The sequence below is a fragment of the Bradyrhizobium sp. Leo114 genome, from assembly GCF_055229415.2.
This window is the reverse complement of the sequence record NZ_JBUYEN020000032.1, coordinates 57049-108315: the sequence shown is the minus strand read 5'-3', so window position 1 is coordinate 108315 and position 51267 is coordinate 57049. Positions and strand designations below refer to the sequence as shown.

Genomic DNA, 51267 nt, shown 5'->3' with positions numbered 1-51267 from the left:
AGCTCATCCACGGTTGTGGCCGGAGGGGTAACGGGCGACTTCGCCACGCGCCTTGGCCGGTGGCCACCGGCCAAGGCGCTAGGTCGCTTCCATCGCACAGATCATGGCCGTGCAGATACAAGGGGTTCTCTCCACGGACTCCTGTGCTCGTGGAGAGAACCCCTCACCCTAGTGAGTTCGCTGCTGGCGACTGAGCAGCCCTCTCCCACAAGGGGCGAGGGCACATCAACTGGCACCGCCAAGCGTGATGCTATTTGGCTACGGCGGTCAGCGCTTGCGCGTAAATCGCGCCACCAGCTCGACGTGCGGTGTGTGGCGGAACTGGTCGACAGGTGTGACGCCTTCGATCCTGTAGCCACCGTCGATCAGGATCTTGGCATCGCGGGCGAAGGTCGCTGCGTTGCAGGACACGGCCACGACGGTGGGCACCTTGCTTGCGGCAAGCTGGGTTGCCTGCGCCTGCGCGCCCTGACGTGGCGGATCGAACACGACTGCGTCGTAGTCGCGCAATTCCTGCGGCACCAGCGGGCGGCGGAACAGGTCGCGTGGCTCGGCTTTGACCGGCTTCAAGCCCGCCGTCGAGGTCGCGGCCTTCTGCAGGCTCGTGACAGCGCCGGCGTCGCTATCGAAGGCGGCGACCCGCGATTTCGTCGCGAGGCGCAGGGCGAACGGGCCGACGCCGCAGAAGAGATCGGCGACGTGCTTGGCGCGCTGGCAGTGATCGCTGACGAGCCGCGCCAGCGTCTCTTCGCCGGCGATGGTCGCTTGCAGGAACGAGCCCGGCGGCAGAATCACCGGGGCCGTTCCGATCATCACCGCGGGAGGCGCGCGCATCAGCACCAACTCGCCATGCCGCGTCAGCCGCGCCAGGCGATGCTGTTCGGCGATGCGCGACAGGGCGGCGATCATGGTCGAGGGCAGGGCGCCGGAGCCGCGGACGTCGACGTCGAGGCCATTGAGGGTTGCAGTCACCTGGATGTCGAGCGGCTTGCCCATCGCTATCAACGGCTCGGCGATCGCCCAGGCGGCGTCGAGCGCGCCGCTGAGACCCGGATCGAGGATCGGACAACGATCGACGGGGATGATGTCGTGGGAACTTGCTGCGGCGAAGCCGACCTTGAGCACCTCATGCGTGCCCATCCGCGCGTGAAGCGTGATGCGGCGGCGCCCGAGGCCGTGGGCGTCGATCAGCGGGGCGACCTCGGCCGCAACCTTGGCCTGCGCCAGCGCCTCGACGACGAGCTCGCGCTTCCAGGCCTGGTAGCTTTCATGATCCCAATGCTGGATCGCGCAGCCGCCGCAGACGCCGAAATGCGGGCAGAACGGCGCGATGCGTTCGGGACTGGCACGCTCGACCTGGAGCAATCGACGCCGGTCGGGATGGCCGGGAACGCTAGCCGCCTCGATCGTCTCGCCGGCGAGCGCATAAGGCACATAGATCGCCTGGCCGTTCTCCATCGCGACGCCGTCGCCGCGATGGCCGACATGGTCGATCATCAGCCGTTCAGCCACGGCGCGCGCCGAGGAAGAATTCGATGTTGCCGTCGCCGCCGGTGATCGGGGACGGAAAGACCTGGATATCGGTGCAGCCCTGGGCAGCGGCAAAGGCCGCGATGTCGTCGCAGATTTCCTGATGCACCATCGCGTTGCGGATGATGCCATGCTTCAAATGCTTTCGCTGCGCCTCGAATTGCGGCTTGATCAGCGCGAGCAGGTGCATCGGCGCTGCCGCGAGCGACAACGCGACCGGCAACACCAACTTCAGCGAGATGAAGCTGACGTCGATGACGACGACGTCCGGCCGCGCCGGCAGGCGCTTGCCCTCGAACGAGCGGATATCGGTCTCTTCCATCGACACGACCCTGGGATGGCCCTGCAGCGAAGGATGCAATTGGCCGTGCCCGACGTCGATGGCAAACACCAGGCTGGCGCCATTGGCGAGCAGCACCTCGGTGAAGCCGCCGGTCGAGGCGCCGACGTCGAGGCAGACGTGACCTTCGATGTCTACAGGATATTGTTCCAGCGCCCCGGCCAGCTTCACGCCGCCGCGCGAAACATAGGGGTGCGCGGGCTCCGCCGATAGCGTCGCATCAGGCGCAAGCATATCGGAGGGTTTACCGACCTGTTTGCCATCGGCGATCACGAGCCCGGCTTCGATCGCGGCGCGCGCCCGCGCCCGGCTCTCGAACAGGCCGCGCTCAACCAGCAGCACATCCGCGCGCTTGCGCGGGGCATGCTCGCTTTCGCTTTTCTTCATCGGCTTCGACCCGTCTTTCGCCCGTGGTCTGCGGCAAGGCGGACGCAGGCCTCGAAGCAGGTGAGGTCGTGCCAGATATCCGCAGGTGCAGCCTTCGGCGTCACGAGCGGGCAGCCGTGCAGGTCGAGGGCGTGCATCATCATCAGATTGTCGGGCAAGCCAAACTCTTCCACAGTGAGGCCGTGTCCATCGGCAAGCCGGCCGTCGGGCAACGTCGTCACTTCATATAGGCGCGCCACGCGAGTTGCATATGACGCGGGGTCGTTGGAATAGCCGAAGCACAATTTGCCGCGCCCCGCCATGTAGCCGAGCTCATAGACGGTGCCTGCGTCGGCACTGGGGCCACGAAACGGCGTCAAATTGGCGATGACGACATCGGCTGCCTCCATCATCGCCTCGTTGCCCTTGAAGATGATGAGGGAAGCGTCTAGCGCCGACAGATCGACCGCGTTGTCGAGCGGATAGAGGCCACTTAAGCCGTGACGCGCGCAAAGCTCGGCCTTGCGCCGTCCGATCTCGATTGCATCCGGCAGGAACACGTCGGGACCTGCCAGATAGATCTTCATCGCGGAATCCGCAGGCAAGCCTGAGGTCAGGCGAGCTTGACGGTCTCGGTCTTGAAATCCTTGCCGAGGGTCTCGAACACCTTGGCGACGATGCTCTTGGCGTCGAGGCCTGCCTGCGCATACATCGCCGCCGGCGTGTCGTGATCGAGGAACACGTCGGGCAGCACCATCGAACGCATGCGCAGACCGCCGTCGAGCATGCCGTGCTCGGCGAGGAGCTGCATCACATGCGAGCCGAAACCGCCGATCGAGCCTTCCTCGATGGCGATCAGGATTTCGTGGTCGCGCGCGAGCTTCAGGATCATCTCTTCGTCGAGCGGCTTCATGAAGCGCGCATCTGCGATCGTGGCGGAGAGGCCATGCGCCGCCAGCTCGTCGGCGGCCTTCTCGCATTCGGCGAGGCGGGTGCCGAAGGAGAGCAGGGCGACCTTCTTGCCTTGGCGGATGATGCGGCCCTTGCCGATCTCAAGGGGGATGCCGACTTCGGGCATTTCGACGCCGCGGCCTTCGCCGCGCGGATAGCGCACCGCGCTCGGGCGGTCGTTGATCGCCACCTGCGTTGCGACCATGTGCACGAGCTCCGCTTCGTCAGAGGCCGCCATGATGACGAAGTTCGGCAGGCAGCCGAGATAGGCGTTGTCGAACGAGCCGGCATGGGTGGCGCCGTCGGCGCCGACCAGGCCGGCGCGGTCGATCGCGAAGCGGACCGGCAGGCTCTGGATCGCGACGTCATGGACCACCTGGTCATAGCCGCGCTGCAGGAAGGTCGAGTAGATCGCGCAGAACGGCTTGTAGCCCTCGGCGGCAAGGCCGGCCGCGAAGGTCACGGCATGCTGCTCGGCGATGCCGACGTCAAACGTGCGGTTCGGGAACGCCTTGTTGAAGATGTCGATGCCGGTGCCGGACGGCATCGCGGCGGTGATGCCAACGATCTTGTCGTCCTTCTGGGCTTCCTTGACGAGGCTCTGACCGAACACGTTCTGGTAGGCCGGCGCATTCGGCTTGGCCTTGGTCTGGGTGCCGGTGGCGACGTCGAACTTGACCACGGCGTGATACTTGTCGGCGGAGGCTTCTGCCGGGCCGTAGCCCTTACCCTTCTGCGTCACGACGTGGACCAGGATCGGGCCGGTATCCATGTCGCGGACGTTCTTCAGGACCGGCAGCAGGTGGTCGAGGTTATGGCCGTCGATCGGACCGACATAATAGAAGCCGAGTTCCTCGAACAGCGTGCCACCGTCCATCATGAAGCCGCGGGAATATTCTTCGACGCGGTTGGCGCGGTTGGCCAGCACCTTCGGCAGATGCTTGTTGATCTGCTTTGCCGCCTCGCGCAGCGAGCGGTAGGTCTTGCCCGAATAGAGCCGCGACAGATAGGCGCTCATCGCACCGACCGGCGGGGCGATCGACATGTCGTTGTCATTCAGGATCACGATCAGGCGCGAATTCATGGCGCCGGCATTGTTCATCGCCTCATAGGCCATGCCTGCCGACATCGCGCCGTCGCCGATCACGGCGATCACGTTGTTGGTGCGGCCGGAGAGATCGCGCGCCACCGCCATGCCGAGCCCGGCGGAGATCGAGGTCGAGGAATGGGCGGCGCCGAACGGATCGTAGTCGCTCTCGCTGCGCTTGGTGAATCCGGACAGACCGCCGCCGGTGCGGAGCGTGCGGATGCGGTCGCGCCGGCCGGTCAGGATCTTGTGCGGATAGGCTTGGTGGCCCACGTCCCAGATCAGCCGGTCGCGCGGGGTGTCGAAGACATAGTGGATCGCGGTGGTCAGCTCGACCACGCCGAGCCCTGCGCCGAAGTGGCCGCCCGTCACGGAAACCGCGTCGATGGTTTCCTGCCGAAGCTCATCGGCGACCTGCCGTACCTGCTCCACCTTGAGCCGGCGCAGGTCGTCGGGCGTGCGGATTGTGTCGAGAAGCGGCGTCTTACTGTATGTGGTCACAGCGATATTCCAGTTCTTGAGGTCAGGGCCAGCGGCCCGACCGGAGATGGGGGCGCATCGATTGCGCCGTGAGAGTCCAGACGCCAGTTGCCGCCTTGGCAGGCCGGCGCCTGATTTGAAAGCCTAGATGCACTCCGGATCGAACCACGTGATATGCATCACGCTGGTAACTGCACCCGTCCCGGTCATTTTTTTCAGCCCTTTAAGAGGTATCCGCTGCCGCCAAATCTGCGGCAAGCTGCCCCCAAACAGCCATAGAACGGCAAGCTTTACACCAAAGCCGACGGCAAAGCCAAGCGGCCCAGCGGCTGGGTTCCCGGGGGAGCCCAAGCGGGGGAATTGAAAAGTCTAGGGTTTTTAACCGTGCCGGCGGGCGGAAGGTTCCAGCGCAAGCAAATTCCCGCCAGGCGTTGCCTCCGCGCCGCACATCTCGATCTGGCGCCAGGCCTGCTCGCGGGCAGCCGGATTGCCGGTCGCAACCTCCAGGGCAGCCTCCGGAAACGCCATCCGCTCCTTCAGCGGCACCGGACCGCACACGATCATGAAAAAATCGTAAGGATGCGGGCGTTGATTGGCCATCACGAACTGAAAATGCACCCGGAAGAACTGCCAGCGGAAGGTATTATAGTGCTCCGGCTTCACGATGTCGCGGAAGCGGACCGGCACAATAGTCGGATTGCGCCTGGTCTCGCCGAGTTCGATGCCGTGGCTCGAGATCGGATCGAACTGGTAGAAGTTCATTACGTCCTTGCGGGCCTGGCAGTCGATCCATTCAATCGAGGGTTCCAGGGCCAATTGCCGCAAATGGTCGCGAAAATCCTGCGATACCTTGTGAAAGCCGACAATCGGAAGATTGCCGCCAATGGTGAACAGCACCACGCGAGGGCCGTGGCGGCCCAATGACGGGTCGAGCCTCAGCGCCCGCGCCAGTATCTCGGTCCCTAAGAACGATCCCGAGCTGTGGCCGACCAGCACGATCTCGTCGGCATCGCTGCTGCGCGCGATGTTGACGAGGTGCCGTGCAAAACGGTCGATGCGCTCGTCCCACTCCGGACGCCGTCGATGCGAGAACTCCCAGGTCCAGATCGTGTCCGACAGGAGATAGAGCACGTAAGTGTTGTTCTCGGTGTATTTCAGCATGGTGCCGAGCACGGCCACGAAGATCGCGGTTGCCGCGGCAACACTGAAGAGATCGGGGACGCCGATCGCACTAAGGCCCTTTTCGAACACGAACGCGACTGCCGCAGCGCACAACGCTTCCAGCAGCAGCACGACGTGCGGATAGGTGATGAACGCCGTGAAACGCCAGTTCGCCCGCGTGAACCGGGCGATCGTGCCGGTGAAGACCAGCCCCCAATAGATCCAGAGGGCATGAAACACGGTACGCCAGATCGGCGCGGCGAGGTCGCGCTGGATGAAATCCTCGAACCGCAGGAAATCGTAGGACGTGCGGGTCTGCCAGTCGGCCGCCTTGGTCTCGATGGTCCAGGACGCGATCTCGTCGTCGTCGGCAACCTTCGGCCGGCTCATGGTGGCCGATAACTGGTAGAGACGGCTGAATTTCCGCAGTTCGGTCCTGAACATGCGGTAGTATTGCGCAAGGCCGCGCGGATCGTATCCCTGGATATAAATGATATGGCGGTGCCGAACGCGCACTTACTGTCCCCAGATGAGATCGGGACTATAGCAGCCAGCGCGATGCGCCAAGAGCTATTTCGGCCGACTCTGGGGAAGACCGGCAGATTCGCCTGAACCTGCTGCACGATTGCGACGCCACGTCGCGGTTAGATCATGATCCGATCAGACGGCATCGATCCATTTCTCGGATCATGCTCTATTGCACGTCGAGCGGCTCGGTTCCCGTGGCTTGGCCGCTGGCGTCGGTCGTGATCTTGTCGACGCGCGCTTCGGCCTGCCGCAGCAGTTCCTCGCAGCGGCGCTTCAGCGCCTCGCCGCGTTCATAAATCGCGACCGATTCCTCAAGTGGCACCTTGCCGTCCTCAAGCCGTTTGACGATCGATTCAAGTTCCTCCATCGCACGTTCGAAGGAGAGCTTCTTGACGTCGACCTTGTTGTTTTCGACTTGAGTGGTGTTTTCTGCCATTTACTCGCGTTCCCATTCGCGTTTTTCGGCTGCGCCGTTCCCAGTGCAGAATCAAAGCAATTCTCTGCGGAAGTAATGTGGCGCCGATTTACGCGCCCATCAATGCGGTGACATGCGCGGCCACCGACTCTTTCAATCCCTGCAGATCATAGCCGCCTTCGAGCACGGAAACCACCCGTCCGCCGGCGTGCCGATCGGCGAGATCCAGAAGCTTGTGCGTCACCCAGCCGAAGTCGTCGGCCCTCAGGTTGAGCGAGGCGAGCGGATCGCGGTAATGCGCATCGAAGCCGGCGGAGATGATGACGAGCTCGGGGCCGAATTTTTCCAATTGCGGCAGGATCAAATTGTCGAACGCCGAGCGGAATTGCGCACCGCCATCTTCGGGCGCGAGCGGTGCGTTGACGATGGTGTCGTGCTCGCCCCGCTCGCCGCGACCGCCGGTGCCCGGAAACAACGGCATCTGGTGCGTCGAGCAATACATCACGGTCGGATCGGCCCAGAAGATATCCTGGGTGCCGTTGCCATGATGAACATCGAAATCAACCACGGCGACGCGGCCGATGCCGAACTTGCGCTGGGCGTGGCGCGCGGCAATCGCGGCATTGTCGAAGAAGCAGAAGCCCATGGGACGGCTGGCTTCGGCATGGTGGCCGGGCGGCCGAACCGCGACGAAAGCATTCGGATGCTCGCCCGACATCACCGCATCGGTAGCCGCAACGGCGCCGCCGACGCCGCGCATCACCGCTTCCCAGGTGCCCGGCGACATCGAGGTGTCGCCATCGATGTAAACCAGGCCGGAGGTCGGAGCGATGTGGCGGAGCTCGCCGACATAAAGCTCGCCATGGCAGAGCATGACGGAATCGAGGCCGCCTTCCGGCGCTTCACCGCGTGCGAGCGGTGCGAACCGCTCTTCACCGAGCACCTCGGCGACCGCACGCAACCGGTCGGGGCGTTCGGGGTGGCCTGATGGTGTCAGGTGGTCGAGGCAGGCGGAATGCGTCAGAAGAAGGGTCATGCAGGCTTCCAGCGCATTCGCTGCGCGTTCTTGCGAGTAAGCCTCTATTTAGGCGCTTGGCGCCCACCGCGAAAGCCCTCTGTGGCTTTCGTAGCCCGGGTGGAGCGCAGCGCAACCCGGGACCCGTGCGATTTGCCGTGTGCTGATCGAAGATCCCGGGTTGCGCTTCGCTCCACCCGGGCTACGGGCCTGTTGGTCAGTTGATCCGCTGGATCCGGTTGCCGGGCGCGGGCCCAACCGGGCTGTTCGCCTGGAAATAGGCCTGGAGCGCATCGACATCATAGGGGCCGGTCAGCGGCGCCTGACCTTCTTTCAGGACCGTGAAGCCATCGCCGCCGAGCGACAGGAAATTGTTGACCGTCACCCGATAGGTCGCGGCGGGGTCGATAGGGGCACCGTTCAGCGTCATCTTCTCGGCGATGATGCGCTCGCCGTCACTCTTGTTCGCATCCCAGGCGTAAGCGAATCCCTTCGACACCTGCAGGATCCGCGGACGCTTCGGGTCAAGCCATTGTTGCTCGAGCGTGTCCTTGATCTGCTTGCCGGTGAGCGTCAGCGTGATGAGCTGGTTGCGGAACGGCTGGCTCGAGAACAGGTCGGCATAGGTGACGGCGCCGTCCTCTCTCCGCGCAATATCGGTGCGGACGCCGCCCGGATTGGTGAAGGCGATTACCGCGCCGCCTTTTTCCGGCGCCGTCGTCGCGGCGAGCTGGGCGTCAGCAATGATGTCACCGAGCGCGCTTTCGCCTGCCTGGTTCGGCACGCGCGACAGCGTTTCCGTCACCGAACCTGCCGGACGGTTGGCGATCGGTGCGGCCAGCCGGTCATAGGCCTCGATCAGCGCGGTCTGGCTCGCGTCCTTGGCCAGCGTCTGGCTGCGGACGATGGTGTTCTCGGCCTTGGCGCTGATCACGTCGCGGGTCTTGGGATCGAGTTTGAGATCGATCGCGGTGACGAGCGTGCCGTATTTGTCGCCGGAAGTGACGAGCCGGCCGTCGATGTCGCAGACATAGGCCTGGTGGGTGTGGCCGGAGATCACGACGTCGACCGCGCGATCAAACCTTTTCACGATGTCGACGATCGGGCCGGAGATGGAGGGGCATTCGTTGTAGTCGCCGGTCGGCAGGCCGCCTTCATGGATCAGGACCACGATCGCCTCGACGCCGCGCGCCTTCAGTTCCGGAACGAGCGCATTCACCGTCTCGGCCTCATCGCGGAATTCGAGGCCGGCGGCGCTCGCCGGCGAGATGATGTTCGGCGTGCCCCTCAGCGTCAGCCCGATGAACGCGACCGGGATGCCCTCGAATTGCCTGATCTCGTAGGGCGGAAACACGGTCTTGCCGGAGGCCTTCTCGAAGGTGCTCGCGGCGAGATAGTGGAATTTGGCGCCGGGGAAGGGATGAGGACCGCGGCACTTCTCGGTCGGATGGCAGCCGCCGTTCTGCATCCGCCGCAGTTCGTCCATGCCCTCGTCGAATTCGTGGTTGCCGACGGAGGCGACCTCGAGCCCCATCATCGACAGCGACTCGATGGTCGGCTCGTCATGGAACATCGCCGACAAAAACGGGCTCGCGCCGATCAGGTCGCCGGCGGCGACGAAGATCGTGTTCTTGTGTCCCTCGCGGAGCTGCCGCACCAACGTCGCCATGTGCTCGGCGCCGCCGGCGGGCACGACGATCTTCTTCACTTTGTCGTCGGGATCGCTGATCCGGATGCCGCCCGGCGGCGGCCGCAAATAGCCGTGGAAATCGTTGATCGCGAGGATGCGCAGATCGACGGGCGAGGCGGTTTGGGCCTGGCAAGGGGCGAGGGCAAATCCAGCCATCAGCGCCAGCGCTGCAAGGATGTGATGGGTTCTCATGGGGTGAATATGGAGAGGCGCGGCAACGATTTTGCGACGTTCCGGTTCAATTTTGCTTGCGCGCAAAGAATGCCTTGAAGGCAGAGACTGCTTCCTTGGAGCGCATCCGCTCGCTGAACAGATGAGCCTCCTGGTCGATGCGGCGGGTCATATCTTCCGGCGGGAGTTTGATCAGCTTGCGGGCGATTGCGACCGCGTCGGCCGGCAGCGCGCAGATCTCGCGCGCCACTTTCCGCGCTTCCGTTTCGGTATGGCCCGGAGCCACCACCGCGTTGACGAAGCCGGCGATTCGGGCGTCGTGGGCGTCCATGGTGCGGCCCATCACCAGCATCTCGAAGGCGCGCTGGTGCCCCATCGTGCGCGGCATCAACAGGCTCGAGGCGCCCTCGGGCACCAGCCCCAGATGGATGAACGGCGTTGAGAAGGTCGCCGTGCTGCTGGCGAGCACGTAGTCGCAGTGGAACAGCATGGTGGTGCCGATGCCGATCGCGACTCCGTCGACGGCGGCGATGACCGGCTTCACGTTGTGCGCCAGCGAGTAGAGGAACTTGACCGCGGCGGCGGTGCGCACCGCGTCGGGATTGGCAGTGGCCTGCTTCAGGAAATCCTCGACATCATGGCCCCCGGTGAACACGCCGGAGCCGCCGGTGATGATGAGGCAACGGATATTCGGATTGTTCTGCGCGGTGTCGATCGCATCGCTCATCGCGCGATACATCTCCTCGGTGATCGCGTTCTTCTTCTCGGGCCGACGCATCGTGATCACGCGCGTTGCGGCTTCGTCTGATACGATGAGGTGCCCGGTCATCAAGCGGTCCCTTGCGGAGGCGGCGCCATTGCCGCCGGCGAACACCTCGCTATCCTACATGATCTCCGCCCGGCTCCCAATGTCCCTCACAGCTTTCCCACGCCCTTGTCATTCCGGGGTGCGTCACGATCACGCAGGCGCGGAATGTATCGGGCGGCCGGAGCCGACGATCACGATCGCCACACGGTATCCTCGGTCCAACCAAGGCTCGCAAACTCGGCGGCCCTGAGGGGGGCTTCTCCGGCTGAAAAGAACTCGTCGAGCTGAGGTGGCTTGATCGCCGTTCCAGACAGCATCGCGTGCGCCTGGCCGCGATGGTGGATCTGGTGCTGGAAGAGATGCATGAGGAGGCGGTCACAGCGTTCGGTCTGTACGGACGTGTCGCGATTGACCCGCACGATCTCGTTGAGCAGCTCGGGCGTCAGGCCGTCACAGATCGCAATCAACCGCTTGTCGACGATCGCTTGAGCGCGCTTCAGCTCCGCAACGGTTCGACATGGCACTTCGTTTTCCCAGGCCCGCGGTCCGAGCCATCCGCCTTCGAGCGCGTCAACGTAGAACAGATCGATGACGTAGACGTGGTTCAAGGTCCGCTGCAGGCTGGGAAAGAAACCCGTCCGCTCGGCCGCAAAATCCTCCTGGCTGAGATTTTTGCAGGCCGTGAGCAGCCGATAATTGGCCCACGCGTTGTTGTAGGCGAAAGCGCGATAGGTCTGAACAAATCCGGTGGGCACGTTTGTTCCCTCACTTGAGGCATCGCTTGGAAGGACTCGTATGCGAGCGCGATTATACTGCGTTCTGCGTCCGCCCCACAGCAGGTCAATTGGAAGCGACATGTGCTCACGCCCGTCATTCCGGGATGGGTGCGCAGCACCCAGGCCCGGAATCCATCGGGCCACAGGCACAGGCGGAGAAATGGATTCCGGGTTCACGCTTCGCGCGCCCCGGAATGACAGAAAAAATGCGGATGCGCCGCTTACCCCAGCAACACCGCGTCTGCGCCGTTGATGGCATCGGCGCTGTCGGTCACCGTCTTCTCGAGCGATGGTGCCTGGACGGTGACGTTCTCGGCGAAGAAGCGGGCCAGCGCGATATAGCGCTGCGGATCGCCGGCCTCGTCGCCGCTTTTCACGGCGAGTGCTTCGCCGGCCAGCATGCAGCCGCCGAGCGTCGCGCCGAACAGGCGCAGGTAAGGCGTGGCGCCGGCAAGCGCATCGTTTGGCGCCGAGGCGAGGCGCTCGAGCAACCAGCGGCTGCTGCGTTCGAGGGCGCCGAGCGCATCGCGCAATTTGGCGCCGGTGGTGCCGAACGCGGGATCGTTGGAAGCTTCCACCTGCTTGACGATCGCGGAGAGCTCTTCGAGCAGCGCCCAAACCGAGGCGCCGCCATTGGCCGCGAGCTTGCGGGTGACGAGGTCGATCGACTGGATGCCGTTGGTGCCCTCATAGATCGCGGTGATGCGCGCGTCGCGATAATGCTGGGCCGCACCGGTCTCCTCGATGAAGCCCATGCCGCCATGCACCTGCACGCCGAGATAGGCGACCTCGTTGCCGACGTCGGTGGAGAAGGCTTTCGCGATCGGCGTCAGCAGCGCGCCGCGCGCGGCCGCATCGCTGCGCACCTTCGGATCCTTCGCGCGCGTGGAAATGTCGAGTGCGACCGCAGTCGCATAGCAGATCGCGCGGGCGGCTGCCGTCATGGCGCGCATCTGCATCAGCATGCGCTTGACATCGGGATGCGCGATGATCGGATCCGAGCTCTCGCTCTTGCTGCCGACGGCGCGGCCCTGGCGGCGTTCCTGGGCATAGGCGAGCGCCTGCTGGTAGGCGCGGTCGGCAAGGCCGACGCCTTCGAGGCCGACCGCGAGCCGGGCCTGATTCATCATCGTGAACATGCATCGCATGCCCTGGTTCTCTTCGCCGACCAGATAGCCGATGGCGCCGCCATGGTCGCCCATGGTCATGGTGCAGGTCGGGGAGGCGTGCATGCCGAGCTTGTGCTCGACGCCGGAGGGATAGATGTCGTTGCGTGCGCCGAGCGAGCCGTCGGGATTGACCAGGAATTTCGGGATCAGGAACAGCGAGATGCCCTTGGTGCCCGCGGGCGCATCGGGCAGGCGGGCGAGCACGAAATGAACGATATTGTCGGTCATGTCGTGATCGCCATAGGTGATGAAGATCTTGGTGCCCTTGATGCGGTAGGTGCCGTCACCGGCGCGCTCGGCGCGGGTGCGCAGTGCGCCGACGTCGGAGCCCGCCTGCGGCTCGGTGAGTTGCATCGTGCCGGTCCACTCGCCGGAGACGAGCTTGGCAAGGTATATAGCCTTCAACTCTTCGCTGCCATGGGCGTCCAGCGCCTCGATCGCGGAGAGCGTGAGCAGCGGGCAAAGGCCGAACGCCGAATTCGACGCGCTCCAGATCTCGGTGCAGGCGGCATTGATCACGAGCGGCAAGCCTTGGCCGCCGAAGGCTTCCGGGCCCGACACCGCGTTCCAGCCCGCGGCCGCCCAGCGCTGATAGGCGTCGGGCCAGCCCGGCGCGGTCGTCACCTTGCCGTCCGCGAGCTTGACGCCGTTCTGGTCGCCAATGCGGTTGAGCGGCGCCAGCACGTCGCTTGCGAACTTGCCGGCTTCCTCCAGCACCGGCTGGGCGATGTCGCCGTCGAAATCGCCGTAATGGCCGGCGGCGAGGGCGGCCTTCAGTCCAGCACCATGGTTAAGGGCGAGCAGGATGTCGTCGATCGGCGCGCGGTAGGTCATGGCGTTACTCCCCGAGGGAACATTGGCGTCGTCTTCCCACGAAACCATGCTTCCCTCAACCGTCCGGATAACCGAATTGAGGGGGAGAAACAGTTGAAATGGTCCGACTCCCTCTGTAGACCGGCGTTGCCAGACCGAGAGGGCTGCGGCTATGTTCCGCGCCTTCCGGACCTGACATTGGGGCGTAGCCAAGCGGTAAGGCAGCGGATTTTGATTCCGCCATTCGGAGGTTCGATCCCTCCCGCCCCAGCCAATGCCAACGCGCTGATTTTGTTATGAAAACGGCCTCGCTCAAGACAGAATTTCCAGCGCATTTGGAAATTCCGTTTCCCTCGCATTTGGAAATTCTGTGCTGGCTTCGTTTTTGTGTCGAAGGCTGATGAAAGTCGTCGCGCGTTGAACGTCGCTAGACTTATCGAAATGCGAATTGAGCGGATGATGCTGTCTGCGCGTTGCAAGCTTCCGACCCCTGCCGTCGCGTGCGGGATCGACAGTTGCAGAACCCCGCAGCCTATTGCAGCGTTCAACGAAACGCGAAGTCTATCTTTGAGATCGGACGCTAGTCTTCGAAATTGGGGAGGTCTGCATTTCGTCTCGAGGTGATGCTGCTCCATCAGCGTTCTGCTGATCCAACTCCTTCTGCGCCAAGAGATGTGCATGCCGCTTACGGGTCGCAGCCAACGCTCGCATCATCGTTTCCTTGGCATAGCCGCGATAGGCCTGTGCGGTCTTGTGGCCCGAGAGCGCACGACCCTGGCCGTCCGTCAGCTCCGCTTCCTCGAGTTCGGTCATGCCGCCGTGTCGACAGGCATCAAGCGTGAACAGCTTTGATACGCCGTCGATCTTCTTGCGCATCTGCTGCACCACTTTTTCCATGCCGGGGTAGGACCACACTTTGGCATCGCCCTTGCGTTCACCCTTTTGGATCCGACGCATGATCATCGGGACGCCGAGCTTGGGCAGATGGCTCAAAACGTCTTCCGCTTCGGCGTAAAACTTGACGGTGTCTCCGTCGAGAGTCTCTTCGAGCGGATGCCAGACCAACGCCTTGTTCTTGTGGTGCTCAATGCGCACAGCGTGTGGCCAGTTTTTGCTGCGATAGTCGGGCCAAGTCAAAAACCCGGCCACCACGTTCTCCGGCCGTTGCAGCCATTCAAAACAGATCACCGCGACCGCCGCGGGTTCAGGCCGCCCTTCTTTGATGCAGCCCCATGCAAATTTATAGACCTCTTCTCGAGTGACCGCGTGCTTCTTGGTCTTGGTGCGGCTCTTGAGGGTGAAATCGTCCCAGGGGTTCGGGTGCTTCTTATCGAACAGCTCCGGGTGCAGCCGACGCATGATCCGCCATACTTTTCGGCAGAGCCCGACCACCTTTTCTCCCTGCCGCAGTCTGATGCCGTTCGGGCCGTTGATGATTTTGTCGTAGATCTTATCGGCGGCTCGTGGCGTAACTTCCATGATCTGCCGCTCGCCGATCCGCCGTCCGCTCTTACCGACGGTGTCGCAGATCATTTGCATGACCCGTTCGTAGTCGGGGCGCGACCGAGCTGAGACCTTCTCAGTATACGCCTTCTCCGTCTTGTATTGTCGGAACAGCCAATCGATCGTGCCATAGCGCGCGATCTTTCCCTGCTCGCCCGGCTGCCCTCTGCGCTGGTTGTTCCATTCATCGAACAAAGCATTGAGTGTGGCGGCGCGTCCGCCTTTTCCGTCGTCGCCGCATGCAGTTGCGTAGCTCGTCCCAAGTGGCTCATTCGCCATTTCGCAGCCGAGTTTCCTGTAATGTGTGGGGATGCGGAAGTAGAATGCGGTCGACCCGCGGGTAAGCCGCCGTACCTCCACGAAGCGTGGAAGTGGGCGCTCCAACGTCACAAATCCTCGGCGAGGTCGCCCGGCACGATGTCCGGCGCAATAGCTCGGTCCAAATCGTCTCTCAACCACAGCTGACGCCTCCCTTCTTTCACACGTGGTCGAGGATACTCCTTACCGACTCGTTTGAGAAAGGCTTCTACAGTTGTTTCGCCGCAATACCCGGCTGCGATTGCGGCTGGCATACGACGAGGCCAAGAGCCTGCAGGAATAATGGCAGAACGTGGCATTGCGATCGGTCTAAGCGCGAGCTGGTGGAGGCGGCTTCAGCCGTGTGGTGTGCCGGGGCATCATGCAGACCGCCCCAACGCTTGAAACCGCGACAGCAGCGAGATCGCGCGAGAACGTAGAAGATCGTACGAAAGGGATGCGTTGACCGCAGTCGCGGTCGCAGAGAGGCTGAGCGCTATTGGCCGAGGCATTCCGCCCTAGTTCCGGTTGTAAGCTAGTTCTCGATTTTGCGGACTCTTAATCAGCGGGTCCCAGGTCGAGCCCTGGTGCGCCCACCAAGTTCTTCAAGGACTTACCGTCGTAAACCGTTTGAGACCCCTCTCCATTTCGAAGTACGAAATGTCAGGACTGAAGTGGCGGAGGAAGAGGGATTCGAACTGGCGGTACACTCGGGCGACGCGTGGTGACTCAGCGGCCGTCCCGGTCAAAAAGAAGCCGCTTGTCGAACCGCCTTGTCCTGCCGATCACATTGTCGGGAGTGGACGTCCGGCAGGATCCAAAAAAATCGTTGGAAAAACCGTTTTAGTTCGGCCGTGAATCCAAGCGACATGACCGCAGCGCACCGTTCCAGACTGTTCGGCTCTCAAGTGACGGTCACCTCACGTTCGACCTGCCGAAGTGTTACAGTTCGAATAAATGACCGAGGCCCATTTGTGAAGGGACGGTGGATAGATCCTATCGAATGGAGCGGCACGTGTGCTTGGCATGGATGGGACTGCAGTAGTTTCTCTCCACTGAGGCAGAAATGAGCACGAGTGGCTTCGGGTTGGTGCAACAGCTGATCACTTTGACCGCTGTTCGACCGACACTGGAAGTACCAAGGTCCGCGGTCAGATGCAAAGCGATCGAGCTCTGGATAGACCTAGTGTTGGCTTCTTACCCGATGCCGACCTTAGCTCTCCCGTCCGAGGCTAAGTGTTGCGTAACTGATCGATCAGTGCGCGTGCTCTCTTTAGATCATTGGTCGCGAAACCTTCACTGAATTTGTTGTAGACCGATGATAGAAGCTGTTCCGCCGCGGCAGGCTTGTCCCGACCACGCCACAACTCAGCTAAACTCATCGCCGTGCGCAATTGCCAAGACGGCGTTTGCTGCCGGCGCGCTGAATCGATTGACTGCAAGAAGTGCCCCTCAGCCTCTGTGGCAGCCGCAGGGTGGCGGGTCCGAAGAATGAGCTCGCCCTTGACGCGCAGAATTTCGGCAAAGCACCATCGCTCCTGATTCCGCTGGGATCGCGTGAGAGCCTCTTCGATTGCAGCAAGTCCTTGTGCGACTTGCCCGCTACGAGCTAAGCCTTCCGCGAAGGCCACGAGAAATGCAGTGAGGTACTGGGCAAAGCCCGCCTTGCGAAGGTCATCAACAGCGGCGCCGAGAAGCCGCAATCCAGCGTCTACATCGGCGCGCTGGATGAGCAGCTGGCCTCTAAAACACTTGCCGTAGATAAGCCAAACCTCCACTGCGTGCCGATCGGCGCGGTCGATGAGCATTGTCGTGTACCTTTCCGCAGCCGGCAAATCGCCGGCCAAAAAGGCGACCGGGCACGCGGATTGGGCGAGAGCGTTGCATAGGGAAAGCGTGTGATCGATCGACAATGCGTGTTCGATGCTATCCTTGACCGTACGCATCGCTTGATCGGCGAATCCCTGCAGCCAGAGAACTCGGGCCATCGTGATATTTGCCGTTGTGCTTTGCTCGAACTGAAAGCGGACCACATCTGAGTGGTGATCACGGGTGATGTAGTGAGAGAGCATGGGCTCGATGTGCTGCCGCGCACCTATCTGGTCCCCCAGGAAATGTAACGATGCGCCTACCATTCGATCGCCGACAGGCAGGTCAGCGCGATCGGCCTCCGTCGCGGCAAGGTTACGAAACTTGGTTGCAAGCTCGAGCGCCGCGGGGAAATCGCCGCTGTTTAAGCGTCCGGCCCACAGACCCCAGAGCGAGCGCAGTGAGTAGTCGGTATCACCGAACCTTTCGGCGAGTTCGAGGGCAATGGTCCACGCGAAGCCAGTATCCTGCACAGATGCTGTTAAAAAAAATCTCGACCAATCCAGCGCGGCGTATAGCTGCATCTTGCGGCGTTCGTCTTCGGTCGATCCAGGCTGGAAAGCGGCGAGCGCCTGTTCGACGCGTCCGCGACACTCGCTTATCAGCGACAATCGAAACCACATAGGCACTGCGGAGACGGTAAGAGCCACGCCGACCGCCGCGTCGCCTTTCGGCGAAAAAGCCCAGTCCAGGGCCGCACGTAGATCGTCGATGTGACGAGCATGCGTGGCCAGCCACTCGTCAGTCCGCTGCGATGTCCATTCTGCCCCCGCTTGCTCGAATAAATCCCTCTGATGCTCGGCATGACGGCGTACATATTGCTCGAGCTCGCCACTTTCGGCGAGCTTCTGCGCCGCGTATACGCGCAGCGTGTCCGACAATCGATATTGCACAACAGCGCCACCAACGTCTGCCGCCACGAGCGACTTCGCGACCAAATTGGCCAGATCATTCGACACGTCGGAATTTGCAACCGAAGCCACTGCGCTTGCAGACTCCAACGTGAAGGCGCCGCGAAAGACCGACAGGCGGCGCAACAGTGCACGTTCGACTTCGGGCAGAAACTCGTAACTCCAGTCAAGCGCAGAAGTTAGCGTTCGATGTCGTGGCCGCGCGGAACGCTTACCGTAGTTCAGGAGGTTAAGTTGACTGCTTAGCAGCAACGACAATTGTCGAACACCAAAGGCCTCAACACGACTCGCAGCCAGCTCGATAGCGAGCGGCAGCCCTCCGAGCTTTCGACAGATTTCGGCAACGGCAGGCGCCTCAGCCTCTTCCAGCTCGAAACCTTCAAGCATCGCTGCCGCTCGCTCGACGAACAATTGGATCGAAGGAAATGAAAGAGCGTCCGAAGCTGTTATCCTCGATGGATTGGGCGGAACCCAGAGAGGCGGTAAGCGGTGCAATTGCTCGCCTTGCGCACGCAGCGGTTCCCGGCTGGTCGCCAAGATATGCACCTGCGGCGCGGCAGCCAAGATCTGCTCCGCCAATGCAGCTACTGCTCCGACCACGTGATCACATGTATCGAGCACGATCAGCATCCGTCTAATCCGCAGGTGCGCGACAAGCTCTGGGATCGGGTTCTCTGAATGCGTCTCAAGCCCCAGTGCGGAAGCGAGTGCACCTGCAACAAAATGCTCATCGTTAAGCGGTGCGAGATCAACAAACCAAATTCCGTGTTCATACGTCCCGATGACTGCCTCTGCGACGGCGAGGGCAACCGTTGTTTTGCCAACGCCGCCTTCCCCTACAATGGTGATTAACCGTTGTCGCGGAAACCGATCCAGCAGCGCACTGATGGTATCGCCTCGGCCCAGCGCTCGCGTATGTAGACTTGGCAGATTGTGCTTGCGATCAACCGCGGCGCTCGGTGGTGTTATCGGCTTTACTGCAGAGGAAAATTCGACTGGTGCTACGAAGGTATAGCCGCGCCCCTGAACAGTGGCCAAATAGCGCCGTCCTGGCTGTCCGTCACCAAGCGCTCTTCTGAGGGAGCAGATATGAAACTTAAGGCTATTTTCGTCGACCGTCGTGTCAGGCCAGACCCGGTCCATCAATTCATTCTTGCTAACCAGTTCACCGGAGCGCTCGGTAAGCGCGATCAATATTTCCAAGGCCCGGCTGCCGAGACGAACCGGGGTTTCATCCTCCATTAACAGCATCTGCCCCGGAAAGAGGCGAAATGGACCAAATGATGCTATGCGATCAGCGGAGGTCACTAGCTACCTTCCATTTTCGTAGTCGCGCCTGACCCGCGTTTAGCTGCGATTATTTCTCCTTCGCCTACAGAATCTGCAACTCGATCTCCGTTCCGCACGATCCCAGATTCGAGCTTGTTACGCCGGACCGCGCAGCGAAACAAACGTGTATAGATTGGCGCTCTGCGGGCGGTGAGCGCCCCGATTCAATCAAATTTTCCGGTGCGTGTCAGCGGGCTAGGTATTCGGAAGTCCCCAATTGTCAGTGGGGGGGAACTCGCGCATCCCACCCTACTTCGCACGCAAGGAATCGGAATTAAATACAAAAGCCACTGGCGGTCAGCGCCTAGCCGAGTTTCCACGACAGCACAGCGAGATCAAACCCTGTTCGAAAACCTATTCATCGCGCTCATCTGGATTCGCGGATCCACATCTCGCAGATAAATTGTCTTTCGTAAGAACTCGATCTCAGCTGTTTGACTGGCCTCGTCCACGTCAATATGCCAAGACCGCGGCCTTCCATCGGAGCCGTCGCGCCAGCGATAGCCCCGCTTCTTGAGCGTGTCCTTCAGCTCAAACGGAGATTGTTCTGCTCAAATACGAATAGTCTTGCGGCGAGCTCGCTCAAGCAGGAGTGCGAAGGCGGATCGATTCAGTTTCGGGACGTCCGACGATAGGATCTCTATCAATGCTCTACAGTCGTCGATGGCTCGATGCGCCTGATGGAAGAGACCAACGCTGGCCAATAGATAACCTAGGTGAGACCCGTGGAATCCGTGCTTTCGCCACTCGACTTCCGTCGCTGAACAAGCCCAGGGCTTCCTCTCGAACTGAGGCCAATATCGCTCCGCAAACTTTCGGTCGAAGTTCGCATTGTGGGCTATGACGCAGAACTGCGTCGGATGCGAAGGACGCAACGACATCGGGATCGATACGATGGCCCGATACCATCTCATCCGTAATGCCCGTGAGCTCGGTAATCTCTTCCGGTATCGGAATTGACGGCTCGTTGAAGGCAGAAAAGACCTCCGTAATGGCCGCTATTCTATCGTCCGGCAGATAGGTGAACTTGACCATGGCAAGTTCGATGATTTCGTCCTGCGCCGTGTTCAGTCCAGTAGTCTCGAGGTCGAGCAGAATGCCAGTTCTCGTAGCTTGCCCATTGCATATTGCAAACTCATCTCTTGGGATAAGCTTGCGAAGAACGCGATAATCGGAAGATTTGGCTAGTATCTCGGCCAGTTTGCGAGATTGATATTCTCTAAATACATAGGATCAACCGTTGAAGCACGGGCTCCGACCGCTCTAGTTACCGCGTATTATTCTAGCCCGATCGCGGACGTTTTCGATCAGCCCTCCGAAGCGATCCTGGGACATCTCGCCAAGCGAAACCCGTTTGCATTGGACGCGCTGCAGCGCAATGCGTGGCTAGGCCAGATCGATATCGTTCGACGCCAACTCCGGGGCCTCAACGGTTGGATCGCCTTTGAATTTGCTATCCCTCGTATGGGCAAGCGGGCTGACGTGGTGTTGGTCACTGCGGGGTTCGTCTTTGTTATCGAGTTCAAGGTGGGTTCGCATCAATTCGATGCGGCGGCATTCGATCAGGTGATGGATTACGCCCTCGACCTCAAGAACTTTCATGCCGGTAGCCACGATCGCCGAATAGTTCCGATCGTTGTTGCGACGATGGCTGATGAATCTCCGTTCGAGTTGACGTGGGGATCAGACGGGGTGGCCAGCCCAATCGGCTCAAATGGCAGCAATCTCGGGAGGATTGTCGACGAGATGGTCAAACAGACGCCGGGACAAGCTTTCCTTGACGGTGGAAAGTGGTCGCGGACTGGGTACAAGCCGACCCCAACGATCATTGAGGCGGCGCAGGCGCTATACCAAGGACACCGCGTCGAAGACATCACGAGGTCCGACGCCGGCGCAAAGAACCTCAGCGAGACGGCGGCACGTCTTGCGGACATCATCGAAGACGCCAAGGCGCATCAACGCAAGGCAATCTGCTTCGTAACTGGAGTGCCCGGTGCCGGAAAGACATTGGCGGGACTCAATTTGGTGACGCTGCGCACCCAGGCGCACAAAGAAGAGCATGCGGTATTCCTTTCTGGAAACGGCCCTTTGGCGGAGGTTCTACGCGAGGCCCTCGCGCGGGACGAGTACGGTCGACTGAAGGAGCAGGGTCAAAAGACCAAGAAATCGGACGCTGCTCGGAAGGTGAACAGCTTTGTTCAAAACATCATGCACTTTCGCGACAGTAATGTCGTGACTTCCGAGCCGCCGATCGAGCGTGTTGCTGTGTTCGACGAGGCGCAGCGCGCTTGGGACATGAACCCTTAGCGAAGTTTATGGGCCAGAAGAGAGGTCAGCCGAATTTTCAGATGTCGGAGCCCGAATTCCTTATCAGCGTGATGGATCGGCATGACGGCTGGTGCGTCATCATTTGCCTGGTTGGCGGAGGGCAGGAGATCAACGCCGGTGAGCTGGCTTGAGCGAGTGGTTTTCGGCGCTCAAGCGGAGTTTCCGTGGCTGGAAAGTCTACACGTCTACGAAGTTGGCGCACCGCGACTACCATTGGCCGAGCTCGAGGGGCTCGACAGGCAATCCTTGTCGGCGCTCCACCTTGCTGTCTCGGTTCGGTCGTTTCGTGCCGAAAAGCTGTCGGAGTTTGTTGGTGCACTGGTCGCGGGTGAAGCTGATGAGGCCAAGAAAATCTATCAGGCGGTCAAGGCGTCATATCCGATCGCGATAACGCGAAATCTAGCGCAGGCAAAGCAGTGGCTTCGCGATCGCGCGCGAGGTTCTGAACGAGTTGGCCTGGTGGCGTCATCAGGCGCATCCCGCCTAAAGCCGGAGGGGATCAACGTCCACGAAAAGATTGATGCTCCAACCTGGTTCCTGAACGGAAGAGACGACGTTCGCTCGTCCTACTATATGGAAGACCCTGCGACCGAGTTCGATATACAGGGCCTTGAGCTCGACTGGGTGGGAGTCTGCTGGGACGCCGATCTTCGCTCGATCGATGGCAAATGGCAGTGCTATCGGTTTTCGGGGACGCGCTGGCTGAACGTCAATGATGAGAACCGCAAGATCTACCTGGTCAATGCCTACCGTGTGCTGCTGACGCGCGCCCGCCAGGGCATGGTCATCTACGTCCCGGCTGGCGATGTCATCGACGCCACTCGTCCGTCTTCGTACTACGACGGAACAGCAGCTTTCCTCTCAAAATGCGGTCTGCCGCTTATTTCATAGGTGCGCGACTGCGGCTAGCAAATGGGCCATCGGCCGACTTTTTCCATAACATCGGATTTGCGAACGGCTATTTTTGCGCAAAGCCGACGCAGCCGATAGGTGGCCTCATGCACTGAGATAGCAGCGGATTCACGGCCGCAGGCTCCTCTGCTCTGCTGCTCGCCCGTCACGCGCCAGATCGCCGCCGACCCATCACCTTGCTGGCAGGCTCGATGAGATTGCCTTGGCCTTGGCGCTAGAGGGCTTTATCCCTAAGATCCTGCCGCCGGCCCTGGGTGGTTTTGGATGGGCTCAGTCACTACGGAGTACAGGCTATGCTTACACCGGAACGCTTCCCCATCGACAAGATTTATGTTCCTGTGAAGAGAAAGAAAGCTCTTAAGCCTGAGCTCGTTCAAGAAATCGCGGAAAGTATTCTGGAAATCGGGCAACAAGCGCCCATTGTCGTTCGACCCGATGAAGACCGCTTCGTCCTCGTTGAGGGACTGCACAGGTTGGAGGCCTGCAAGGCTCTTGGCGAAAAAACCATCATCGGGCTCTTGGGCTCGGCCGAGATTGCTCACCAAAAGACGCTTTTACCCCATAGCGCTGAGGCAGAAGCGGAGCGCGACAAGATGGCGCGCTTAAAAAAGTTGCGCCTCGAAAAGGAGGCTGCCGAGCAACTAGCTCTTGCTCCAAAGGCTGTCATCGAGGCGGGCTCAGCGGAGCTTCTGCGAAAAGGCCCGGCGAAAGGCATCCGGAACAATCTCCAAGCAACCCCGAGCCAATTAAATCGCAGGACTCCAGCATCAACACCAAAGACCTTATCGGAATGGCTCACGCAACAGAAGCGCGATGGTGGTCGTTACTGATTGTCGACTCGGCTACGGCGACTTTGAAAATGACCACGTTGACAGCTTCATTCCGAAATTAGTCCACTCGGCTGAAGAGCAGCTCTCGCCTGCGCGCGGCCTCCCGACGGGTTTGTCGAGCGAACTTAGGGTTCGAAAACCTAGTGATAGAGCGATGGGGTATTCCGTAGGCTTAAGGAGTGCCGATGAGGACGAACAGCCACTATGCCCCCGGCCCACTTCTTCCATAATTGTCAATACGCGAACGCTGCGGAGTTAGCGGGTTTACGATCGTATATGCTAGCACCTGGGCCCGTCAGCTCGTTATGTGCCGTTTCTTTGGGGGAGAGCGGCCGGAGGCAGAGTAGACCGCCGACATCGGCTTGTGACCCTAAGCGGTCCAAGCCACCCTTTGTGTGGATCAGGGGGAGTAATACTGACCCTTCCAGACACACCGCTCCGCGCTGGACGTTTGTGAGGGATGGCGGGTTCTCGCTCGCCGCCGCGACTTCGGGCAGCGCAGGAAACCAGCCTTGTATTCTCGAAGAAAGTGACTACCTTACTGATTGTTCGATTAGCCGTCGCGCCATGTTGAGTGGTCCAAGCGGCCCTTTTCCAGAGACATCGTCGGATTGGATTTTGGAATCGCGTGAGTCCACGCGAGAGGATGCGCGTTGCGCTTTGGAGAAGTGGTGTGGCTGCAGGTACATTGAAGTGGTTTAAGGGGCAGAAGGGCTTGGGGTTTATTCAACCCAACGATGGCGACAAGGACGTGTTCGTTCATATCAGCGCGGTCGAGCGTGCGGACCTCTGTGGCCTCGCCGAGGGCCAACGGGTGAACTACGAGGTCAGGACCGACCGGAAGAGCGGTAAAGACAGCGCAGAGAACCCTCCCTCGCATAAAAGTTTTCGTCATTTCACGGATGTACTGGAATGACGGTGCGGTCCGCTCGATCTCAGGATTGAGCGGGCTCTTGCACGTGAAGGGCAATCTGTTCCTTCAATCTGGGATCATTGGCCGGGTCGGTCGCCACGCTTAGGTTGCCACGACTATAACCGATCTGGCGCCGCAACTCGGAGGGAGCAGCAACTTTGCAGGTAATTGTTCGCGACAACAACGTCGACCAGGCGCTTCGAGTTCTCAAGACGAAAATACAGCGCGAGCGCGTGTTCAGGGAATGAAACGCCGTCGCTGCTACGAAAAGCGGCAAAAAGACCAGAGAGAAATCAGACGCTATCCGCCGCGCCCGTAAGCTTGCTCGGAAACAGGCCATCCGCGAGGGGCTCATCGCCGCGCCACAAAAAAGGGAACGAGTCGTGAGCAAGCGTATGCTAACGCTGCCCGTCACCACTAGCGGCATACGCTAAATCTAATGGGCGTGTGAGACGGATCGGCCAGTCGCCCGCCGACTTGGTATTTGCAACTGCTCCGTAACGCAGCCATCCACAACGAGCTCTGAGCTACGACGACGGAGCAATAGACGAAGGGCTCAGGGGCTGAAGATCAGGAACAGGTCATGAAGTTGAATGAAGCCCAGATAACGAAAACGCTGTCACAGTTTCAGGCACAAGTGCTTGCCGAGGATCATCCGGCAGCCGCACAATTCCGCGAGCTGTTTGGGCAGCATACGTTCTTTCTCGATCCCAAGGGGCTGCACGTGCTGGAACTGCTCGAAGTTTTTGGGATGGAGGCTGAGGAAGGAGAGGTAATAAGTCTGGCGGATTGGGCCGACGCTGACTTTACGAAGTTGACGACACATCAGCCCGAGCCTACGGGCCTTGTCGTCCGCCTGAAAGAAGTTCAGCACTAACGCGATCTCGTCAGATAACTTTCCTTATGCACGTTTGGCTTACTCACTTGCCGAAGTGCGGTCTTTTCGGAAGTCGATGCTGCGCAGAATAATGCTGGGCGGCGTGCCTTCGAACTCACTCGCCTGATATTTGCCGGCGGCGCAGGTCTCGATGCGCTCGCGCAACCGCATGAATTGCGCCTCGCGCTGGCCCGCTCTCGCGCGCACCACACCCTCCAACTCATCCATGGCTGAAGTTGAAATGGCGCAGGGGACCTCCCTCTGGCCGTCGAGCATCGAGAACAGGACGACCATCCTGTCGTATTCATAGCCGATGAAGCGGCCTGGCATGAGCGTCATATGACCCACTCCTTGACAGCGGCGCAGCCACTGATGCCTCAGCCCCGCTCGCTAAGCCGAGCAAAGTCCACGAGGATGGCCGCGACGAGATCGCGATGCCTTGTGTCTTCCGGCGGTAGGCCCGCGGCGTACAGCTTGAGCACATAGCGCGCCTTGGCGGCCGCCTCCGGCCACGACGCGGCGGGAATCGACAACAGATGGTCTTCCACCTCGGCCCGGCGCTCGCGCAGTTCCCGTGCACGGGTCTCGACCTCCGCGAGCGCACGGCGGATGTCGGTTGCCTTTTGCGCCGCCATGCCGCGGTGACGGTCGAGATCGAGCGGTTCGTCAGGCATCGGATGCGCTCGCGTCAATGCGTTGCGCGTCGGCCAGATCGACAGAGCCGATCGAGACCACCTCCATCGCCAACCCGCGAGAGCCTTCCACCGGCACCTTGATCATGGTGGCGACGCGGCGGAACGCCTCGAACGATAGCCCTTCGATCGTCTCCTCGTCGGTGACGACCTCATAGGCGCCGGCGGGCAACAGGCGATCGATACCCCTGATTCGGAACGGGTGCTTGAAGGTGACGACTTCTCGTCGGGAACGGATGGTCATGCGCGCCTGCCTTTCGCAAAACGCCGGCGTCTGCGCTGGCCCCGAGAGCAGCATGCGCTCCTTGTGCTGCAATAGCCATCGCTTTCTTGGCCCGCGCGGCCAATAGAGGTATTCCATCGCTTCGCGCGTGCTCTTGTCGCAGCTGACGCAAAATGCTTTAGCGCTCGCTATTCCCAAAACATAGGCGTAGGGTCGGCTATCACCGCATTTACCGTGGCATCCATCGGTGACTGAGGGCCGCGCACGCTCCCGCCGCAAAGCGCAGGCGTGTACCCTTGCGGCAATTTCGTCTGACCGAGTGGATCGTACCGCCGGCCATCGTCCTGCGGTTGCTCGGGATCATTGTGATCGCGGTGGCCGTCTTCCATGCCTAAACTGAAATACCTGGTCAGCGGCCACCATGAAGGTATCAGCGAACATCTCGGCGCGTCACGGTGGCGGCCGCGCTGAGGAAGGCGAGGCAGCTCGTGCAAGAAGGCTGCATCGACGTGAGGATCTGTACCCCGCGCGGGCAGGTCCTGTTGTCAGACGCTTCAACCATCTCGAAAAGCAGGAGTAGACCGCCATGGCCAAAGGCCAGCAACGAGGCAACCGCGAAGCCAAGAAGCCCAAGAAAGAAAAGATCAAGGTCATCGCCGCAGCGCCTAGCCAGAAAGCTGCGACCTGGCAGCAGCCGAGCTTGACGCCAGGGAGGAAGAAATAGCCGCTGATCGGTCGTAGCGATTATGTCATTCAGCTTTTGGCATCTCGCAAGTCCTGTGATCCGCCTGCCCTCGCTGGGCTAACAAGGGCAGGAATGACCGATGCACTTCGTGATCGTCACAGGCGATCGTAAGTTTCGGTGTATCAAGTGCGTTTACATCGGTCCAATGCAGGTCCCGGATTTTCAAGCATAGACCAAGAGCAAATTACGCCCGCCGAAAACGACATGAAGGCCGCCTGAGGAAATATCAAAGGTATAGAGTACACAATAGGTCAAACCGCCAATCCGTTCGGCTGAGAATGGTCGTTTGAGAAGGACGCCCCCGAAAGCAAATCGCTGGTTTTTATGCCGGCCATCCGCGCGGAATTTGTGGTCCAGCTTACCGGGCTAGAGCAGTCGTGGCAGACGAAGCGATGAAGGCGCTTCGGCCCTTCCTCGATATGTCTGGCGTCCGATAACTCCCCATCTCGATCTTTCTCGGATCGCAAAATCGCGGGCTTGCCTCATCGCCGATGGCCGCTGTTGGCCCGAATGCGAAGTCCGGGACGGGATCGGAAATCGTCTGCTTATCGGGGTAGATCGGAAGTGACTGGTCGACCTTCCAATCGGCGCTTTTGACCCCTTCCGGACCTTCGGCTCGGTTTTTGGCGGGGGCCGGCCCAGCGCCGCTTTCCAGCCGGGGCAGTGGGGCGTATACTATTAACGTAAGTTAAAGGTCCTGCGTTGAACCTAGGCTCCCGACGAGCCGCTTTTGATCGACCGCTTTGTCGACGTCGCTCCTGAACCGATCGGTTACATCAACCAAGGGAGGAGCCCATGAACAGAAGCACCATCCACAAATGCGTCGCTGAGGCGATCGGCACCTTCTGGCTACTCCCCTTCGCGGGTTGCTGAATGTGGAGTTGTTCTTCCATTCCTTGAAGGGGCATCGTCAGGTTAAAGCGGGCTTACTAACGGCAGTTCAGAAACCAGCGGTAATGCCGGTCACCACGGCCCTGACCTGAAAGGCGTGAGTTCGGGCCTTACCTGATACTGATGGAGGATGGATCATGATGGTCAACGAGATTTCCGGCGTAAAGATTCCCGACAGCCAATTGGCGCGCGAAGCAACGCAGTTCATTCGCGACACCGAGAGCGACCTTCTGTTTCAGCACTCCACGCGCGTCTATTTCTGGGGTGCCCTGGCCGGGAAGCGGAAGGGGCTGACCTTCGATCCGGAGCTGTTGTACACGGCGACCATGTTCCATGATGTCGGCCTGACCTCCGGCTTCCGGGAAAGTCGGCTGCGCTTCGAGGTGGACGGCGCGAATGCGGCGCGCGACTTCCTGCGAAGCCACGGCATCTCGGAAAGTGATATCGAGAAGGTCTGGCTTGCGATCGCGCTGCACACCACGCCGGGAATCTCCGCGCACCTGCATCCCGTCGCCGCGCTTACTGCGGAGGGCGTGATGATGGATCTGGTAAGCCTTGGCTATGACGAATTCACCGACGCGCAGCGGGAGGCGGTGGCGACGGCCTATCCCCGTCCGCCGCAATTCGCGGAGGACCTTCTCCAGGTGTTTTACGACGGCCTCAAGCACCGGCCGGAAATGACCCAAGACACCGGCCTCGCCGATATCATGGCCGACAAGGACCCCCATTTTCACCGCCGCAACTTTTGCAGCCTGATGCGGAGCTCGCGTTGGGCCGCTAGCACTACCGTGGCAGGTTGAGGAACAGGGTGAGCCCTGACGATTAGCGGGGATCAGTTGGGAGCGGTGGAGTGGATATGGCACGTTTTGCATCGACCGGGATTTGTGCAGGTTGGGCCGTCCGCGAGGCTGTTCGTGCTTTATCCGCTCGTACCCTGGATCGGCGTGATGGCGGCCGGTTATGCGCTCTGGCCCCTGTTCGAGCTTGAACAGGACGCGCGGCGACGCTGGTTTGCGACGCTCGGCATAGTGACGCTTGCGGGCTTCATCGCGTTGCGGGCCTCCAATCTACATGGCGATCCGCGGCCATGGTTGATGCAGAGCTCGTGGCTCCCGACCTTGCTGTCGTTCCTGGATTGCGAAAAATATCCGCCGTCGCTACTTTATCGCGCGATGACGCTAGGCCCCGCTTTCCTGGTCCCCGCGCTGTTCGAACGCGCACGCGGCACAGTCGCGGGCTTCATCATCACTTATGGACGCGTGCCTTTCATCTATTACGTCGTCCATATTTTCCTGATCCATGCAGCCGCGGTCGTCCTCGCGTGGGTTCAATGCGGCACAGCCTCCTTCCTTATCCAGCATGGCCCAGGGTGCGCGGCCCTCGACTTATGGCCTAAGCCTTGCGGGCGTCTACGTCATCTGGTTCTTGGTGGTCGCAGCTCTTTATCCACTCTGCCGCTGGTTCGCCGATCTCAAACAACGCCGTTCCGACTGGTGGCTGAGCTATCTTTGAGCAGATCTTTGAAAGGGAAGAGATTCGGCTGCGGCGATCAACCAGCGACCAGGGAGGACGCCGCGAGTGAACTGCGTTGCGTCAGTCGGCGTCTTGAACCTGCAAATCGAAGACGTGAAAGGATGGGCTTCTAGCGTCGGCGGGCTGCCTCGAAGGCACTTCCGCTTATGGCCCAAGAGCGAAGTTCGGCTTGGCTTCGAAATGGTCCGCTTTATCGGGGTAAAGCGGAAGTGACCGACCGATCAGCTAATCGGGGCTGTTGACCCCTTGCGGACATTTGATTTGACGCGAGTGGATGCAGCCCCCGATGCTGCCTCACTGGGGAGCGGCGTTCGATACAACTGGATCGGGAGACCGCAAATGGCGGCTTACATGATTTTTGACGTCGATATTCGTGACCCAAAGCAATACCAGGAATTCATGTCGGGTGTGAAGCCTGCGCTGGAGATGGCCGGAGGCAAATATCTGGCTCGAGGCGGAGCTCACAAGGTCTACGAAGGAGATTGGGAACCTCGCAGGATTGTCTTGCTGGAATTCCCGTCAATCGCGGCATTTGAGGCCTTTTACAATGGCGCAACGTACCAAGGACTCAAAAGCATAAGAGACTCTTGCAGCTCAGCGCGTTTGGTCGGCGTGGAGGGCCTCGGCTGATGGCCCGCTGGGCCGCACGTTGGTGTCCGCTGTTGGCGCGAAGCCGCTGATAAAGCACGGGCAGAGCATGTCCGCTCTGCCCCGGTAGTTCAGACGTCAACCTGTTCTGCTATGGCGAGCGCGTCGTCGCCCTCAATGCCCAGATATCGGACGGTGCTCTCGATTTTCGTGTGGCCCAACAAAAGCTACACGGCTCGCAAGTTGCACGTCCGCCGGTAGATCAGAGTCGCCTTTGTTCGCCGAAGTGAATGTGTTCCGAACAGGTGTGGATCAAGCCCGACGCTGGGTAAGCCAATCAGACAGAAGCCGCGCGTACTGCCGAGTGGTTAGACAACTAGGTCGCCGCCGGCCGGTGAATAGGTATTCTCCCGGCTTCTTGCCCGTCGCTCTCAGATAGTCGTCGACGGCTTGGCGCGTCGACTCGGTGAGTTCAAATTTGACCGGTCGTCCCGTCTTCTTCTGCCGGATGATTGCACGATCAGCCGCGTTGCCGCTTGGCGCGATGTCATCGACCTTCAGCGCCACGACATCGCAGCCACGAAGTTTACTGTCGATGGCCACGTTGAACAGCACCAGATCGCGGAGCCGGCCCTCGACCTGGAGCTTTGTCCGGATGGACCAGAGGTGCTTCGGACGGAGTGGTGGCTTCGCACCGACGATCTTACCCTTGTTCCACGGGACGTGCTTTGCGACCTTCTCGATGGTGCTTAAGACTTCGATCATGGTGACCTCCTCAATTAATGAGGTCGACCATTCTCAAGCCGGTGACCTCTGAAATGACGTCGGCTTTCAGACGATTGAAGACGTACTTGGGTCCAATTCGACCGATCGGGCGACGGATTTTGACCGTAGCGGTCATCGCGCGGTGCAAGTGCGGAGGTAGTCCGACTCTGGTCCGAACGATGATGTTTGAATGCGAGGGCGGCGAGCGTACCTGGGAGGAGTAAAGACCATGCGCCGTGACAGCCTCTATCTGCGGCGCTCTCGTTCGCGCGATGAGAACAATCGGTCGGCTGCTCTGTCGAGGCGCAGCGTTTCCGACGCGCCCGCGCGATACAGATGGCCAATCAATTCACCGGATTCTCGGTAAATTTTGGTGCCTTTGAGCTCATAGAGCAACTTGCCGGTAAGGTCGAAAATGGCGGGACCGATGACCAGGCCGACGTAGTCTCCCCTTACTGTTGTATAGGTCGTATTTCACGAGGGAGCTTCCTTTTGTCGAGAGCCTCGCCGGCAGGCGCTCATTCGCCCGGCAACAGCTTTATCGGGGCGGCTTCAGTTCGCCGTCGAACCAGCCCAGTGCTTCGGAGTTGATCGGATCCGCAGCGGCCTGAGCTTCATGGATAAGCCCGCATTTCTTGCATCTTAAGGTCCAGTACTCAAAACCGGGTCTCCCCGGCGCCACATGCAGGACTTCCATGTGGGCTTGGCACATGGGACACCTGGGCCGCACGAGTTGGCGTGACGGCAGCTTGTTAGTGAGTTGCGCGTCGGGCATGCGGCACTCCCTTTGTGGCGGGAGCGCAACACTCTCAGTCACCGATGGATGCCCAGGAAGAGCGGTGATGGCTAGCAGCGTATACCCAAAGAGCGCATGCGCAAGGTCTAAAAGTATACCCAGGGGGGCCCGCTATCAGACCAATATGGGTCCGGGCCGGTCGGCCGCGTCACCACGTCTCGCCCGAGAGCGGAACAAAGTCCGGCAGCCGGGAGTCGGATAACCATGCAGCACCCCAACAAGCCCCGGTTGGAAGCGAGAAACCTGTCCGATTACGGCTATCGCCGAAGGAGGAGGAATGACCGCTTATAATTACGAACGCAGGCCCCCCACTGCCGCCCAACGTGAGGCGCGAAGGGCCTTCAAGGAAGCCGATGCCAAAGTAGCGATGTCCGAGTATGAACGCACGCAGGCGGCGTTTCATGCAAACCGCGAGCGGTTAAAGGCTGAACGACTGGCTCGCGAGGCCGAAGCGGCGGCCCGGAAGCGCAAAACCTGATCCACGGCAAGAGTTTCCCCTCTCCGGTGCACCGGAATGGCGATTCCGGCGCGAGGGCCTGACCCCCGATTTTTGCTCAGACGCGATGACACGGTCGCCTGTCTGAACCGGATGATAATTTCTGACTACGAATTTGGCCAATTCTGGATTTCAATTTGCGTCATCCTCAAACCCAAGGAGATCGACATGGCCAAAGGTCAACAAAGAAGCAATCGGGAAGCTAAGAAACCCAAAAAGAAGAAGATCAAAGTCATCGCCGCAGCACCAAGCCAAAAGGGTGCGGGATGGCAGCCGACCTTCGCTGAGGGCAAAAAGAAGTAGAAATGGCTAGCGGCATCCAACGCGTTGTCCATAGATCCGCGTCCGTCCAGCGGCTGCACGTGCTCAGTGCTGCACGAGAGCGAGATTGGCCGCTCCACGTCATAGGACACATAGCCGCGGATCTCGTCCGGCCTTCAAAGCTCCAATGGCAAGTCGCGTAAACGATCGGGCGGTTTCAAGCGTCGGGCGGTTGATTTCGACCTGATGGAAAGGAGTAGGTCCAATGGCGCTCACGCGTGGTCGATTTCTCGGCTACGAGTTCGACAGGATGGTCATGCTGTTTTCGATGGTTGACGGCCAAAGGGAGATACCGTGCGCCATCTCGACTTTCGCGATGGATGATCTGGAAGGTGTAGCGCGGTCCGGGTCCAACCAGCGCGAGGCGCAAATCATGAAACTCCGCGATCGGTTTGAAGAGCGTGCCGCTCGCAAAGTCCTAGCTATGGAGTTCGAAGGCACTTCTCCAGGCATTATCTTGCGCAGTATCGACTTCAAAACATAATCACGGGAGAAGTCAGCAAGCATCATGCCCAGCGCGATACCTGCAATTCCATCGAAAACGCCTGTGCTTTGGGCTGCATTAATACGAGTTGGCGTGCTCGGGCTCGCGAATGCTGGTAGTCGGTTCGCAGCACCGAACTCGATTTACTTTCTCGCGACGCCGGAACGTCATGTCGCTATTGGCCCATCTGCGAAGTGGCGGGACCTCTAATTGAGGTCCATTTAGCAGGCATTAGCGGACCAGATTTGCTCGCGCTGAGTTTTTCGCATTTTGACCCAGAGCAGTCATTGGCTCCAGCAAAATCAGCTGCCGTTGGACATGGGTCTGTCGGATCTCCAGCTAGGCGTTCGTTGGTTGGAAGTTGCTACCTATCATCATCGACTTCCAGACCGTGCGATTGGTCTCAATTCATAATCCGAGGCTTTGGAACGCCACATCGCAAAGCCTGTTGTCTTTTCAGAAATGACCGTTGTGGTCGGACCCCATTTCCTTGGAGCGCCAGATGAGCAAGCGCAAGTTGGGAACAGCGTCAACGCGCGTCCGCAATCCCAAAAAGGTAGCCGCGCGAGCCCAACGGAACAAGCAGGCAATTGTTAGAAGCCCGAAAGACGATTTTCTGCGCTCTGTTGCGACGGTCTCGATGGAACCACCTTTAAAACTGCATGACGATCCAAAACACGATGCTCCCACCATTGAGACCCGGGTGGATGCGTTACCAGGTGACCTCAGTCAGAGGATGAGGGATAGCGATCCAGCGAAAGGCTCCGCTTTAGCGACGGCAAACATGCAGGCTTATCAAGCGAAGCTTCTTGAGATAGCTCAGGCCAACGGGCAATTTGCTTTTGAATTCGGCCTGAGGCTTACGGCGATCAGGTCGCCAATTGATTTTTTCGCCGTCATTATGGAATTCACAAGCAGACGGATCGAGATGTTCGGGCAGCATGCGAAAGAAATGGCTGCATATCCGTTCTGGCGCATCGATGCGTCTCGGAAGCTCACGGTTCTGGCTGAACAATGATGGGCAAGTGCCCCCGCTGCGTAAATGGATGGACGCAACGCTGAGTACGGTTTGCTTGCTTCGCTGGGCGAGTGCAGGCTCACTGAGGGGCGGATCAACGTCTGCCATTGGCCCAAGCCGGACCTATCGATAGGCGGCTCTGGTGGTCTCGTTCGGGCAAATTCGGACAAAGCGAGCCTGAGTGCGCGCGAAGGCCTTTCCCGAACATTGGTCTCGTTGACCTGCCACTGCGTTTTCATCCAGCGGCGGTTAGAGTCTCGGAGTTTTGTACGCCAAGTGGCGCGGGTGGAGCAACGGACGATCGGCGGAGCTGGTCGGGATTGCGTAGCCGATCGTCCGTTGCGGTGAGGTTGGCGGCATAGGCCGCGGCGGTTAGGTATTTCAACGATGAGTGAGGTCGCCGGAGATTGTAGTCAGCGATCCAGTTGGCGATCTTGGCGCGGGCGTTGTCGAGATCGAAGAACAGGGTCTCGTTGAGCAGCTCATCGCGCATTCGGCCATTGAAGCTCTCGATGAAGCCGTTCTGCATCGGCTTGCCGGGCGCGATGAAGTGCCAGTCGATGACGGCATCCTTGCTCCAGGCGAGCATGGCATTGCAGGTGAATTCGGTGCCATGGTCGGACACGATCATTCCTGGCTTGCCACGTCGTTCGACGATTGTCGTGAGTTCGCGGGCCACCCGCCGCCCCGAGATCGACGTCTCCGGAATGGCGCCCAGGCATTCTTTGGTGACGTCGTCGACAATGTTGAGGATGCGGAAGCGCCGGCCATTGGCGAACTGGTCGTGGACAAAGTCGAGCGACCAGCGCGCGTTGGGCCTGGCCTCCACCAGGATCGGGGCCCGGGTCCCCACAGCCTTGCGCCGAGCCCGTCGCTTGCGGACGGCGAGTTCCTCCTCGCGATAAAGCCGGTAGATCCGGTTGATCCCCGACGGCTCGCCCTCCCGCCGCAGCAGGACGAACAGCCGGCGGTAGCCGAAACGCCGCCGCTCGTTGGCGAGATCTCGCAGCCGGCCTCGCAGCTCTGCCTCTGGAGGGCGGCTGGACCGATAGCGGATCATCTTCCGATCCGCGCTCACGATCGAGCAGGCCCGCCGTTCCGACAGGCTCATGACGGCCTGCAGATGCGCGACCGCAGCGCGTTTGGCGGCGGGCCCTACCGTGTTTTTGAAAGAAGCTCGCGAAGGGCGGCCGCATCGAGCATCTGCTCGGCCAGAAGCTTCTTTAGCTTCGCGTTCTCCTCTTCCAAGCCCCTCAGCCGCTTGGCCTCGGAGACATCCATACCGCCAAATTTGGCCTTCCAATTGTAGATCGTCGCCTCGGAAATCCCATGCTTGCGAGCAAGGTCAGCCGTCTTCGCCCCAGCCTCATGCTCCTTCAACACTGCGATAATCTGCTCTTCCGAAAATCTTGCTCGCTCCATCTGTCCGTCCTTCTGCGGGCCGGACTCTAACTCCATCTGGAGGAAATACGCAGTGGCAGGTCAGATCGGACCAGACGTCCCGACCGCTCGCGATATCTGTAAGTGATACGTTGACCCGGACCTGATCCCCGCTGCGCCGCACCGCGCCCTGGACCGCCCATCGGATGCCAAGGTCCTTGCCAAGCGTCCTGAAGTCGATCTGCTTGTTCTTGTATGTAAAGGCCGTTCCGCGTCCGATAACGAATGCGCCGGGCATTCGCGCGAGGTCGGTCGTCAGATCGGTCGTAATGCCGTCGGCAAAATAGTCCTGCTCCGGATCGCTGTTGAGATTTGCGAACGGTAGGACGACTAGTGATAAGCGGGGAGCAATATCGGGCCGGGTCGTAGCCTCCATCTGCGTCTGTTGCTTGTCCGGAAACACGTCGGTGCGGAGCGTCTTCCACACAATCCAGTAGCCGACGAAGCTACCCGCGATCACGCCGATAGCCGCGATCGAAGCGAGCGCTCCACCGATCAATCGCAATCGCGTCCGCAGGCGATCCCTACAGTTGACAGTCCATGCCGGTTGGTCCGATGGCTCGTTAGCAGATGGCGTTTTGTTCAGTGGGTCACTATCGGACGCGGGTTTGTTCGGTCGGTCGCTGGAGACTTCCGAGTTCGTCACCATTGCCTCCCCCGCAGGGTCAGACGCCCGACTGCTCAACTTAGCAGATTTTTGCGGCTTTGCGTTGGTCAAGTTTGCTGACTAAGTTCACGTGTCTTACAAATTGTTACCGGACGGTCGTCGGCTTTACGACGTCGAATAGATGTCCGGTTGGGGTCAAAATGCGAAGAACACAGAGTGAGCAAATCTGGCCCGCTCCGCCCCAGTAAGCGGACCGCAATGAGGGGTGTCGCCACTTCGCTGATGGGCTACAAGCGGACCAATACGGCAGGTCTGCCCACAGATACCCCCCCCGACCACGATCGACCGCGCCGCAGCGTTATCTCGCAAGTGTCGCCTTGTAGGACCGGTTGAAATGGACACAATATGCTCGCTTCGGGATCGAGGAGGATGCCATGCCCGAAGCACTAAGCGACATTGATTATACGGTTGATGTAGGCAGACACGAGACGATGCTCCGTGCGAACACACCCAAAGGAGAGGAATTTCTCGGCGGCGCTGACCTTACAATGTCCAATGAGGAAGCGCATACATTCATACAGGATGCCCGCGCAGCAGGGCTGACGGTCAAATCGTTTTTCTAGCAGCTTCGCAAACCGGCGCTCGGCTTCGTCGATATTTTCAAGGCGCTCGGAAAGCGGAAGCAACGGGCCCCGGCGGCCCGCGCGTTAGTCGGGCTGTTCGCTAGAGCAACAACGCCAGGACCGCGTACGCCGCGGCAATGCACATCGCCAGCACGAATATCACTATGATCATATCGCCTCCTTCGGGTTGGCCTACCTGAGAGCAACTAGCAGCCGAACCGTGCAATGGTTACCGCTGAGGACGTCAGCATGCGTCGGTGGCGTCTGCTGGAACTCTCATTCCAGCAGACAAGTGGGAGCTGCCGAGTCAGACTAGCTATATCCAACGCATATGAATGAGCACTCGGTGACACACGTTGAGCTAATCAACGTATGTAGTAATAGCCTCGTGATCCGTATACGACCGGCGGCGCGACATATGCGGCTGGCGGAGACGCGTAAACAGCAGCCGGTGCAGCGAAGGTTGACGTCGCTGCCGCGCCCACGGCAACGCCCGCTGCGGCACCTGCGGCAATGGCACCCCCGTAGCAGCAGCCGCGGTAATACCCGCCACCCCAATAGCCGCCGCCGTGGTAGTATCCACCACGCCAATAACCGCCGCCCCGATAGGCTCCGTAGTGAAAGTTGTGAACGCCGCCGAATCGCCCGACCGCAACACCGTGAAAGCCGCCAAATCCTCTGAACACCGCAGCTTGTGCCGGCACAGTTAGCGATGTTGCGGCCACAGCGGCAACCGCCAGCTTCGCTACGCCATGAGGTTCGGCGCCGACATGTTGACTCTGCCTCCCACTCAGAGAGTCGCCGCGACTTTTGGCCATAGCGGAGGTAACCGCCAGACTTGACGCGCTGCCACTTAGCCAGCAAGCGCTCGGTGAAATGACAGGACTAACACGCAAGACCATCAACGCGGTTCTCCGCCGGCTACAGGCCGATAAGGTGTTGCTCTGTGACTATCGACAAATTGAGATTCGAGACGTCGATCGACTGCGGGAAATCGCTCGCCTTTTGACATGATAGCCTCGTTCAATATCGAAGTTCGGGTCATCTTAGCTTGCGACTTCTGCTCCGGGTCAAACTGAGAAGAACTCAATGTGAGCCTATGTTTTCCGCTTTGCCCTCGAATGCGGACATTCATCATAGCGGTCGGCATGTCTCAGAAGGGCCAGGAGCCGACGAAGAGGGCTCGCATCTATGACGAATTTCCCTGTTGCAGCGCACCTACAGCCCGCCGCCGCCGGAGCAAGGCGCCTCACAGAATAGCGACATTGGCCGAGAGTTTCGGGAACTCAAAGCGCCGCCAGACGGTTTCTACTCAATGGAACGCCTGCTCTATTTCCTTCCCGCTCATCCGCAACCTGCCTATATCCGATTTGGGACGAGCGCCCTCATCATGGCGTTCTTCATGCTTGTGCAAATGGGTCTGCAATCGCAAAGCGGCTTCGGCGGATTGTTCTTCCTTCTTCCCGGGATCTTTCTATGTGGCCTTCTGTTCGATCGCGCTAGCTCATTTTTCGGGACGGCACTCGCCACGTTATATGCGGTGTACGCCGCGCCCGCTGCACCGTGGATTGCCCATCTTCTACCTTTGGGATTGTTCGTTGCGACAGGTCTCGGTATCGGCCTAGTTGCAGAGGGATTCCGTAACGAACTGGAGAGGGTGGTTGCCGCCGAGAAAGCGAAAACGGTTCTTCTCATGGAGTTGGCGCATCGCACGAAGAACAATTTAGCCATGATATCCGCGATGATGCGATTGCAGGCCAAGCAGGCTAGCGTGAGCGCGGCCGACGCGCTCGGCGACATGGCCTCACGCGTCCAGGTGATGGCAAAGGTCTACGATCACCTCACGATCAGGGCCGAGCGGAAGGTCGTCGATGCAAAGCAGTATCTCACAGAAATATGCCAGCATCTTTCCGCGTCACTGACTGGGACAAGCCCTGTGGCGATCACGGCTCGGGCGGATGAGCTGTATATTCACAGCGAGCAGGCCGTCCCAATCGCGATCATCGTCAATGAGCTTGTTACGAACAGCCTAAAGTATGCCTTCCCGGACGGGCGGCCGGGGCATATCCACGTCGACCTTCATACCGATGGAGAAGTGGTCCTTACTGTGAGTGACAACGGCGTCGGCATCCGAACGCAGCAGCCGGAAGGCGTCGGATCGCGGGTTGTATCTCTGTTATCACAGCAACTCGGCGGCATGATCGATTACGAAAATCTGGATGATTACGAAAATCTGGATCGGGGTTGCCGCGTCACACTCCGAATGCCTAAGCCTAGCGTCTAGCGGCCGACCGTCGGCACGCCTTCAATCGACCTGACGACGCGCTACTTCAACCGGGCCGTGTCAAGGGTCCGCTCCGGGTCAGATTCGGAATTGGCGGACCAGCACATTTTGGACCGCTTTCGACCCGGTAGCCGACCTACTCCTCGCGTTCGCGATGGCAGCCAAGGGCCAAATTCAGAAGTCTTCGTGTGCGGGGCCGGACCCGTGCTTGTTCTCCGAGGAACCACTGCGTAACTCGTTCGTTGTGCTGGTCTTCCGCACAGCAAAAGGAACACCACCATGGATCGCGAACATGTGAAGGGCGCTGCCGACAAGGCAAAAGGCGCCATCAGAGAAGGTGCCGGTAAGCTCACTGGCGACAAGGAGATGGAAACCGAAGGCAAGATCGACAAGGCGAAGGGATCCGCACACAACGCGGCCGGAGATGTGAAGGATGCAGCGCGGGACGCCGCTGGCGCCCTCAAAAAATAAGCACAAGAGGGAAGACCAAGGCCTAGCCGCCTCCGGGCGGCCTTTTCTTTTGCCACAGGGCGGTCGGGCTGAGTGACGAAGAGCTTGGACGTGCCGCTATGCCCTTTTCGGGGCAGGAGGTGGCATTCCAAACGAAAGACGCCGCTAACTGCGGCGGCCTTACAATTGAGATACGAAAAGGGTAACGCATGCGATCAGCGTTGCCGTACTGAGGGTTACTACGACGAGAGCTTGTTCACTGCGGGCTTGCAAATCATCATCGTCCATTGATCCCAACGCCAGACCGCGCATCTGGTTTCGATGCATGGAGAAAGACTGTCTTGGTTATTTCGGTGGAGCTCAGCAATGGCCGGCCGAACGTACGTTTGGGGCAAAGTCTGTAGAACTCAGCGTGAGCAAATCTTGTCGGCCATGCCACGCCAAGCGGGACCTCGACGAGGGCCATTGCCACTTCGCCGATGGGGCCAGATGGTCCCGACGTTTCACCATACAAACAGTTGCTCTAGTTAATTCGAAATCAGGCCATTCACATTTTTAACATTGGTAGATGAACGGCTCGGGAAACCGACGGATGCGACTGGAGGCTGGGCGAGGTATGTCGCCTTTAGGGCCATTAACGGAAGTGCACTTCAACGGTCTGAGTTTAGCCGCCCCTGTCGCGCATTGCTTTGAACCGCGTCTCAACCCGCGACGTCAAACCCTAGGCTTATAAAGGAGCTCGACGTAGTCCGGTCTACCTTCCACATCGGACGTTGCAGCGCTCGTGGCAGATCGACGCAAAGGGGACGCTGCGCAGGTTCCTGGATCTCGTCCTGCTCCCGATGCTGTTCCGATCGCTCCTCGGGGAGAGCCCGAAGGACCTCAAGACGGAGCTGTCCGGCTGCGTGCGCGAACGGGTCGGCTTCTTTCTTGCGGCGTGCGAGACGGATTGGGGTGCTCTCGCAAGCTCACGACGGACATGATCGGCTTGGCGAGCCCGCCGCACTTGCGGCGTAAAGGAATCGCGCCGGATATTGCGGCGTGACGTAACGGTTGGAGGGGCGAACAGCACTTAATGCAGCGCCGATCGATCCGGCGATCAGGACAACCCACATGGGCCACGGCATCCACGAATGCGTGCTTTTGATCGGGACCTGATCCGCGGAGGGCATTATGGCCAGCGGTATGTGAACCGCGCAAACAGGCCGAACACGTGGCCGCTCCGACCAAAGCCGGAAAGTGAAGATTCTCGTTGCCAACAGGAGCCGTCCACACATGGCCCATCGCTGCCGCCGACGCGGTAGCGCCACACGTCCGGTCGCAGGGAGAGGCCGGAAGTTCTGAGCGGGCGCTACGCCCACGCTTTTTGGACCCTAAGCCGACAACGCAGCAGAGCCGCCATGTCGGCGGTCTGTGGAAGGCCCGACATTGTAGGATGGTGGCCTTCACGCCCCTAGGCCGAGGCCGAGGATTGCTGCGATTGCAAACACGTCAGGTACTCGGCCATATCCGACGTAGCGCAGCAGTGATATCTTTATCGAGAGCGGGGCCCTTTCTCCCGCACATTACCTCGGCCCGAAGTTCGGCCCCCGGAAGTAACCCTAAGGTTCTCGAGGCGGTCCCGATGCCTACGAATCGCCGCGACTTGTTGTTGGCGGGATGCTGCGCCGCCTCCGCTCCGCTGCTTTGGGGCATTACCACTCGGCTCAGAGCCGAAGAGCGCGATCCGCCGCCAGAGACCACTACGCTGCGCCTCGCGAAGAGCCCAAGCCTTTGCATCGCGCCTGTCTACGTCGTCAGAGACCTGCTGAACGCCGAGGGGTTCACAAACGTCGTTCACGTCGAAACCGGGTTCGTAGGTAACGGATCCGCACAAGACAAAGCGATCTGGAGAAGCAGCGATGTCGACTTCAACCTGAATTTCTCTGGGCCGCTCCTTCTTGAGATCGATAGAGGCCTGAGCACTACCGTTCTGGCCGGGATTCATGTCGGCTGCTTCGAGCTCTTCGCCCGGGAGGGCATACGCAGCGTCGCCGACCTGAAGGGTCGAACCGTCGGCGTCCAATCGCTCGAGTCGCCCCCGCATGTATTCCTGAGCGCGATGGCGACGCTTGTGGGGCTCGATCCCGCCAAGGACATCGAGTGGGTGACGAGCGCGAAGGTCAAGCCGATCGAATTGTTTGCAGACGGCAAGATCGACGCCTTCCTCGGATTTCCGCCAGAACCTCAACGTTTGCGCGCGCAGAACCTCGGGCGCGTTATCGTCAACAGCGCACAGGATCGCCCATGGTCGCAATATTTTTGCTGTATGCTGGCGGGCAATCGCGAATTCGTTCGAAGAAATCCTGTTGCCACCAAACGCGTGGTGCGCGCCATGCTCCGAGCCACGGATTTATGCGTGAGCGAACCGACCGTCGTTGCGAAGCGTATGGTGGATGGGGGGGTCGCGCCTCGCCTGGACTACGCGGTCCAGACGCTTGCGGACGTGCCGTACAACCGCTGGCGCGAGTACGATCCTGAGGACACAATCCGCTTTTACGCACTTCGTCTTCGCGAAGCTGGAATGATCAAGTCAAGCCCTGCGAAACTCATCGCGGATGGAGCTGACTGGCGGTTCCTCAACGCGGTGCGACGTGAATTGGGAGGCTGATCAACTACAGCGCTTTCGAGGAGGTCCCGATGCATACAAACCGTCGCGACTTGCTGCTGGCTGGGGCCTACGCAGCTTCCGCAGCCCTGTTTGGGAGCGTCTCAGCTCGACTGAGGGCCGAAGAGTCCAATCCGCCGCCGGAGACTCCTACAATTCGGCTTGCGAAGAACCCAAGCATTTGTATCGCACCTCAGTACGTGGTCAGCGATCTATTGAATGCCGAGGGGTTTACAAACGTGGTTTACGTCGACTCCGACGCTGGCGTAGAGCAAACCAGAGCAATCGCGAAGGGCGACATCGACTTCACCCTGCATTTCTCTGGTCCGCTTCTTCTCGAGATCGATCGAGGTGCGAGCATTACTATTGTGGCCGGAGTTCATGTCGGCTGCTTCGAGCTGTTCGCCAAGGAGGGCATACGTAGCGTTGCCGATCTGAAGGGGCGAACCGTCGGCCAGCAGGGGCTTGGCAGTAGCCCGCACGTTTTCATCAGTGCGATGGCGGCGCTTGTCGGACTTGATCCAGCCAAGGATATCGAGTGGGTGACGAGTGCATCGGTTAAGCCGATCGAGTTGTTTGCTGAGGGTAAGATTGACGCGTTCCTTGGATTCCCTCCGGAACCACAGCGCCTGCGTGCGCAGAATATCGGTCATGTCATCGTTAACAGTGCGCAAGATCGCCCATGGTCACAATATTATTGCTGCATGTTGGCGGGGACTCGTGAATTCGTCCGGAAGAATCCCATTGCAACCAAACGTGTAGTTCGCGCCATGCTCCGAGCTACGGATTTGTGCGTCAGCTCGCCAGCCCTTGTTGCGCGGCGGATGGTGGACGGGGGGTTCACGCCTCGTCAGGACTATGCGGCTCAGACGCTTGCGGATGTGCCGTACAACCGCTGGCGCGAATACGATCCCGAGGACACTATCCGCTTTTACGCGCTTCGTCTGCGCGAAGCGAAGATGCTGAAATCGAATCCAGCCAAAATTATCGCGGATGCAGCCGACTGGCGGTTTCTTAAAGAGGTTCGTCGTGAACTTGGAAGCTGATTCGGCGTCGTTCCTTGGCCAGCGTCCACTCCCTGCAAGATTGCGAGGAAGTGGAGATGGCGCGTCGATAAACGACGTTCTTCTCGGTTTTGCACTACGACCCTCATTGCGCACAAAATTGCTGATGGCGTTCTTCGCCATCGAGGTCTTCTTGGTCTCGGTTGGGGTAATCGGACTCCTCTCGCTGCGCGAGGCGGATCAGCGGGCGAACCAAGTCGTTGGTCTGCAGCAGAAGATCGAGGCATATCGGCAGATGCAGCACAATACGCTCCGGCAGCTTTATGGCGTGTCGACAGCGCTCGCCTTTCCAAATGAAACGACGTTGGCAGTTGTGCTGCGGCAGGTCAATCAGTTTGGGTATGACCTTGATCGCGTCTCGTTCGTCGCAAAGGACGAGGTGGCGTTGCTCAACCAAGTGCGCGAAGAATATGCGCGCTTCATAGCCGTCGTTTCAAACATTGCGGAGCTCATCCGCGGTGGACGAGCGGCTGAGGCCAAACAGAGAGAACTCGCGGAGCTCGGACCTCTCGCGGACAAGCTCGAACGACTGACTAATCAATTGGTCAATCGGGCTGAAGCAGACATGGTGGCCGGCATAGATGCGAGCCGACAAACCTACACCAAATCACAGATGCTCGTCACTGTGGTCGCTCTCGCAAGTTTTGTCCTTACGCTGGTCTTAGGACATGCGATCTCCCGCTCGGTGATCGAGCCAGTCCGCATTATTCACGACGGCTTGAACCGGATAGCCGCTGGCGATTTTGCGCAGCGCATAGAGGTGCCCAATCGGGACGAGCTCGGGGAGCTTGCGGCGCACGTTAATTCGACCTGCGACGAGCTGCAGCAGCTCTACCGGAGCCTTGAGGAGGCGAGCCGACACAAATCGCAGTTCCTCGCAAACATGAGTCATGAATTGCGGACACCCTTGAACGCGGTACTCGGCTTTTCGGAGCTCATGCTGGACGGCATATACGGCGATCCGCCAGAGAAGATGCGCCCCGCCATCGAAAGGATCCAACGGAACGGCAGACATCTGCTCGGGCTCATCAACGACGTCCTCGACCTCTCCAAGATTGAGGCCGGACAGCTTCGGCTTTCGCTGGCCGACTATTCGGTGGAGGAGCTGGTAAATGTTGTCCATACCTCCGTTGAGTCGCTCGCCGCGGACAAGAACCTGAGTTTGAGAATTGCCGTTCCCGCTGGCTTGCCGCCCGCGCGGGGAGACGAACGCAGGCTCGCTCAGGCCCTGTTCAATCTCGTTGGTAACGCGATCAAATTCACAGACCGGGGAGAGGTCCGAATAGAAGTGGAGGCGAAGGCAGATTCCTATGTCTTTTCTGTTCAGGACACAGGACCTGGCATCGACGAGGCGGACCAAGCCAGAATCTTCCAGGAATTCCAGCAGGTGGATAACTCGATCACCAAGACGAAGGGAGGCGCGGGGTTGGGCCTCGCAATCGTAAAGCGCATTGTGGAAATGCATGGCGGACGAATCTGGATCCAATCTCGCGTCGGCCAGGGCGCTCGGTTTTCTTTTCTGGTGCCGGCCCGCCTTGAGCAGCAGGCGGTGTAGGCATGAGCAAGCGCGTACTTGTCGTCGAAGACCAGGAGGACAATCGGCAGATTCTGCGCGATCTGCTTGCAAGCGTCGGTTATGAAATGATCGAGGCGCACGACGGCGAAGGAGCGCTCATGGCGGCGCGGACCCATAGCCCGGACCTGATCCTGATGGACATCCAACTGCCTCTTCTCGACGGATATGAGGCGACACGTCGCATAAAAGCGCAGCCGGATCTTCGCGATATTCCAATCATTGTCGTCACCTCCTATGCGCTTAGCGGCGACGAGGAAAAGGCACGCGCGGCTGGCTGCGATGCCTACGTCGCTAAACCCTACAGCGCACGAAAGCTACTTGAGACGATCCATCGATACCTGCCATGAGGGCCCCGTGCGTGGTGATGTGGAGCGGAGATGCATGTCCCACCCCGAATCTTGATCGTGGATGACAACGAAACGAATCGCTGCCTTCTTACCGCGCGCCTCGGTGCCGAGGGTTATCAGACCGTGGAGGCTGAAAACGGCGAGAGGGCGCTCGCGGTCGTGCATGAAGTAGAGCCAGACGTTGTCCTCCTCGACGTCATGATGCCGAAGATCGATGGCTTTGAGGTCTGCCGGCGACTGAAGATCGATACGACGCTGGGATTTGTTCCAATCATCATGGTGACGGCGCGGACCGAATCAGAGGATGTCGTCGCGGGACTCAACGCGGGTGCTGACGAGTATCTGACCAAGCCGGTCGACCATGCAGCCCTCGTTGCGCGTGTGCGCTCCATGCTCCGAATTAAAGAGTTGCATGATCGAGCTGAAGCCCAGGCTGTCGAGCTCGCCGAGTGGAATAGAAGGCTCGAGCAGCGTGTTGAGGAGCAAGTTGTGCAAATTGAACGGGTCAGCCGTTTGAAGCGGTTTCTGTCGCCGCAAATAGCGGAGTTGATTCTTTCTTCATCGACATATGAGCCGTTGGCGAGCCACCGCAGACAGGTAACGATAGTCTTCGGTGACCTTCGCGGTTTCACCGCGTTCGCAGAGACTGCTGAACCCGAAGAGGTGATGGCGGTGATGCAAGAATATCATGCCGCCTTAGGCTCCCTCGTGCACCAGTTTGAAGGCACATTGGAGAGGTTCCTGGGCGACGGAATCATGGTGATTTTCGGCGATCCGATACCTTGTGCAGATCCATGCAACCGAGCTGTCCAAATGGCGGTCGCGATGCGAAGCCGCCTATTGGAATTGTCGAATAAGTGGCGGCGTGAAAGACATGACCTTGGTTTTGGAGTCGGCATTGCGTATGGATATGCGACGCTCGGCGCCATCGGTTTTGAGGGACGTTCTGAGTACAGCGCGATCGGTACCGTGGTGAATCTAGCTGCCCGTCTTTGCGCGGAGGCGCGCGACGGTCAGATTCTCGTTGATGGTAAGGTGCGGGAGGCGCTTGACGCGAGGGCGACCGCGGAGCCCGTGGGTGAACTGACGCTCAAGGGGTTGCGTCGTCCGATAGCGGCATACAACGTCGTTGAGATGACTTAGTCCCTTCGAAGCGCCCGGCTGGAGGTCCGGCTCGCCCGGTAACGATGTTTGTTTATAGGCGTAGAGGGGAAGTCGTGGGTACGCGGCCAAACCGACGCGAATGACCCCAACCGGACTTCCGGCAAAGTGCAACCAACCACGTCACGTAACTAGCGATGTAATCGCGGATCGGGAAGTGTCACAGAAAGAGACAGCACAAGCCTACGATTGCGAGAAGGTAAAACAGTGCAGCGATCGGCGTGAAACAATCAAGGTCTACGCCAATCTGGCCGTTTGGCAGCCGCTAGTAAGGAGCAAGCCGGAACGGCCCGGATGAAGCATTCTGCGGCATAAGGATCACTCGACCGCCTGACACCCACGGAAGCAACCGTTTGCCGGTGACCAAGCCCACAACCTGCAATAAACCAAATATCGCTTCACCCATTGTGATGAGCCTTTCTACCACTATCATAGGCTCTCAAACCGTTAAGTACAATTTCGCAAGGCCTATGCCCGTGGAGCTCGTATTTGTGGTTACCTATTGGGGCTGTTACATTGTTTGGCCAGTTCTCTTTGGCTGGGCGGTGATGCTCTGCTATACGATCATTCCAGGGTTTGCGTTGGGTTGGCGGCTGCAATTGGCCAGTGCGAGCATTCGGACCTATGTTTGGTCGGCTGAACGGCTTTTAGTAAGTTTGTTCGCGTTGATTTTTGATCATCGAATCTTTTTTCGTTGGCATACGCCGGTTCGAAAGCATGACTGCTCAGCTGTCCCTGTCGGAAACCTAATCCGGCTGGTATGTGAGGCCGAATCGCGCAATGCTTCTGTCTCATGAGAGAAGCTTACAGCCTGGTCTGGTCCGTGCTGGTCATATTGTTCCGGTCGCGGGTCTCGTTGGAAGCTGAGATCCTGATCCTTCGTCATCAACTTAACATCCAGCGACGGCATGTGCCGAAGAGAGTGGCCTTCAGTGCCATAGATCGCCTGATTTTTGTTGGGCTGTATCGTTTGGTGCCAAATACCATCAAAGGCGCTGACGATAGTGAAGCCGGATACCATCATCCGTTGGCACCGTGCCGGTTTCAGAGCGTATTGGCGCTCGAAATCGCGGCACCGCTGCGGTCGACCAACTGCACCGTTGGAAATTCGCCGGCTGATCCGCGAGATGAGCATCGTCAACCCGCCGTGGGGAGCGCCGAGAATCCATGGTGAGCTTCTCAAGCTCGGCATCGAGATCGGTCAGACCAGCGTCGCCAAGTATATGGCGCGGAGGAGGGGCCCTCGCTCGCAGGGATGGAAGACGTTTCTTCGCAACCATGCGGATGGCATTGTCGCAATGGACCTCTTCGTCGTGCCGACAATCTCATTCCGACTGCTCTACGGTTTGCTGATCATCGGCCATGGCCGGCGGCAGATCCTGTGGTGCGGGGTGACCGCGCATCCAACTGCCGAATGGATCGCCAATCAACTGACGGAGGCGTGTGGCTGGGAGCAAATCCCTCGTTACCTGATCAGGGACCGCGATGGTGCCTACGCCGAGATATTCACACGCCGGGTGAGATCCATCGGTATCCGAGATCGCCCGACGTCTCCTCGTTCACCCTGGCAAAACGCCCATGCAGAACGGCTGATCGGTTCAATCCGGAGGGAATGCATGGATCATGCCGTAGTCTTTGGCGAACGCCATCTGCGCCACGTGCTGCTCTCGTACATGAGCTACTACAATGGCACGCGACCCCATCTGTCATTGAACAAGGACGCGCCGATATCACGCGCCGCCGAGACAGTCGGACGCATTATCTGTCGCCCGATTTTGGGTGGGCTGCACCACCAATATGCCCGGATTGATTTGCGATGAGGACAGGAGGATGGACCGATTTTCGACATCATCGAGGGCGCTGAGGATTTCTGGCTGGCCACGGATGCTTACATCTATGGCTATCCGCTGGTGACCGTCGAAATGACGCGCAGGGTTATTACAAACCAGCCAAAAGTAGAGGGCACACGCGGCCCGATGGGTCAGATCATCAACCTGCGCCAATACCCTAACGCATCTTTTCGTGACGTAACGGCGCCAAATGCGGACACGCTGTACAGCTCCGGTTTCTTCTACGTCGACAAAGAACCTTGGGTGCTCAGCGTTCCTGACATGAAGGGTCGATATTTCCTGCTGCCGATGCTGGACGGATGGACTACCGTCTTTGCTGTACCGGAACGCGAACAACAGGCACCGGAGCGCAGACCTACGCAATTACCGGCCCGAACTGGAGCGGCGCCCTGCCATCAGGTGTAAAGGAATTGAAGTCTCCGACGAACATTGTTTGGCTCATCGGACGCCTCTACTGCACGGGTACACCCGAGGACTATGCTGCCGTCCATGCGTTGCAAGATCAATTGAAGATGGTCCCGCTGAGTGTCTTACGGGAAGGAATACACGCCGCCGGCGGGGACGGTCGACCCGTCCATCGATATGAAGACGCCGGTGCGAGACCAGGTCAATCGAATGGACGCGGTGGAATTTTTCACGCTCCTCGCGCAATTGATGAAGGACAACCCTCCGTATGCGGCAGATGCTCCCGAAGTCGCGCGCTTCGCCAAAATCGGGCTGGTGCCGGGCAAAGACTTTGATGCCAGCGAGCTGCGGGCGGATTTCGCTAAACGTATCCCGCAGGTCGCGTTTGATCGCATCCTTCTTCAAACGAAGGTGAACGACGCCGTGAAGCACGTCAACGGCTGGATATACGACACGAAGACTGGAATATACGGAACGGACTATCTAAACCGCGCCATAGTAACTGCCATCGGCCTTGGCGCAAACCGCACCCAAGATGCCATCTACCCGTTCTCCCAGAGGGACGCCGAGGATCACGATTACGACGGAGCTAACAAATACCTCCTGCGCTTTCCCAAAGGACAGTTGCCACCTGCGCGCGGCTGCTGGTCTGTCAAGATGTATGACGCCAATTATTTCTTCGTCGCCAATCCCATCAATCGCTACTCTATCAGTCCTCGCCAAGATCTGAAGACCAACGCTGATGGCTCAACGGACCTCTACATCCAAAATCAATCGCCGGGCCCGGACAAGGAGTCGAATTGGCTTCCCGCACCAAACGGCAAGTTCAAGCTGATGCTCCGCATGTACTGGCCGGATGAAAACCCACCTTCAATCGTCGACGATACATGGACGCCGCCAAAGGTGGAGAAGACTAGCTAACGTGATCTGATTGTGCCGGTCTTCGATTGCTCCCGCTCCAAACGATTGCAGATACCCCGCGGGGCGGGAGCATAGCGCCGTTGTCGAACAGCAGCCACTCCATGACCGATTTGGATCAATCGCGTCGTTTTCGGCCCGTTCGAGGGATGTCTGGTTAGCTTTTAACAGCGGCGGAATAGCAGACATCCACCAACCGCCTGCTTGGGGCCAATAGCGACTTAGAGCGGCGTCCGGCCTACCCGGTGAGTTGACGTGCGATCTTCAATCCGGGTTTCGGCCATGGGCAAGACCGGACATAACCGCCGTCGCTTCTTCGTGCAGCCGTTATTGTTTGCGCGGATCGTCAGCAGGATTGATGTAATCGATGCCACCTGGGCCAATGAACTGAACCTGAAGTATTCCTTCCTCGCTTCCGGTCCACGCGAAATGCGGGTGTTTCGCAGGGTACACCCATAACGAGCCAGGTTTTAGGAGATCACCCTTCTTTTCGAATTTCTCACCATGACTGCTGCCGATTGCCCCGCTTAAGACGGTCACAACTTCAGAATAGGGGTGAGTGTGCGGAGGCATTTGGAAATTCGCTGGAAACTTGATGCGCAAGACGACAACTTCGCCTTTCTTGCTGGGATCGCCGACCAAGGTGGCAATCTGAACGCCTTTTGGAAAGGCTGGATTATCCTTCCATACGAGCGCCTCGGGCATCAGCCGCGCCTCAGTATCTTGCGCGATTACCGGAACAGACAGCATAATCAAGCTGGTCGCGGTCAGAAGCAATTTTTCCATGAGAATCTCCCAAGCTCCATGCAGCAAGAGAACTCAAGTCGCAATGCGGCGAGCGTGAGTTTGAGATAGAAGCTGCGCGCCGCGTACAGTCGCAAGGCTATACTACCTGCAGGCGAACAATAAAGGCAGAGATATTGACTTACAGCCTGGCAAACGGGTTGATGCCCGCTTCGGATCAAAAACGCGAAGAACTCAACCGAAGAAATCTAGTCCGCTGTGCCTCGCCAAGCGGACCTCGGTGACGTAGTTCACCACTTCGCCGATGGGCCATGAGCTGACGAGCTTACACCTCGGCCGTGAAAACGATCAGATGAGAGAATGATGCGGTGTTGGGACAGCGTGACTGTCAGATTACATGGCCTTGCTCCGATCGAGGTTTGAGCATTCAATTCAACGACCATACGCCGCCACCGCAACCAGCTTTTCGAGCATATCTGCGCTTCCGCAGGGTAAAGCGACCCGCTTGAGCGTGGCGCGTGTGTGGTGACTTCATAGAGAGGCGCAACGAGTCGGTCCGCCTAACTGGGGAGTGACCAAACACGCAGCCTCATGCGCCCACCGCGCAGCACCGTCGATACCAACAAACGGGAGAAGAACAATGAGCACCTGGCTTAGTGAGCGAGAACAGCGTCTCGTCGCGGGCGCGGAGACGGCATCGGCGGCAATGCCGATTCCGACCCAGATTGTTTCCAACGGCGAGTATCTCCCACCTCCACAGAGCGCTACGCAAAAGAAGGTCGAGGCACGGATCAACGAACTTGCCGACGTGAACGGCAAGCACCTCGCCTTAAGCCGCAGGCAGTTCCTGCATACGAGCTGCGGCATGGCGGCAGCGTTCCTCGCCATGAACGACATTTACGGCAATGTCTTCCAGGTCACGCCCGCCGAGGCCCGCGAACCCGAGCTGATGCTGGCGCGTGCGCAAACCCTCGCCGGCCAGTTCATCTTCGATGTCCAGACCTATTTCGTGCGCGATGACTTCGATCACAAGGAGCTTTTGGGGCTGGCGGACTTCGCGAGCCAGCACTGGAACCCCAAGATGAAAGATGAGGGCGTCTCCTCGCTCGCCCGCTACAAGTTCCAGAACTATGTAAAAGAAATCTACTACGACAGTGATATGAATATGGCGCTTCTCAGCGGTGCGCCGTTCGACGATCCGAGTTGGTGGCTTCTGTCCAACGAGCAGATCGTCAAGGCGCGCGAATTCATCAACGACTTCGCCGGTTCACGCCGCCTGCTGGCGCACAGCGTCATCACCCCCAAGCAGCCCGGCTGGATGGAGGAGGTCGACAAGGCAATCGAGGTCTACAAGCCGGATTCCTGGAAGGCCTACACGATCGGCGATCCGCTCGCGCCCTCCAAATTCCCATACCGACTCGACGACGAGCAGGTGATGTATCCATTCTACGACAAAGCCGTGAAGGCCGGCATCAACACGCTATGCATCCATAAGGGGCTGCTGCCGCCCGATTACGAAAAGTCGTTCGC

At 59.5% G+C, this 51267-nt stretch carries 46 protein-coding genes, 1 tRNA gene and 3 pseudogenes (1 of these 50 only partly in view); 29 read left to right on the top strand and 21 right to left on the bottom strand.

The window, feature by feature from the left end; translation table 11 throughout:
• Positions 1 to 267: 267 nt before the first annotated feature.
• The 11 genes from ACZIRK_RS31475 to ACZIRK_RS31425 form a co-directional block, all read right to left on the bottom strand.
• Positions 268 to 1512, bottom strand: coding sequence for a class I SAM-dependent RNA methyltransferase (locus ACZIRK_RS31475; protein ID WP_474418794.1), 1245 nt, complete (start codon positions 1510 to 1512; stop codon positions 268 to 270).
• Complete coding sequence (locus ACZIRK_RS31470; RefSeq protein ID WP_474418793.1) at positions 1505 to 2257, bottom strand: TlyA family RNA methyltransferase; 753 nt, start codon at positions 2255 to 2257, stop codon at positions 1505 to 1507. The genes ACZIRK_RS31475 and ACZIRK_RS31470 overlap by 8 nt, the downstream gene beginning before the upstream one ends.
• Positions 2254 to 2823 carry a nucleoside 2-deoxyribosyltransferase gene (locus tag ACZIRK_RS31465; protein ID WP_474418792.1) on the bottom strand — a complete coding sequence of 190 codons (570 nt, stop codon included), beginning with the start codon at positions 2821 to 2823 and terminating at the stop codon, positions 2254 to 2256. The genes ACZIRK_RS31470 and ACZIRK_RS31465 overlap by 4 nt, the downstream gene beginning before the upstream one ends.
• 26 nt (positions 2824 to 2849) lie before the next feature.
• Complete coding sequence (gene dxs / locus ACZIRK_RS31460) at positions 2850 to 4775, bottom strand: 1-deoxy-D-xylulose-5-phosphate synthase (RefSeq protein WP_474418791.1); 1926 nt, start codon at positions 4773 to 4775, stop codon at positions 2850 to 2852.
• 357 nt (positions 4776 to 5132) lie between these two features.
• On the bottom strand, positions 5133 to 6431 hold the full coding sequence (locus tag ACZIRK_RS31455; RefSeq protein WP_474418790.1) for a hypothetical protein: 1299 nt from the start codon (positions 6429 to 6431) through the stop codon (positions 5133 to 5135).
• Between the two features lie 178 nt (positions 6432 to 6609).
• Positions 6610 to 6879: an exodeoxyribonuclease VII small subunit gene (locus tag ACZIRK_RS31450; RefSeq protein WP_028168306.1), complete on the bottom strand. Its 270-nt coding sequence runs from the start codon at positions 6877 to 6879 to the stop codon at positions 6610 to 6612.
• An 88-nt stretch (positions 6880 to 6967) separates the two neighbouring features.
• Positions 6968 to 7894 carry a histone deacetylase family protein gene (locus ACZIRK_RS31445; RefSeq protein WP_474418789.1) on the bottom strand — a complete coding sequence of 309 codons (927 nt, stop codon included), beginning with the start codon at positions 7892 to 7894 and terminating at the stop codon, positions 6968 to 6970.
• Between the two features lie 196 nt (positions 7895 to 8090).
• Positions 8091 to 9755, bottom strand: coding sequence for a bifunctional metallophosphatase/5'-nucleotidase (locus tag ACZIRK_RS31440; RefSeq protein ID WP_474418788.1), 1665 nt, complete (start codon positions 9753 to 9755; stop codon positions 8091 to 8093).
• Positions 9756 to 9801: 46 nt separating this feature from the next.
• Positions 9802 to 10563, bottom strand: a complete 762-nt coding sequence (locus ACZIRK_RS31435; protein WP_456644806.1) for an enoyl-CoA hydratase-related protein — start codon at positions 10561 to 10563, stop codon at positions 9802 to 9804.
• Positions 10564 to 10733: 170 nt separating this feature from the next.
• Positions 10734 to 11297: a DinB family protein gene (locus ACZIRK_RS31430; protein WP_474418796.1), complete on the bottom strand. Its 564-nt coding sequence runs from the start codon at positions 11295 to 11297 to the stop codon at positions 10734 to 10736.
• Positions 11298 to 11539: 242 nt separating this feature from the next.
• Positions 11540 to 13321 (bottom strand): acyl-CoA dehydrogenase, encoded by a 1782-nt coding sequence (locus ACZIRK_RS31425; RefSeq protein ID WP_474418787.1) that lies wholly within the window; start codon positions 13319 to 13321, stop codon positions 11540 to 11542.
• Positions 13322 to 13499: 178 nt separating this feature from the next.
• Between ACZIRK_RS31425 and ACZIRK_RS31420 the strand changes: the two genes are divergently transcribed.
• Positions 13500 to 13574: transfer RNA gene (locus tag ACZIRK_RS31420), tRNA-Gln, on the top strand.
• Between the two features lie 287 nt (positions 13575 to 13861).
• On the opposite strand, the gene ACZIRK_RS31415 is transcribed toward ACZIRK_RS31420, so the two are convergent.
• Positions 13862 to 15082 carry a hypothetical protein gene (locus tag ACZIRK_RS31415; RefSeq protein WP_474418786.1) on the bottom strand — a complete coding sequence of 407 codons (1221 nt, stop codon included), beginning with the start codon at positions 15080 to 15082 and terminating at the stop codon, positions 13862 to 13864.
• 887 nt (positions 15083 to 15969) lie between these two features.
• Between ACZIRK_RS31415 and ACZIRK_RS31410 the strand changes: the two genes are divergently transcribed.
• Positions 15970 to 16170: an RlpA-like double-psi beta-barrel domain-containing protein gene (locus ACZIRK_RS31410; RefSeq protein ID WP_474418785.1), complete on the top strand. Its 201-nt coding sequence runs from the start codon at positions 15970 to 15972 to the stop codon at positions 16168 to 16170.
• Positions 16171 to 16332: 162 nt separating this feature from the next.
• Here ACZIRK_RS31410 and ACZIRK_RS31405 read toward each other — a convergent pair whose 3' ends face one another.
• Positions 16333 to 19122 (bottom strand): ATP-binding protein, encoded by a 2790-nt coding sequence (locus ACZIRK_RS31405; RefSeq protein ID WP_165435355.1) that lies wholly within the window; start codon positions 19120 to 19122, stop codon positions 16333 to 16335.
• Between the two features lie 738 nt (positions 19123 to 19860).
• Positions 19861 to 20244, bottom strand: coding sequence for a hypothetical protein (locus tag ACZIRK_RS31400; RefSeq protein WP_349645102.1), 384 nt, complete (start codon positions 20242 to 20244; stop codon positions 19861 to 19863).
• A 324-nt stretch (positions 20245 to 20568) separates the two neighbouring features.
• On the opposite strand from ACZIRK_RS31400, the gene ACZIRK_RS31395 reads away from it, so the two are divergent.
• From ACZIRK_RS31395 to ACZIRK_RS31365, 7 genes and pseudogenes are all read left to right on the top strand, one after another.
• Positions 20569 to 21516: a DNA/RNA helicase domain-containing protein gene (locus ACZIRK_RS31395; RefSeq protein WP_474418784.1), complete on the top strand. Its 948-nt coding sequence runs from the start codon at positions 20569 to 20571 to the stop codon at positions 21514 to 21516.
• A gap of 8 nt (positions 21517 to 21524) precedes the next feature.
• The gene (locus ACZIRK_RS31390) at positions 21525 to 21668 is read left to right on the top strand and encodes a DNA/RNA helicase domain-containing protein (protein ID WP_456646824.1); all 144 of its coding nucleotides are present in this window, start codon (positions 21525 to 21527) and stop codon (positions 21666 to 21668) included.
• The gene (locus ACZIRK_RS31385; RefSeq protein WP_474418783.1) at positions 21655 to 22428 is read left to right on the top strand and encodes a DNA/RNA helicase domain-containing protein; all 774 of its coding nucleotides are present in this window, start codon (positions 21655 to 21657) and stop codon (positions 22426 to 22428) included. Before ACZIRK_RS31390 ends, ACZIRK_RS31385 begins: the two co-directional genes overlap by 14 nt.
• A gap of 314 nt (positions 22429 to 22742) precedes the next feature.
• The gene (locus ACZIRK_RS31380) at positions 22743 to 23279 is read left to right on the top strand and encodes a ParB N-terminal domain-containing protein (protein WP_130227732.1); all 537 of its coding nucleotides are present in this window, start codon (positions 22743 to 22745) and stop codon (positions 23277 to 23279) included.
• Positions 23280 to 23952: 673 nt separating this feature from the next.
• A complete protein-coding gene (locus tag ACZIRK_RS31375) occupies positions 23953 to 24195 on the top strand; it encodes a cold-shock protein (protein ID WP_130227733.1) in 243 nt (80 codons plus the stop codon).
• 155 nt (positions 24196 to 24350) lie between these two features.
• A pseudogene (gene rpsU / locus ACZIRK_RS31370) lies at positions 24351 to 24626 on the top strand (30S ribosomal protein S21).
• A 149-nt stretch (positions 24627 to 24775) separates the two neighbouring features.
• Positions 24776 to 25069: a hypothetical protein gene (locus ACZIRK_RS31365; protein ID WP_130227734.1), complete on the top strand. Its 294-nt coding sequence runs from the start codon at positions 24776 to 24778 to the stop codon at positions 25067 to 25069.
• 39 nt (positions 25070 to 25108) lie between these two features.
• On the opposite strand, the gene ACZIRK_RS31360 is transcribed toward ACZIRK_RS31365, so the two are convergent.
• The 3 genes from ACZIRK_RS31360 to ACZIRK_RS31350 are packed head-to-tail and all read right to left on the bottom strand — an operon-like array spanning position 25109 to position 26005.
• A complete protein-coding gene (locus tag ACZIRK_RS31360) occupies positions 25109 to 25408 on the bottom strand; it encodes a DUF1488 family protein (RefSeq protein ID WP_130227735.1) in 300 nt (99 codons plus the stop codon).
• A 38-nt stretch (positions 25409 to 25446) separates the two neighbouring features.
• Complete coding sequence (locus tag ACZIRK_RS31355; RefSeq protein WP_130227736.1) at positions 25447 to 25743, bottom strand: hypothetical protein; 297 nt, start codon at positions 25741 to 25743, stop codon at positions 25447 to 25449.
• Entirely contained in the window at positions 25736 to 26005 is a 270-nt protein-coding gene (locus tag ACZIRK_RS31350) for a hypothetical protein (RefSeq protein ID WP_130227737.1), read from the bottom strand. The genes ACZIRK_RS31355 and ACZIRK_RS31350 overlap by 8 nt, the downstream gene beginning before the upstream one ends.
• A gap of 565 nt (positions 26006 to 26570) precedes the next feature.
• On the opposite strand from ACZIRK_RS31350, the gene ACZIRK_RS31345 reads away from it, so the two are divergent.
• From ACZIRK_RS31345 to ACZIRK_RS31330, 4 genes are all read left to right on the top strand, one after another.
• Positions 26571 to 26708 (top strand): hypothetical protein, encoded by a 138-nt coding sequence (locus tag ACZIRK_RS31345; protein ID WP_165420990.1) that lies wholly within the window; start codon positions 26571 to 26573, stop codon positions 26706 to 26708.
• Positions 26709 to 27760: 1052 nt separating this feature from the next.
• Entirely contained in the window at positions 27761 to 28420 is a 660-nt protein-coding gene (locus ACZIRK_RS31340; protein WP_130227746.1) for an HD domain-containing protein, read from the top strand.
• Between the two features lie 114 nt (positions 28421 to 28534).
• Positions 28535 to 29266, top strand: a complete 732-nt coding sequence (locus tag ACZIRK_RS31335; protein ID WP_474418782.1) for a hypothetical protein — start codon at positions 28535 to 28537, stop codon at positions 29264 to 29266.
• 226 nt (positions 29267 to 29492) lie between these two features.
• Positions 29493 to 29783, top strand: a complete 291-nt coding sequence (locus ACZIRK_RS31330; RefSeq protein WP_028162812.1) for a DUF1330 domain-containing protein — start codon at positions 29493 to 29495, stop codon at positions 29781 to 29783.
• 89 nt (positions 29784 to 29872) lie between these two features.
• Here the strand turns inward: ACZIRK_RS31330 and ACZIRK_RS31325 are convergent.
• Positions 29873 to 30506 (bottom strand): annotated as a pseudogene (locus tag ACZIRK_RS31325) (tyrosine-type recombinase/integrase).
• Between the two features lie 1073 nt (positions 30507 to 31579).
• Between ACZIRK_RS31325 and ACZIRK_RS31320 the strand changes: the two are divergent.
• The 4 genes from ACZIRK_RS31320 to ACZIRK_RS31305 all read left to right on the top strand — a co-directional run bounded on the left by ACZIRK_RS31320 (position 31580) and on the right by ACZIRK_RS31305 (position 33621).
• The gene (locus ACZIRK_RS31320; RefSeq protein ID WP_456646819.1) at positions 31580 to 31780 is read left to right on the top strand and encodes a hypothetical protein; all 201 of its coding nucleotides are present in this window, start codon (positions 31580 to 31582) and stop codon (positions 31778 to 31780) included.
• A 36-nt stretch (positions 31781 to 31816) separates the two neighbouring features.
• The gene (locus ACZIRK_RS31315; RefSeq protein ID WP_130227741.1) at positions 31817 to 32101 is read left to right on the top strand and encodes a hypothetical protein; all 285 of its coding nucleotides are present in this window, start codon (positions 31817 to 31819) and stop codon (positions 32099 to 32101) included.
• Between the two features lie 223 nt (positions 32102 to 32324).
• On the top strand, positions 32325 to 32603 hold the full coding sequence (locus ACZIRK_RS31310) for a DUF1488 family protein (protein WP_474418781.1): 279 nt from the start codon (positions 32325 to 32327) through the stop codon (positions 32601 to 32603).
• A gap of 502 nt (positions 32604 to 33105) precedes the next feature.
• Complete coding sequence (locus ACZIRK_RS31305; RefSeq protein WP_474418780.1) at positions 33106 to 33621, top strand: Phasin protein; 516 nt, start codon at positions 33106 to 33108, stop codon at positions 33619 to 33621.
• 235 nt (positions 33622 to 33856) lie between these two features.
• On the opposite strand, the gene ACZIRK_RS31300 is transcribed toward ACZIRK_RS31305, so the two are convergent.
• A protein-coding gene (locus ACZIRK_RS31300) for an IS3 family transposase (RefSeq protein WP_474418779.1) occupies positions 33857 to 35043 on the bottom strand; the annotation gives its coding sequence in 2 pieces (ribosomal slippage) (positions 33857 to 34785 and positions 34785 to 35043; 1188 coding nt in all).
• The gene (locus ACZIRK_RS31295) at positions 34988 to 35779 is read right to left on the bottom strand and encodes a hypothetical protein (RefSeq protein ID WP_474418778.1); all 792 of its coding nucleotides are present in this window, start codon (positions 35777 to 35779) and stop codon (positions 34988 to 34990) included. Before ACZIRK_RS31295 ends, ACZIRK_RS31300 begins: the two co-directional genes overlap by 56 nt.
• Positions 35780 to 36102: 323 nt before the next feature.
• Between ACZIRK_RS31295 and ACZIRK_RS31290 the strand changes: the two genes are divergently transcribed.
• The 11 genes and pseudogenes from ACZIRK_RS31290 to ACZIRK_RS31240 all read left to right on the top strand — a co-directional run bounded on the left by ACZIRK_RS31290 (position 36103) and on the right by ACZIRK_RS31240 (position 48996).
• A complete protein-coding gene (locus tag ACZIRK_RS31290; protein ID WP_130231582.1) occupies positions 36103 to 36291 on the top strand; it encodes a hypothetical protein in 189 nt (62 codons plus the stop codon).
• Positions 36292 to 37101: 810 nt separating this feature from the next.
• A complete protein-coding gene (locus ACZIRK_RS31285) occupies positions 37102 to 37305 on the top strand; it encodes a helix-turn-helix domain-containing protein (protein WP_474418777.1) in 204 nt (67 codons plus the stop codon).
• Positions 37306 to 37498: 193 nt separating this feature from the next.
• Positions 37499 to 38575 (top strand): sensor histidine kinase, encoded by a 1077-nt coding sequence (locus ACZIRK_RS31280; RefSeq protein ID WP_474418776.1) that lies wholly within the window; start codon positions 37499 to 37501, stop codon positions 38573 to 38575.
• A gap of 279 nt (positions 38576 to 38854) precedes the next feature.
• Positions 38855 to 39046: a CsbD family protein gene (locus tag ACZIRK_RS31275; protein WP_130228987.1), complete on the top strand. Its 192-nt coding sequence runs from the start codon at positions 38855 to 38857 to the stop codon at positions 39044 to 39046.
• A gap of 1603 nt (positions 39047 to 40649) precedes the next feature.
• The gene (locus ACZIRK_RS31270; protein ID WP_474418775.1) at positions 40650 to 41675 is read left to right on the top strand and encodes an ABC transporter substrate-binding protein; all 1026 of its coding nucleotides are present in this window, start codon (positions 40650 to 40652) and stop codon (positions 41673 to 41675) included.
• A gap of 29 nt (positions 41676 to 41704) precedes the next feature.
• The gene (locus ACZIRK_RS31265; protein ID WP_474418774.1) at positions 41705 to 42718 is read left to right on the top strand and encodes an ABC transporter substrate-binding protein; all 1014 of its coding nucleotides are present in this window, start codon (positions 41705 to 41707) and stop codon (positions 42716 to 42718) included.
• Positions 42719 to 42842: 124 nt separating this feature from the next.
• Positions 42843 to 44291: a HAMP domain-containing sensor histidine kinase gene (locus ACZIRK_RS31260; RefSeq protein ID WP_165435479.1), complete on the top strand. Its 1449-nt coding sequence runs from the start codon at positions 42843 to 42845 to the stop codon at positions 44289 to 44291.
• Positions 44292 to 44293: 2 nt separating this feature from the next.
• Entirely contained in the window at positions 44294 to 44659 is a 366-nt protein-coding gene (locus tag ACZIRK_RS31255) for a response regulator (protein WP_130228983.1), read from the top strand.
• A 57-nt stretch (positions 44660 to 44716) separates the two neighbouring features.
• A complete protein-coding gene (locus ACZIRK_RS31250; RefSeq protein ID WP_474418773.1) occupies positions 44717 to 45802 on the top strand; it encodes an adenylate/guanylate cyclase domain-containing protein in 1086 nt (361 codons plus the stop codon).
• A gap of 1022 nt (positions 45803 to 46824) precedes the next feature.
• Positions 46825 to 47640: an integrase core domain-containing protein gene (locus ACZIRK_RS31245; protein ID WP_474418772.1), complete on the top strand. Its 816-nt coding sequence runs from the start codon at positions 46825 to 46827 to the stop codon at positions 47638 to 47640.
• Between the two features lie 18 nt (positions 47641 to 47658).
• Positions 47659 to 48996, top strand: a pseudogene (locus tag ACZIRK_RS31240) (DUF1254 domain-containing protein).
• A 324-nt stretch (positions 48997 to 49320) separates the two neighbouring features.
• On the opposite strand, the gene ACZIRK_RS31235 reads toward ACZIRK_RS31240, so the two are convergent.
• Entirely contained in the window at positions 49321 to 49779 is a 459-nt protein-coding gene (locus ACZIRK_RS31235) for a cupin domain-containing protein (protein ID WP_130228981.1), read from the bottom strand.
• Between the two features lie 598 nt (positions 49780 to 50377).
• On the opposite strand from ACZIRK_RS31235, the gene ACZIRK_RS31230 reads away from it, so the two are divergent.
• On the top strand, positions 50378 to 51267 hold the 5' portion of the coding sequence (locus tag ACZIRK_RS31230) for an amidohydrolase family protein (protein WP_474418771.1). The gene runs 619 nt beyond the window's last position; the window shows 890 of its 1509 coding nt (coding positions 1-890); it begins with the start codon at positions 50378 to 50380; the stop codon falls past the right edge of the window.

Coding starts and splice junctions, on each gene's coding strand:
- ACZIRK_RS31470 (WP_474418793.1), bottom strand. CDS start 2,257: ATGAAGAAAAGCGAAAGCGAGCATGCCCCGCGCAAGCGCGCGGATGTG.
- ACZIRK_RS31465 (WP_474418792.1), bottom strand. CDS start 2,823: ATGAAGATCTATCTGGCAGGTCCCGACGTGTTCCTGCCGGATGCAATC.
- ACZIRK_RS31450 (WP_028168306.1), bottom strand. CDS start 6,879: ATGGCAGAAAACACCACTCAAGTCGAAAACAACAAGGTCGACGTCAAG.
- ACZIRK_RS31445 (WP_474418789.1), bottom strand. CDS start 7,894: ATGACCCTTCTTCTGACGCATTCCGCCTGCCTCGACCACCTGACACCA.
- ACZIRK_RS31440 (WP_474418788.1), bottom strand. CDS start 9,755: ATGAGAACCCATCACATCCTTGCAGCGCTGGCGCTGATGGCTGGATTT.
- ACZIRK_RS31435 (WP_456644806.1), bottom strand. CDS start 10,563: ATGACCGGGCACCTCATCGTATCAGACGAAGCCGCAACGCGCGTGATC.
- ACZIRK_RS31425 (WP_474418787.1), bottom strand. CDS start 13,321: ATGACCTACCGCGCGCCGATCGACGACATCCTGCTCGCCCTTAACCAT.
- ACZIRK_RS31415 (WP_474418786.1), bottom strand. CDS start 15,082: ATGGCGAATGAGCCACTTGGGACGAGCTACGCAACTGCATGCGGCGAC.
- ACZIRK_RS31410 (WP_474418785.1), top strand. CDS start 15,970: ATGACCGCAGCGCACCGTTCCAGACTGTTCGGCTCTCAAGTGACGGTC.
- ACZIRK_RS31405 (WP_165435355.1), bottom strand. CDS start 19,122: ATGGAGGATGAAACCCCGGTTCGTCTCGGCAGCCGGGCCTTGGAAATA.
- ACZIRK_RS31400 (WP_349645102.1), bottom strand. CDS start 20,244: ATGGTCAAGTTCACCTATCTGCCGGACGATAGAATAGCGGCCATTACG.
- ACZIRK_RS31390 (WP_456646824.1), top strand. CDS start 21,525: ATGGGCCAGAAGAGAGGTCAGCCGAATTTTCAGATGTCGGAGCCCGAA.
- ACZIRK_RS31380 (WP_130227732.1), top strand. CDS start 22,743: ATGCTTACACCGGAACGCTTCCCCATCGACAAGATTTATGTTCCTGTG.
- ACZIRK_RS31365 (WP_130227734.1), top strand. CDS start 24,776: ATGAAGTTGAATGAAGCCCAGATAACGAAAACGCTGTCACAGTTTCAG.
- ACZIRK_RS31360 (WP_130227735.1), bottom strand. CDS start 25,408: ATGACGCTCATGCCAGGCCGCTTCATCGGCTATGAATACGACAGGATG.
- ACZIRK_RS31355 (WP_130227736.1), bottom strand. CDS start 25,743: ATGCCTGACGAACCGCTCGATCTCGACCGTCACCGCGGCATGGCGGCG.
- ACZIRK_RS31350 (WP_130227737.1), bottom strand. CDS start 26,005: ATGACCATCCGTTCCCGACGAGAAGTCGTCACCTTCAAGCACCCGTTC.
- ACZIRK_RS31345 (WP_165420990.1), top strand. CDS start 26,571: ATGGCCAAAGGCCAGCAACGAGGCAACCGCGAAGCCAAGAAGCCCAAG.
- ACZIRK_RS31340 (WP_130227746.1), top strand. CDS start 27,761: ATGGTCAACGAGATTTCCGGCGTAAAGATTCCCGACAGCCAATTGGCG.
- ACZIRK_RS31330 (WP_028162812.1), top strand. CDS start 29,493: ATGGCGGCTTACATGATTTTTGACGTCGATATTCGTGACCCAAAGCAA.
- ACZIRK_RS31320 (WP_456646819.1), top strand. CDS start 31,580: ATGACCGCTTATAATTACGAACGCAGGCCCCCCACTGCCGCCCAACGT.
- ACZIRK_RS31315 (WP_130227741.1), top strand. CDS start 31,817: ATGGCGATTCCGGCGCGAGGGCCTGACCCCCGATTTTTGCTCAGACGC.
- ACZIRK_RS31310 (WP_474418781.1), top strand. CDS start 32,325: ATGGCGCTCACGCGTGGTCGATTTCTCGGCTACGAGTTCGACAGGATG.
- ACZIRK_RS31305 (WP_474418780.1), top strand. CDS start 33,106: ATGAGCAAGCGCAAGTTGGGAACAGCGTCAACGCGCGTCCGCAATCCC.
- ACZIRK_RS31290 (WP_130231582.1), top strand. CDS start 36,103: ATGCCCGAAGCACTAAGCGACATTGATTATACGGTTGATGTAGGCAGA.
- ACZIRK_RS31275 (WP_130228987.1), top strand. CDS start 38,855: ATGGATCGCGAACATGTGAAGGGCGCTGCCGACAAGGCAAAAGGCGCC.
- ACZIRK_RS31270 (WP_474418775.1), top strand. CDS start 40,650: ATGCCTACGAATCGCCGCGACTTGTTGTTGGCGGGATGCTGCGCCGCC.
- ACZIRK_RS31265 (WP_474418774.1), top strand. CDS start 41,705: ATGCATACAAACCGTCGCGACTTGCTGCTGGCTGGGGCCTACGCAGCT.
- ACZIRK_RS31260 (WP_165435479.1), top strand. CDS start 42,843: ATGGCGTTCTTCGCCATCGAGGTCTTCTTGGTCTCGGTTGGGGTAATC.
- ACZIRK_RS31255 (WP_130228983.1), top strand. CDS start 44,294: ATGAGCAAGCGCGTACTTGTCGTCGAAGACCAGGAGGACAATCGGCAG.
- ACZIRK_RS31235 (WP_130228981.1), bottom strand. CDS start 49,779: ATGGAAAAATTGCTTCTGACCGCGACCAGCTTGATTATGCTGTCTGTT.